Origin of the sequence: Achromobacter sp. 2789STDY5608621 (genome assembly GCF_001299375.1) — a bacterium.
GTDB lineage: Bacteria > Pseudomonadota > Gammaproteobacteria > Burkholderiales > Burkholderiaceae_B > Achromobacter > Achromobacter insuavis.
This window is the reverse complement of record NZ_CYTU01000049.1, coordinates 1-40873: the sequence shown is the minus strand read 5'-3', so window position 1 is coordinate 40873 and position 40873 is coordinate 1. Positions and strand designations below refer to the sequence as shown.

Below are 40873 nucleotides of genomic sequence, written 5' to 3'. Positions count from 1 at the left end.
CCGATCCCGATGCCCCCCGCCATCCCCGCCTGGGCGGCGCCCGCCGCGCCCGCCCCGGCGCCGGCGGCCGAGCCCGCCCAGCCGGAGCCCGAGCCGTCCCGCGACGCCGGCCGCACCATCCTGGTCATCGAGGACGATGAACGCTTTGCCGCCATCCTCGGCGACCTGGCGCGCGAGATGGGCTTCGGCTGCCTGGCCGCGCACACCGCCACCGACGGCCTGGCGCTGGCGGCGCAGCGCCGGCCCGACGCCATCGTGCTCGACATCAACCTGCCCGACTTCTCCGGCCTGGGCGTGCTGGACCAGCTCAAGCGCAATCCCCACACCCGCCACATCCCGGTGCACATTGTCTCGGTGGCCGACTACGCGCAGGAGGCCATGGGCCGCGGCGCCATCGGCTACGCGCTCAAGCCGGTCAAGCGCGAGGAACTGACGCAGGCGCTGCGGCGCCTGGAGGCCAAGTTCACCCAGAACGTGCGGCGCGTGCTGGTGGTGGAGGACGACGACCGCCAGCGCGAAAGCGTGCGCGAGCTGCTGGCGCGCGACGACGTCGAGATCGTGCCGGCCGCGACCGCCAGCGCCGCCCTCGACCTGCTGCGCGAGACCACCTTCGACTGCGTGGTCATGGACCTGAACCTGCCCGACATCAGCGGCTACGAGCTGCTGCGCGAGATGGCCGAGCAGGAAAGCGTGTCGTTCCCGCCCGTGATCGTGTACACCGGCCGGGCGCTGTCGCGCGATGAAGAGCAGCAGCTGCGCCGCTTCTCCAAGTCGATCATCATCAAGGACGCGCGCTCGCCCGAGCGCCTGCTCGACGAGGTGACGCTGTTCCTGCACCAGGTCGAGGCCGACCTGCCGCCGCAGCAGCGCCAGATGCTGGAGCTGGCGCGCAGCCGCGACAGCACGCTGGAAGGCCGCACGGTGCTGGTGGTCGAGGACGACGTGCGCAACGTGTTCGCGCTGTCGAGCATCCTGGAGCCGACCGGCCTGCGGGTCGAGATCGCGCGCAACGGCCGCGAGGCCCTCGAAGCGCTGGATCGCGTCGGCGTGGACGGCCACCCGGCGATCGACCTGGTGCTGATGGACATCATGATGCCCGAGATGGACGGCTACACCGCCATGCGCGAGATCCGCACGCGGCCCGAGTGGCGCCGCCTGCCGATCATCGCGCTGACCGCCAAGGCCATGAAGGACGACCAGGAGAAATGCCTGGCCGCCGGCGCCAACGACTACATCGCCAAGCCGCTGGACGTGGAGCGGCTGCTGTCGCTGGTGCGCGTCTGGATGCGCAAGTAGCGCGGCCCCGCGACCATGCCCCAGTCCCCACCGAACAAGGCGCAGACCGACGATATCGAGCAGCGGCTGCTGCTCGACGCGATCTATCACCAGTACCACTACGATTTCCGCGCCTACGCGCAGGCCTCGCTCAAGCGGCGCCTGCAGAGCGCGCTGTCCCACTTCGGCTGCAAGACCCTGTCGCAGCTGCAGGACCGCGTGCTGCATGAGCCTTCGGTGTTCACCGGCCTGCTGCAATTCCTGACGGTGCAGGTCAGCGACATGTTCCGCGACCCCAGCTACTTCCGGGCGCTGCGCCGCGAAGTGGTGCCGATCCTGCGCACCTATCCCTCGATCAAGGTGTGGGTGGCCGGCTGCAGCGCCGGCGAAGAGGTCTATTCGCTCGCCATCCTGCTGCACGAGGAAGGCCTGCTGGACCGCGCCCTGATCTACGCGACCGACATCAACCCGCAGGCGCTGCGCGCGGCCGAACAGGGCGTGTTCGACCTGGAGCGGGTCGCCGCCTTCACCCGCAACCACGCCGAGTCCGGCGGCCACGGCTCGCTGTCCGACTACTACACCGCGCGCTACGGCCGCGTGGTGTTCGACAAGCAGCTGCGCGAGCACATGGTGTTCTCCGACCACAGCCTGGCCACCGACAGCGTGTTCGCCGAGGTGCACCTGGTGTCGTGCCGCAACGTGCTCATCTATTTCGAGCGCGATCTGCAGAACCGCGCGCTGCGCCTGTTCCATGACGCGCTGGTGCATCGCGGCTTCATGGGCCTGGGTTCGCGCGAATCGGTGCGCTTTTCCGCCCAGGCCGACGGCTTCGACGACTTCGTGCTCGAAGACCGCATCTACCGCAAGAAGGCGGGCCTGTGAGCGCCCCGACGCCGGATCGCCGCGACGCGGCGGGCGCCTGGGACGCCATCGTCATCGGCGGCTCGTCGGGCGCCATCGAGGTCCTGAACCTGCTGCTGCCCGCCCTGCCGGCCGGCCTGCGCGCGGCCGTTATCGTGCTGCTGCACCTGCCGCGCGACCGCCGCAGCCTCTTGGTCGACATCTTCCGCGACCGCTGCGCGCTGCCGCTGTGCGAGGCCGAGGACCAACAGGCGATCCAGCCTGGACAGCTGTATTTCGCGCCGCCCGACTACCACCTGCTGGTCGACCACGGGCCGCGCCTGGCGCTGTCAATCGGCCCGCTGGTGCATTTCTCGCGGCCGTCGATCGACGTGCTGTTCCAATCCGCCGCCGACGGCTACGGCGAGCGGCTGCTGGGCATCCTGCTGTCGGGCGCCAATGAGGACGGCGCCGCCGGCCTGGCCGCGATCCACGCCGCCGGCGGCCGCGCCGTGGTCCAGGCACCGGACACCGCCGCCGTGCGCGCCATGCCCGACGCCGCCCTGGCGCGCATCGACGCCCCCCTGGTCCTGGCGCCCGACGCCATCGCGGCGCTGCTGTCGCAATTGCCCGCGCAGCCGCGGCCCTGATCCCCCTACTCCAAGACACCATGCTATTGACACCTGCCAAACCCTCGGACGACCGCATCAAGTGCCTATTGGTCGACGATGTGCCCGAGAACCTGGTGGCGCTGGAGGCGCTGCTGGCGAGCGACCGGGTCGACGTGCTCAAGGCGCAGTCGGGCCCGCAGGCGCTGGAACTGCTGCTGAACCACCCAGACGTGGCGCTGGCGCTGCTCGACGTGCAGATGCCCGACATGAACGGCTTCGAGCTGGCCGAGCTGATCCGCGGCAGCGAACGCACCCGCCACATTCCGCTGATCTTCATCACCGCCGGCTCGCGCGAACAGAACTGGCAGTTCCGTGGCTACGAGAGCGGCGCGGTGGACTTCCTCTACAAGCCGGTCGACCCCTACATGCTGCGCAGCAAGGCGAACGTGTTCTTCGAGTTGCACGAACGCCGGCGCGCGCTGGCGCAGCAGCTGGAAGCGCGCACCGAGGCCCTGCGGGTCAACGACATGTTCATGGCCGTGCTCAGCCACGACCTGCGCACACCGCTGCAGGCCGTCATCATGGGCGCCTCGATGCTGGAGCGCCAGGGCGGCGACGCGCGCGTGGTCAGCCTGGCGCAACGCATGCTGCAAAGCGGCGAGCGCATGAAGCACCTGATCGAGGACCTGCTCGACGTGACGCGCATCCGCCAGGCGGGCGGCCTGGCCCTGGCGCCCGCGCGCATCAGCATGGAAACGCTGGTCAGCCGCACGCTGGATGAATTGCGCACCGGCTTCGCCGACCGCCAGATCGAGGCCGAATGCCACGGCGACCCGGTCGGCGACTGGGACGGCGAGCGCATCGCGCAGGTGCTGGCCAATCTGCTCGGCAACGCCCTGCACCACGGCGCCCGCGACGTCCCGGTGCGGGTCGAGGTGGACGGCTCCGCCGCCGATCGGGTGGTGGTCACGGTCAGCAACGGCGGCAGCATTCCCGCGGAACTGCTGCCGCAGCTGTTCAACCCGTTCCGCAGCGGCGCGCGGCCGGCCGGGGGCCATCGCGGCCTGGGCCTGGGGCTGTTCATCGCGCAGCAGGTGGCGCAATCGCATGGCGGCCGCATCAGCGCCGAATCGCGCGACGCCATCACCCGCTTCCGCGTGGCGCTGCCACGGCAGGCGTCGACCGCTCAGGGTTGAGGCCCGGCCCCGCGCCCCATGAGCCCCGCGCGCCCGGGCCAAGGCGGCGCGCATCGCCGGATCGGGGGCCTGGACCGCGCAACGACGCCGGAGTTTTCGGTAGTATGTCGCCATGGTGCCGCGGCGCGTTCCCGCCGCCGCCCCCCTCCCGCGCATTCTGCGGCCGCACGCCAATGTGACCCCGGATATTCGTCATGCCCGACCCGATACGTCTGCAGGCCTTGATACAGGATTGCGCGCGCGGCCAGGAATCCGCGCTGGCCGAACTCTATCGCCAAACGTCCCCGCATCTGTTTGCCCTCGCCGTCCGTATATTGCGACGAAGCGACTGGGCGGAAGAAGTCCTCCAGGACAGCTTCATCAATATCTGGCGCAACGCCGCCCGCTATTCTTCGGAACAGAGCCAAGTCATGACCTGGATGACCCGCATCGTGCGCAACCGCTGCATCGACCTGCTGCGCAGGCCGGACCTGGAGCGCCCGGACGCCGACGGCGAACTGACGCTGGCCTGGGCGGATGACGCGCCCGGCCCCTTCGAGCGCCTGCAGACCGACCAGGACGCCCGGCGCCTGGCCGACTGCCTCAAGCAGCTGGAAGGCCAGCAGCGCGCGGCCATCGCGCTGTCCTTCTTCGACGACCTGAGCCACAGCGAGATCGCCCGGCGCCTGCAGGCGCCGCTGGGTACGATCAAGAGCTGGGTGCGGCGGGGCATGGAACGGCTCAAGAGGTGCCTGTCATGAACTACCGCGATCCGCAATTGCGCGCCCGGCTGGCGGCCGACTATGTCTCGGGCGCCATGCGTGGCGGCGCCCGCCGCCGCTTCGAGGGCCTGATGGCCGCCGATGCCAACCTGCGCCGGCAGGTGCGGGGCTGGGAAGACGACATCTACCCCCTGCTCTGGTCGCTGCCGGGCAGGACGCCGCCGGGCCGCGTCTGGCGCGCCATCGAATCGCGCCTGCGCCCCGGCGCCGCCCCCTGGTGGCGCGGCCTGGCATTCTGGCGCATCGCCAGCGGCGCGCTGGCCGCCTTGCTGGTGGCCGGCGTCGTCATCTACCCCATGCAGGTGGACCGCGCCGCCCGCGCGCAGCTGATGGCCGTGCTGCAAAGCCCCGAGGCGCAGGCCATGCTGGTGGTGCGCGCCGACGAAGCCGGCGGCCTGCGCATCCAGGCGCTGCAGAACCTGGCCACGCGCGCCGGCGACAAGGCGCTGGAACTCTGGGCCATCCCGCCCGGCCAGGCGCCGCAGTCGGTCGGGCTGGTGTCGCCCGAGGGCCTGACGGCGCTGCGCCGCGCCCAGGGCCTGGCCGGCGTCCAGCAACTGGCCATCACGCTGGAACCGCCGGGCGGCTCGCCCACCGGCGCGCCCACCGGGCCGGTCATCATGAGCGGCGACGTGCTCAGGATCTGACCCGCATCCAACCCGGGCCCCGGCCCGTATAGAGGGGTGTCCCCGTTGCGGAGCACCCCATGTCTTCCTGGATCGGCCCGGGCCCGCGCGGCCTGCTGGAGATACTGCTGGCGGCCGGCCTGGCGCTGTGCCTGCTGGCCGCCTGTTCGCCCCTGACCCTGCTCAACGGCGCGGTGCCCGACGGCGCCAGCCGCGCCACATCCGGGCTGGCCTATGGCCCGCTGCCGCGCCAGCGCCTGGACATCCACGCCCCGCTGAACGCCGCCGGCGCGCCGGTGGTGGTGTTCTTCTACGGCGGCAGCTGGCGCAGCGGCGAACGCGCCGACTACCGCTTTGCCGGCGACGCGCTGGCCTCGCGCGGCATCATTGCCGTCATCGCCGACTACCGCCTCTACCCCGAGGTCGCCTATCCCGAATTCCTGCGGGACGCCGCGCTGGCCGTGGCCTGGACGCAGCGGCATATCGGCGCCTATGGCGGCGACCCGGGCCGGCTGTTCGTGGCCGGCCACAGCGCCGGCGGCTATATCGCCGCCATGCTGGCGCTGGACCCGCGCTGGCTGCGGGATGCCGGCTCCGCGCCTGGCACGCTGGCCGGCTGGATCGGCCTGGCCGGCCCCTACGACTTCCTGCCGATCACCGCGCGCGACGTGCGGCCGGTCTTCCTGTTCCCCGACACGCCGGCCGATTCGCAGCCCATCCGCCACGCCAGCGCCGCGGCCCCGCCGGGCCTGCTGTTGACCGGCGCCGCCGACACCGAGGTGGACCCGCAACGCAACAGCGCCGCCCTGGCGCGCGCCCTGCGCGCCGCGGGGGCCTGCGCGCGCCTGGTCGAGTACCCCGGCCTCGGCCACAAGCTGCTGGTCGGCGCGCTGGCGCGGCCCCTGCGCTGGCGCGCGCCGGTGCTGGACGACATCGCCGCCTTCGTGGCCCGCCCCTGCGCGCCCTCTCCAGGAGAATGACCATGCGCCCCGACCTGCCGCTGGCTCTGCTGCTTGCCCTGATCCTGCCGCTGGCGCCGCTGGGCGCCCAGGCGGCCAACGAACATTACCTGGGCTACGCCTATGCCCCGCACGGCGGCGCCGAGCGCTACCGCGAGGAGCACTGGGTCGTCAGGGACGGCGCGCGGCAGACCCGGCTGGTGCTGTACCGCTGTCCGGACGGGGCCGCCTTCGCGCGCAAATGGGTGCGGGGCGGCGTCGACGATCCCGCGCCCGATTTCGCGCTATTTGACCAGCGCGACGGCTACCGCGAAGGCGTCAGCAGCCGCGGCGCCGAGCGCCACGCCTACGTGCAGGCGCGCGCCAGCGCCACCACGCGCAGCCAGGCGCTGCCGCCGGCCGAGGATGCCGTGATCGACGCCGGCTTCGACGCGTGGCTGCGCGCGCACTGGGATCCGCCCGCCACGCCCTTGCGGTTCCTGGTGCCCAGCCGGCTGGCCCTGATGCCGCTGGAGGTCCAGGCGCGCGATGTGCCCGAACAGCGCGAGCGCGTGTTCCGGCTGCGGCTGGATGCCTGGTACGGCTTCGCCGCGCCCCCGCTGCGCGTGACCTACGACCGCGACAGCCGGCGCCTGCGCCGCTTCGAGGGCCCCAGCAACCTGCGCGACGACAACGGCGGCACCCAGACCGTGCGGATCGAGTTCCCCGCCGACGCCGAACTGGCCCCGCCCACGCAACAGGACATGGACGCCGCCGCGGCCACGCCGTTGACGGGGCGTTGCGACTAAGGGTTTTCACTAGCGCATCCAGCCGGCGCGCCCGCCCGTATATCCCCGCAAGCCTCGAACAGGACACGATGATGCGCCCCGAACTCTCTCGCTGGACCGCCTCGATGCGCCGCTGGGTCGATACCCAGGCGGCGAGCGCGTCCGACGGCCCGCCCGACCGCATCGACTGGACCCGCGCCCTGCCCTTCGCGCTGCTGCACGCGGGCTGCCTGGGGGTGATAGCGACCGGCGTGTCGCCGGTGGCGCTGGCCGTGGCGGCGGCGCTCTACGTCCTGCGCATGTTCGCCCTGACCGGCTTCTACCACCGCTATTTCTCGCATCGCACCTTCCGCACCTCGCGCGCCATGCAGCTGGTCTTCGCCATCCTCGGCGCCTCCTGCGCCCAGCGCGGTCCCCTGTGGTGGGCGGCGCACCACCGCCACCATCATCGCCACGCCGACGACGACCAGGACCTGCACTCGCCCGCCCGCCACGGATTCTGGTGGAGCCACATGGGGTGGTTCCTGACGCCGCGCGCCTTCGCCACCGACATGGCGCGCGTGCCGGACCTGCGCCGCTACCGCGAACTGCGCTGGCTCGACCGCTTCGACGCCGCCGTGCCCATCGCGCTGGCGCTGCTGTGCTACGCCCTGGGCGCCGCGCTCGAACGCCTGGCCCCGGGCCTGGGCACCAACGGGCCGCAGATGCTGGTGTGGGGCTTCTTCATCTCGACGGTGGCGCTGTTCCACGCCACCGTCACCATCAATTCGCTGGCGCATCGCTACGGCAAGCGCCGCTACGACACCGCCGACGACAGCCGCAACAACGCCTGGCTGGCGCTGCTGACCTTCGGCGAAGGCTGGCACAACAACCACCATTTCTATCCCGGCTCGGCGCGCCAGGGCTTTCGCGCCCGCGAAATCGACCTGACCTGGTACGGGCTGCGCCTGCTGGCGGCCGCCGGCCTGATCTGGGACCTGAAACCCGTGCCGGCCTGGGTGCTGGCGCGCGCCAAGGAATGACCATGCGCATCGCCATCATCGGTTCGGGCATCGCGGGGCTGGTCTGCGCCTGGAAGCTGGGCCGGGACCATGATGTGACGCTGTACGAGGCCAATGACTACCTGGGCGGCCACACGCACACCCACGACGTCGAGCAGGACGGCCAGCGCTACGCGGTCGACAGCGGTTTCATCGTGCACAACCCGGTCAACTACCCGCATTTCACGGCCATGCTCGACGAGCTGGGCGTGTGCTCGCAGCCCACCACCATGAGCTTCTCGGTGCACCAGGAGGCCAGCCGCCTGGAATACAACGCGACCTCGCTCGACACCCTGTTCTGCCAGCGCCGCAACCTGCTGTCGCCGCGCTTCCTGGGCATGGTGCGCGACCTGCTGCGCTTCTACCGCGAGGCGCCGGCGCTGCTGGCCGGCGACGAGCCCGGCCCGACGCTGGGCGAGTACCTGGCACGGCACCGCTACGGCCAGGCGTTCCAGGCCGACCACCTGATCCCGATGGCGTCGGCGCTGTGGTCCTCGCCCGCCGCGCGCATCCTGGAATTCCCGGCTCGCTACCTGGTGCAGTTCATGGCCAACCACCAGATGCTGCAGGTCGACCCGCGGCCCCAATGGCGCGTGGTGCAGGGCGGGTCCAGCCGCTACATCCGCGCCCTGCGCGAGCGCTGGAACGTGCGGGTGCGCCTGAACTGCCCGGTGCACCAGGTCACGCGCCAGGCCGACGGCGTCACCCTGGCCTCGTGCGAGGGCCGGCCGCGCTACGACCAGGTGGTGTTCGCCTGCCACAGCGACCAGGCCCTGAAACTGCTGGCCGCGCCCAGCGCGGCCGAGCGCGAGGTGCTCGGCGCGATCACCTATCAGCACAACGACGTCGTGCTGCACACGGATGCGCGCTTGCTGCCGCGCCACCGCAAGGCCTGGGCGGCGTGGAATGCCTACGTGCCGGCCGATCCCTCGGCGCCGTGCTCGGTCAGCTACTGCATGAACCTGCTGCAGGGCCTGCAATCGCGCCGGCCGTTCATCGTCACGCTCAATCGCGGCGACGCCATCGATCCGGCGCAGGTGCTGGCCCGCATGCGCTACCACCACCCGGTCTACACGCTGGCGTCGGTGGCCGCCCAGGCGCGCCGCGACGAGATCTCCGGCCGCCAGCGCTGCTGGTACGCGGGCGCCTACTGGGGCTGGGGCTTTCACGAAGACGGCGTGGCCAGCGCGTTGGACGTGGTGCGCGGCATCCAGTCGCGCGCCGCGGCGCTCTCGGCGGAGGCCGCATGAACGGCCACAGCGCCCTGTACGAAGGCCGCGTGACGCACCGGCGCCACGTGCCGCATGCGCACGGCTTCAGCTACCGCATGGCGCAGCTCTATCTGGACCTGGACGAGGTCGACCAGGTGTTCAAGGACCGCTGGCTGTGGTCGGTGGACCGGCCCAACCTGGCCGAATGGCGCCGCCGCGATTATCTCGACGGCGATGCCGGACTGCCGCTGGCGCAGGCCGTGCGGGCGCGGCTGCGGGCCGACCTGGGCGAAGCGCCGGCCGGACCGATCCGGCTGCTGGCCCATCCGCGCTACGCCGGCTATGTCTTCAACCCGGTCAGCTTCTACTACTGCTACGAAGCCGACGGCGTGACCCTGGCCGCCATCCTGGCCGAGATCACCAACACGCCGTGGAAGCAGCGCCATTGCATCGTCCTGCCGGTCGAGAGCGCCGACCGCCGCGGCGACGCCATGGCCTGGCGCTTCGACAAGCGCTTCCACGTCTCGCCCTTCATGCCGATGGACTGCGTCTATGACTGGCGCTTCAACGCGCCGGGCGAGGACCTGCGGGTGCATATGCGCGTCAACCGCCAGGGCCAGCCGCAATTCGACGCCCACCTGCACCTGCAACGCCGCGCACTCGACGGCGCGGCGCTGGCGCGCCTGCTGTGGCGCTTTCCCCTGATGACCCTGCAGGTCATCGGCGGCATCCACTGGCAGGCCTTGCGCCTCTGGCTCAAACGCAACCCGATCCACGACCATCCCGGCACGCCCGACGGAGAACCGCAATGAAAGCCATGACGCCATCCGAACAGGCCGCCATCGCGGCGACCCGCCCGCCCGGCGCGCTGGAGCGCCTGCTGCGCAAGCGCCTGTTCGCCAGCCTCTCGACGCTGACCTGCGGCCGGCTGGCGATCGAGGACAGCCTGGGCAGCGCCACGCTCGGCCAGGGCGAGCCGGTGGTGCGCCTGACCATCCGCGACATGGCCTTCTACCGCCTGGTGGCCACGCAGGGCAGCGTCGGCGCGGGCGAGGCGTATGGCGACGGCATGTGGACCTGCGACGATCTGGTCGCCCTGGTGCGCCTGCTGGTGCGCAACCGCGACACGCTGGACGGCATGGAATCCGGGCTGGCGCGCGTGGCCGGCTGGTTGCTCAGGCGCTGGCATGCCGGCAACCGCAACACCCACGAAGGCAGCCGCCGCAACATCGCCGCGCACTACGACCTCGGCAACGATTTCTTCTCGCTGTTCCTGTCGCCCGACCTGATGTATTCATCGGCCCTGTGGGCCGGCGCCGACGACACGCTGGAAGAGGCGTCGCGGCGCAAGCTCGACACCATCTGCCGCAAGCTCGAACTCGGCCCGCGCGACCGCGTGGTCGAGATCGGCAGCGGCTGGGGCGGTTTCGCCATCCATGCCGCGCGCCACTACGGCTGCCACGTCACCACCGCCACCATCTCGCGCGAACAGCACGCCCTGGCGCTGGCGCGGGTGCGCGCCGCCGGCCTGGACGATCGCGTCAGCGTGGTGCTGCAGGACTACCGCGACCTGCAGGGCCGCTACGACAAGCTGGTGTCGATCGAGATGATCGAGGCCATCGGCGCGCAATACCTCGAGACCTATTTCGCCAAGGTCGCCGACCTGCTCGCGCCGCACGGCCGCGCATTGATCCAGGCCATCACCATCGAGGACCACCGCTACCAGCAGGCGCTGGGCGAAGTGGATTTCATCAAGCGCCACATCTTCCCCGGCAGCTTCATCCCCTCGATCGAGGCGATGCTGCGCGCCAAGACGCGCGCCAGCGACCTGGCCCTGGTGCACCTGGAGGACTTCGGCCTGTCGTACGCGCGCACCCTGCAAGCCTGGCGCCAGCGCTTCCTGGCGCACCTGCCCGAAGTGCGGGGACAGGGCTTCGACAGCCGCTTCTGCCGCCTGTGGGAGTTCTACCTGGCGTACTGCGAAGGCGGCTTCCGCGAACGCTCCATCGGCGTCTCGCATCTGTTGCTGACCCACCCCGGCGCCCGCGGCACGGGCGAACGCTGGGTCCAGGCGGGTGTGTGATGCGCTTCTGGGCCAACCTGCTCGGCTACCAGCTGGTCTGGTTCAGCGCCATCATCGGCGCCGGCCGCGGCCTGGCCTGGCCGGGCGTGGCCTCGGCCCTGGTCTTCATTGCCGCGCAACTGGCCTGCTCGGTCACGTGGCGCGCCGACCTGAAGCTGGCCGCCGCCGCGCTGCTGTGCGGCTGCCTGCTCGATGGCGCGCTGTCGGCGCTGGGCTGGTCGGTCTACGCCGCCGATGCCTGGCCCGCGCCGCGCTGGATCCTGGCGCTGTGGGCGGCCTTCGCCCTGACGCTGAATCATTCGCTGGCCTACCTGCGGCCGCGCCGCTGGCTGGCCTGCGGGTTCGGCGCCATCGGCGGGCCATTGGCCTACTGGGGCGCCGCGCGCGGCTGGCAGGCGGTGCAGTTCGACGCGCCCGCCTGGCGCGCCGTTGCCGCGCTGGCGCTGGGCTGGGGCCTGATCCTGCCCGCGCTGACCCGCTGGGCGCAGCGCTGGACGCGGGAGGCCGCATGAATCCCCTGTCGCAATGGCTGATCATCGCCGTCGTCATGGTCATCGCCATGGCGCTGGCCTGGGCCTGGCAACGCCGCCACGCCAACGCGGGCATCGTCGACGTGGTCTGGGCCGCCGGCATGGGCGCCAGCGCCCTGCTGGCCGCCGCCACCGGCCAGGGCGACTGGGCGCCCCGGGCCTGCCTGGCCGTGATGGCCGGCGTCTGGTCGCTGCGGCTGGCCTGGCATCTGTGGCGGCGGGTCCGGCAAGGCGAGGACGGCCGCTACCGCGCGCTGCGCGAACACTGGGGCGGTCATCAGGGCAAGTTCTTCGGCCTGTTCATGTTCCAGGCCGGGCTGGTGATGCTGTTCAGCCTGCCTTTCCTGGCGGTGGGCACGAGCGCCGCGCGCGGCCTGCCCGTCGCGCTGGGCCTGGCGATCTGGCTGGCGGCGCTGGCCGGTGAAGTCATCGCCGACCGCCAGCTCGACCGCTTCCGCGACGATCCGGCCCATCGCGGCCAGACCTGCCGCGACGGCCTGTGGCGCTACTCGCGCCATCCCAACTATTTCTTCGAATGGTGCCATTGGTTCGCCTACGTCGCGCTGGCCTGGGGCTCGCCCCTGGCCTGGCTGGCGTGGCTGGGCCCCGTGCTGATGTACGTCTTCCTGCGCTGGATCAGCGGCATCCCCTTCACCGAGCAACAGGCCCTGCGCACGCGCGGCGACGACTACCGCGCGTACCAGCGCCGCACCTCGGCCTTCTTCCCGTGGTTCCCCAAATCCTGACGAGGCCCGCCATGACGACCGCCAGCCTGCACGACCTTCCGCTTGCCGCCGACCGCCCCGCGCCCGGCCTGCTTGGCCTGGCCGAACGCGGCCTGGTGCCCGACGCGCTGCTGCGCCTGGGCATCCGCCGCCTGTGCGCCGAACGCCTGGCCGCCGAATACGCCGGCGGCATCGACGCCTGGACGGCGCGCAACCAGGACCTGATCGCGCGCCTGCGCGCCAGCGCGGTGGCCATCCACACCGACGCCGCCAACGCCCAGCACTACGAACTGCCGACCACGTTCTTCCAGCTCTGCCTGGGCGCCCGCATGAAGTATTCCGGCTGCCTGTATCCGACCGGCGCCGAGACCCTGGACCAGGCCGAGGCCGCCATGCTGCGCCTGTACGGCGAACGCGCCGAGCTGACCGACGGCCAGGACATCCTGGAACTGGGCTGCGGCTGGGGCTCGCTGACCCTGTGGATGGCCGAACACTATCCCAACGCCCGCATCACCGCCGTGTCCAACTCGGCCACCCAGCGCCAGCACATCGAAGCGCGCTGCCGCGAACGCGGCTGGGCGCACGTGCGCGTCATCACCTGCGACGTGAACACGCTGGCGTTGCCGGCGGCCGCCTACGACCGCTGCGTCTCGGTGGAGATGTTCGAACACATGCGCAATTACCAGGACCTGCTGGCGCGCATCGGCCAATGGCTGCGCCCCGGCGGCAAGCTGTTCGTGCACATCTTCGCGCACCGCGAGCGCGCCTATCCGTTCGAGACCGAAGGCGCCGGCAACTGGATGGGACGCCACTTCTTCACCGGCGGCATCATGCCGGCGGCCGACACGCTGCTGCACTTCCAGCGCGACCTGCAATTGCAGGAAAAGTGGTTTCTCGACGGCACGCACTACGCGCGCACGGCCAACCACTGGCTGGCCAACCAGGACGCCCGCGCCGCGCAGGCCCGGGCGGTGCTGGCGCAGGCCTATGGCCCGCAGCTGGCGCCGTTGTGGCACCAGCGCTGGCGCATGTTCTGGATGGCCTGCGCCGAGCTGTTCGGCTACGACGACGGCCAGCAATGGGGCGTGGCCCACTACCGCTTCACGCGCCCCTGAGGAGACCGCCATGTTGCGCGCCCTGTGTATCGCCGCGATGGGCCTGCTGGCGGGCTGCGCCGGGCCCGCGCCCATGCCGCCCGTGGCCCATGTCGACCTGCCGCGCTTCATGGGCGACTGGTACGTCATCGCGCACATCCCCAGCTGGCCCGAGCGCAACGCCTACGACGCGGTCGAAAGCTACCGGCCGCTGCCCGATGGCCGCATCCAGACCGACTTCCGCTACCGCAAGGGCAGCTTCGACGCCGAGGTGAGCACCATGCACCCGGTGGCCACGGTGCGGCCGGACACCGGCAACGCGGTCTGGGGCATGCAGTTCATCTGGCCGATCCAGGCGGAATACGTCATCGCCTACCTGGACGACGCCTACCAGACCACCATCATCGGCCGCTCCAAGCGCGACTACGTGTGGATCATGGCGCGCGTTCCCTGCCTGAGCGATGACGCCTACGCGCAGCTGGCCGAGCGCGTCGCGGCGCTGGGCTACACGGAACCGCTGCGCAAGGTGCCGCAGCGCTGCCAATAGGCGAGACCGGCCCGCGACGCCGCCAAGGGGCCGGCGGCTTGCCATCGTCAGAAGTCCATCGACGCCGACAGCATGAAGGTGCGCGGCGCGCCCAGCGCCAGGCTCGACAGCTGCGGCATGCCCCAATACGCCTTGTTGGTCAGGTTGTTGACGCTGGCCCGCAGGACCAGCGGACGGTCGACCACCCTGGTGGCGTAGCGCGCGCCGACGTCATAGGTGGTGCGGCCGGCCACCGACAGCGAATTGTCGGCGCTGATGTACTGCTTGGACACCGCGGTCGCGTTGGCGGTCAGCGTCAGCCCCTGCACGGCCGGCACATCCCACTCGATGCCCAGCTTGCCCTGCAGCTTGGGCACGCCGGTCGCCTGCCTGCCCTCGTTGACGGCCAGCGCGGCCTTGGTGACCTTCGGGTCGATGTACGCCACGCCGCCCATCAGGCGCACGCCGCGCAGCGGTTCGCCGAAGAAGCCCCATTCCACGCCCCGGTTGCGCTGTTCGCCGCCGAACGAAAACACGTTGGTGACGGGATTGGTGTAGCTGCTCGGCCGCGTGATCTCGAACACGCTCAAGGTATGGGTGAAGTCACCGAAGTCGACCTTGATGCCAGCCTCCTTCTGCTTGGTCTTGTACGGCGCGAACAGCTCGCCGGCGTTGGCGGCGGTGACCGGCGCCGTCTGCCCCTTGCTCAGTCCCTCGATGTAGTTGGCGTACAGCGAGACATTGTCGGTGGCCTTGAACAGGATCGCCGCCGCGGGCGTGGTGGCGCTGGCGTCATAGCGGCTGGTGCGCGCGCCCGTGGCCACATTGAAGGTATCCGAACGCACCTCCTGGCGGCGCGCGCCCAGCGTCAGCTGCACCCGGTCCTCGGCGAACGACAACGTGTCCGCCAGGCCGTAGCTGATCAGGCGCGTCTCGGTATGCAGGATCGCCGGCCAGACGCCATCGACCTCCGGCCCCCAGACCGGCTTGTAGATGTTGGTGGTCCAGTCCGCGCCCGGCACCGAGCGGCGGCCGTAGTCGCGTTCGGTATCGGTGTAGTAGGTGGTGTTCAGCACCCACTGGTGCTTGATGCCGCCCGTCTGCAGCTTGCCCTTGACCCCAGCCTCCCCGGTGGTCTTCCTGATGTGCATGTTCAATTGGCCGATGGTGGTGCGCAGGTCGCCCGCGGCATTGAGCACCTGAGCGGAGATGGCGCCGTTGTAGGTGTACTCGGACCGGCTGGTGCCGACCGCGGCGTACGCCATCAGGTTGTCGCTCAGGTCGACTTCGCCGCGCACCATGGCGCCGCGATCGCGGTTGTGCACATACGCCCAGTCCGGGTTCAGCAAGGTGTCGGCCTTGGGCGGCCTGGGCACGGCCACGCCGGGCGCCAGGTTGATGCCGCGGGTCACGCCGTCCACGCGCTCGTCGCTGTCGTACAGATCCGCCGACACGCGCACGCGCTCGCTGCGCCAGTCCAGCCCCACGGCGGCCAGTTGCGCCTTCTTGTCCTGGTCCTTGATCGCGCCGGCGCCATCGCGATAGACGCCGTTGAAGCGGATGCCGAACTGCTTGTCCTCGCCGAAGCGGCGTCCCATGTCCAGGTGGCCGCCGAACTGCGCGTCCGACATGTAGGTCGCGGTCAGGCGCGTCAACGGCTCATCGCCGGCGCGCTTGGGCACCAGGTTGACGGTGCCGCCCACCGAGCCGCCCGGCGGCATGCCGTTGAGCAGGGCCGACGGCCCCTTCAGCACCTCGATGCGCTCGAACATTTCCGGCGTGGTGCGGTAGTACGGCGCCATGCCGAACAGTCCGCCGAAGGAGATGTCGGTGGTGCTGGAGCTGAAGCCGCGGATCGAGTAGTTCTCGCTCCAGGCGCCGGTGACGCCGTTGCTGAACACCGACGGGTCGGTGCGGGCGATCACGTCGGTGATGTCCTGGGCCTGCAGGTCCTGGATGTACTTGTCGGTATAGCTGATGACCGAGAACGGCGTGCTCATGAAGTCCCGCTCGCCCAGGAAGCCGGCGCGGCCGCCGTACGTGACCTGGCCGCCGGCATAGGGCGCGGCGGGCTCCTCGGACTGGCCCGTGACGCGTACCGCCGGCAGCGTCTTGACCCCGGCGCCGGCCGGGTCCGGTTGCGCCTGCGCCGCCGTCTCGCTGACGCGGGCGCGACTCTCGGCGGCCTGCTGGGCCTGCGCGGCCGGGGCCGCGATCAGGGCGGCGCCGGCCGTCAGGCCGAACAGGGCCGCGGTCAGGCCGTTGAGGGAAAAGGCGGTCCTGGCGTGCGCGGTATGCGATGCGGGACGCGCGACGCGGCCACGATGGCGACGTGTGCTCATGGAATGCTCCGTTCGGTTGAGCGTGGATTGGCCTTCATCGGTTTCGGCATTAATAATGAAAACAATGAGGCGAATGGGAATCGTTAATCAATAAAACCATTGGCGCCGAAGCGCCGGCCGACCGGGTCAGTCGCGGTAGCCCTTCATCACGTCGTCGATCACGATCCGCAGCGAATTCACGCTGGCAGCCGTGACATACCAGGCCTCGGCGTCGGCAAAGACCACGCGGCCGTGCTTCCACGCCGGCGTCTCGCGCAGCAACGGGTTGCCCAGCGTCTCGGCGGTCAGCGCGGGCCGGCGTTCCATCACCGCGGTGCGATCCACCACGTAGATCACGTCGGGATTGGCCTGCTGGATGAATTCGCTGGAGATCGGCTGGCCATGCAGGCCGGCCTCCGCCATCGGGCCGGCCGGCTTCACGCCCAGCGCGTTGAAGACGAATCCGTAGCGCGACTGCGGGCCGAAGGACGTGAAGGCGCCGTTGTTGTGCAGCACGATCAGCGCCTTCTCGGGACGGTCCTGGATCAGGCGCCGGGCCGCCTGGACTTCCTCGTCCAGCCCGGCCGCCTGCTGGCGGGCCAGGTCTTCCTTGCCGAAGATCCGCCCGAGCGTGATCAGGTGGTCCTTGACGACCTCGATGTGATTGACCTGGCTGTCGCGGTAATCCACGTCGAAATGGATCGTCGGCGCGATCTGGCTCAGTTCCTTGTAGTGGTTGGCCTGCAGCGACGTGATCAGGATCAGGTCGGGCTTGGCCGCGTGCACCCGCTCCAGGTTGGGCTGCACGATCGCGCCCGTGTCCCGCACGTCCGGCGCGTCCCGGTACCTGGCCAGGAAGTGCGGCACGAAGTCCTTGGGCATGCCGGCCACGGGCACGCCCAGCAGGTCCAGGAAGTCGACCTCGTTCATGTCCAGCGCCACCACGCGCCGGGGCTGCCTGTCGATGACGGTGACGCCGAGCTTGTGCCGCACCGTGATGGCGGCGTAGGCCGGCGGCGCCTCCGCGCCGGACGACGGCGACGGTTGCGCCGCCTTGGGCGCCGTTTCCTGGCCGCAGCCCTGCACCGCGATCGTGGCGGCCACCAGCAGGGCGAACGCCCAGGTCCTGTGCTTGCCGTTCATGTCAATTCTCCCGATGGGTTGAAGTAGTTGCACAGGCGGCCGCGCGCGCCGTGCGTGATCTCGAAATCCAGCCCATAGAGTTCCCGCAAGCGGTCCTCGGTCACGACCTCCGGCACCGTGCCGGCGCAATGCACCGCGCCGTCCTTCATGGCGACGATGTGGTCGGAATAACTGGCCGCGAAGTTGATGTCGTGCACCACCAGGATCACGGTGCGGCCGTGCATATCGCACAGGCGGCGCAGCGCCCGCATGATCTGTACGGCGTGCTTGATGTCGAGGTTGTTCAGCGGCTCGTCGAGCAGCAGGCAGTCGGTCTGCTGGGCGATGGTCATGGCCAGGAACGCCATCTGCCGCTGCCCGCCGCTCAGCTCGTCGAGATAGGCCTGGCGCAGCGGTTGCAGCGACAGGAACGCGATGGCCTCGTCGATCACGCGCCGGTCCAAAGGCGTCAGCGCGCCCCGGCTGTAGGGGAAGCGGCCGAACGCGACCAGCTCCTCGACCGTCAGGCGCAGGTTGAAATCGGGAGACTGGCGCAGCGTGGCCACGCGCCGGGCGTAGTCGCCGACGCGGATGTCCGACACATCGCGGCCTTCGATCAGGATCTCGCCCCGGGTCGGCGCCAGCAGCCGCGCGATCATCATCAACAGCGTCGTCTTGCCCGCGCCATTGGGGCCGATCAGCGAGGTCAGCCGCCCCGCCGGAAACCGCGCGTTGACGTCGGACAGCACGGCGCGCGCGCCATAGTGTTTGGAAAGATGCTTGACGGTAATCATGCGGTGCCCCGCGCCCGCGCCATCAGCGCGAGGAACCAGGCGCCGCACGCCAGGTTGACCAGGATGCCGACGGTGGTCCGGTAGTTGAAAAGATGCTCCACCGCCAGCTGGGCCAGCAGGAACAGACCCACCGCGATGGCGCAGCCGGCGGACAGGGTGACCCGGTGCCGGCGCGTGCGCGTCAGCGCATAAGCCATGTTGGCGACGAAGATGCCCATGAACGCCGTGGGCCCCAGCAGACTGGTCGACACCGCGACCAGCGTGGCGATCAACGCCAAATGCCGCCGCACCTGGCGCGGATAATCCACGCCCAGCGACATCGCCTGGTCGCGCCCCAGCGACATCACGTCCAGCGTCGGCAGGGTCTTCAGGCCGGCCAGGCACACGCCCGCCACCAGCAGCCCCGACACCAGCAGCTGCGCCGGTTCGGTCTTGTTGAACGACGCCTGCGAAAAACCCAGCAGGATCGAGAACTCGCCGGGGCTGGTCTTGAGCTGCACGAACTGCGTGAAGGTGCCGATCACCATCGTCAGCACCAACCCCGCCAGCAGCAGGAAGTGGACGTTCTGCCGGCCCTGGCTGAACAGCCCGCGATGGATCAGCCACGAATAGCCCAGCATCACCGCCACCGACAGGAAGAAGTTGCCGTGCGCCCCCAGCAGCACCAGGCTCTGCGCGCCCAGCCCCAGCACCAGCAGCGATTGCAGCAACAGGTAGACCGCCTCGTAGCCCATGATGGCCGGCGTCAGGATGCGATTGCCCGTCAGCGTCTGGAACACGATCGACGACCAGGCGATGGCCACGCCGCCGATCAGCATGGCCGCCAGCCGCGCCAGCCGCTTGGGGATGACGTAGTCGAAATCCAGGCCGGCGCCCAGGAACAGGAACGCCAGCGCCAGGGCGATGACGAGCATCCAGGCCAGGTGCCGCGAAGCCAGGCGCATCATCGGTGTTTCCAGAAGATCAGCGCCAGGAACAGCAGGCCGCCCAGCCCGCCCGCGGTCAGGCCGATGGGCACTTCGAACGGGTGGATCAGCAGGCGCCCGAGCACGTCGCAGGCCAGCAGCAGCGACGCGCCGCCCAGCGCCACCACCGGCAGGGTGCGGCTCAGGTTGTCGCCGTAATGCAGCGCCACCAGATTCGGCACCACCAGGCCGACGAAGGGAATCGCGCCGACCGTGATGACCGTGGCGGACACCGTCACGGCCACCAGCATCAGCCCCAGCGCCACGGTGGCGCCATAGTTCAGCCCCAGGCTCGACGCCACGCCCTCGCCCATGCCCAGCACGGTGAAACGGTGCGCGTACAGATACGTCAACGCGACGATCGGCAGGATCAGGTAGATGATTTCGTAGTTCCCCTGCACGATCCGGGAGAAATCGCCCAGCATCCAGCCCTGCATGCTCTGCAGGATGTTGTGGCGATAGGCATGGAACTCGGCCAGCGCGCTCAGCACGCCGCCGTACATCAGGCCGATCACCGGCACCAGCACGGTGTTCTTGAACTTCACGCGGCGCACGATCGCCACGAAGAGCAGGCTGGCGGCCAGGCAGAACGCCAGCGCGAACAGCATCCGCACGGTCGCGCCGGCGGCGGGCGCCAGCGTCAGCGACACCAGGATGCCGAACTTGGCGGCGTCCAGCCCGCCCGAGGTGGCGGGTTCGACGAACTTGTTGCGCACCACGTGCTGCAGGATCACGCCGCAGACCGACAGCCCCACGCCCGTCAGCACCAGCGCCGCCAGGCGCGGCAGCCGGCTCGCCGTCAGCGTCAGCCAGGCGTCGCCCGACAGCGACAACACCTGCGACCATGCCATCTGCCGCGCGCCCACCAGCAGCGACGCGCCGCACAGCACGATGAACACGCCGATCAACCCCGCACGCATCAGCCGCCCGCCTCGTCCGGCGCCGCGGCGGCGATGCGCCAGCCCTTGGCAGCCCGACGCTGCGCCAGGAATCGCGCATAGCGCCCCTGGCTCGCGCGCAGCAGCGTGGGCGACCCCTGTTCGACAATGCGGCCCGCTTCCAGCACCACGACCTGGTCGGCCATCGCCACCGTGGAGAGCTGATGGGCAATCACCACCAGCGTGCAGCGGCCGCGCAACCGCGCCAGCGCCTCGGTGACGACGATCTGGTTCTCGGCATCCAGCGCCGCGGTCGCCTCGTCCACCAGCAGGATCGGGGCGGCGCTGATCAAGGCGCGGGCAATGGCGACGCGCTGGCGTTCGCCGCCGGACAGGCGCGCGCCGCCCTCGCCCACCGCCGTGTCCAGGCCTTGCGGCAGCCGTTCGGCAATCGCCGCCACGCCTGCCTGCCGCGCGGCATCCATGACCTCGGCGTCGCTGGCGTCCGGCTTGCCGACGCGGATGTTGTCGGCGATGCTGCCCGAAAACAGATAGTTGTCCTGGAAGATCTGGCGGATCTGGCCGGCCAGGCGCGCGCTGGCGATCTGCCTCACATCGACGCCGCCGACGCTGACGCTGCCCGCGGTCGCGTCGAAAAAGCGGGCGATCAGCCGCGCCAGTGTGGTCTTGCCGGAACCGGACTCGCCGATCAGGGCGACCATGCTGCCCGGCGCGATGCGCAGCGTCACGCCGCGCAATACGTCCGCTTCCTCCGGCGCGTAGCGGAAGTCCACCTCGCGCAGTTCGATCGCGCCATCGCGCGGCGCCTGCGGCGTCCCGGGCTCCGGCAGCGGCTGCACCGCGAACAGCGCCGCGATGGCATCGAGCTGGCCGCGCGCGCCGCGCAGCACTTCGCCATAGCCCGCCACTTCCAGCAGCGCGTCGACGTAGCGGGCCGCCAGCACCAGCGAGACAATGACCGCCGCGGCCGCGCCGGGCGCCAGCGGGCCGCCCGCGAGATCGTTGGCCCACCACACCGCCGCCATCAGCATGGCGGCGAATGCCGCCTGCGCGGCCCAGGCATTCAGGACGGCCGCCCCCGCCGACAACCAGATCAACCGCGCGCCGGCCTGGCGCTGGCGTTCGACCGCCTGCTCCAGCAAGCGCAGGCCGCCGCCGTCGCCATTGAACGCGCGCAGCACGGACTGCGCCTGGGCGAACTCCACCACGCGCTGGCTGGCATCGGCAAAGCTGCGATGGAACGCGTCGTCCGCCCGCCGCGACATGGCGGCCGTCAATGCCAGGACGCCGGCCAGCAGCGGCAGCGCCAGCAGCGCGATCACGCCCAGCAGCCAGTGCTGCGCGAACAGCGCCACCACCAGCACCATCGGCGTCACGATCCCGGTGAGCACCGGCGTGAACACGTGCGCGGGAAGCTGGGCCACCGCCATCATGCCCTGCGTGACCACATGCCCCAGACGCGCCGTGTTCGCCGGCGTGAACCATCCGACCGGCAACCGCGCCACGTGCTCGCCCAGGCGATGGCGGCCGCTTTGCAGGATGGCCACGCCCACGCGCACGCCGGCCCGCTCCACCTGGCGCCGCAACAGCCAGCAAACCGCCACCTCGGCCGCGAGCAGCGCCAGCCAAGGCGCCATCCGCCGCACGTCGCCGTCGAGCAGATGGATCAGCACCGGCGCCAGCGAGGCGATGGCCACCCCGCACAGCACGCCATAGGCGATGGCCATCCCGGCATAGCGCCGCAGCACGGACGCCTCCTTGCCCAGCAACAGCAGGAACGTCTTCAGCATGACGCCCCCGCCTGTTCCGCCGCCACGTCGTAGCCGCCCAGCGCCCACAGCCGGGCATAGCGGCCGCCCTGCGCCAGCAGCGCGTCGTGCCGGCCCTGCTCGACGATGGCGCCGTCCTCCAGAACCAGAATGCGGTCGGCGTGCATCACCGTATCCAGCCGATGGGCGATCACCATCAGCGTGCGCCCTTGCGCGAAGCGCGACAGCGCCTCCTGGATCGCCACCTCGTTGCCGGCATCGGCCGCCGCCGTGGCCTCGTCGCACACCAGCACCGGCGCGTCGAGCAACACGGCGCGCGCGATGCTCACGCGCTGGCGTTCGCCACCCGACAGTTGGGCGTCCTCGCCGACCACCGAGTCGTAGCCGCGCGGCAGCGCCAGGATGCGTTCATGGATGTTGGCGGCGCGCGCGGCGGCCTCGACCTCCTGGCGGCTGGCCGCCGGCCGACCCAGCGCGATGTTGTCGTGGATGCTGGCGTGGATCAGGCGCACTTCCTGCAACACGAAGCCGATGCGCCGGTAGAGCTGCGTGGTCTCGATGTGCCGCAGGTCCACCCCGCCCAACGTGATGCGCCCCTCGGCCGGATCGAAGAACCGCAGCAACAGCCGCGCCAGCGTGGACTTGCCCGCGCCCGACGTGCCGACGACGGCCGTGACGGTGCCGGGTTGCAGCGTGAAACTGATGTTCGACAACGCCGGGCGCGCCTCGCCGTAGGCATAGCCGACATTCTCGAAGCGCACCTCGTGGCCGGCCGGCGTCTCGCGCCGGCCGCTCCCGGGCGCTGCCAGCACCGGTGTCCGCAGCAGCGCCAGCACGCGCTGCGCGGCGGCCGTGGCGCTGCCCAGGTCGTGCAGCAGCGTATGCAGCAGCAGCACCGGCGCGCAGATGCCCGGCGCCACCAGCGCGAATGGCAACACGTCCACCGGCGCGATCCAGCCCAGGCCGACGAACAGGGCGCCGCTGGCCAGCACCCCCCCCAGCACCGTGACCGGGGCGATCATGGCGTGCGCATGGGCCATCGCCGCCACCAGCGGACGCGTGAAGCGGCGGAAGGCCTCGGCGAGTCCATCCACGGCCTCGTGGTAGCCGCGATGCGCCTTGCCATCGACGCCGAACGCCTTGACCACCGGCATCCCGCCGACGAACTCGACGGTCGCGCCGTTCAGGCGCTCGAGCCGGGTGACGAAGGTCTGCATCTCGGCGCCGCCGGCCTTCATGGCGCGGCGCAGGAACAGGAAGAACCCCGGAAATGGCAGCAACGCCGCCAGCGCCATGCGCCAGTCCAGCGCGAACAGGTAGATGACCGACAGCCCGATGGCGCCCGCCGCGCGGCCCACCGCCGTGTAGAAATGCGCGGTCAGGCTGTGCAGCGTGGCGATGTCATCCTGCATCGCCTGCTTGACCTCGCCCGACGCGCGGCCGGTGAACCAGCCCAGCGGCGCCTGCGCCAGCCGCCGCGCCACGGCCAGGCGCAGGTGATGCGTGATGCGGTTGTCGGCCAGATGCGCGGTCAGCTCGCCGGCGGACACCAGCGCCATGCCGGCGAACAGGCAAGCCACGCTGGCGCCCGCCACCCACCAGAGTTCGGCCCGCCGCGACGCCTGGGCGGCATCCGCCGCATCGAGGCCGGCCAGCAGCAGCTGGGCGATGTGCGCGATACCCGCCAGCGGCGCCAGCGTCAGCATGGCGCCCACCGAGGCCAGCGCCGCCGCGGCGATCAGTTGCCCGCGGATCGGGGACAACACTTGCCTGAGCGGGCCAGGTGTGGCCGCGGCGACTGCGGACGTGCTCATGAAATCGGACTACCCAGATGTTGGTGATAATTATTTGCATGACTATAAACTAAATATTGAATTAGTTGCATTGCAATAAACTAAATAATCGTGCGCGGGTTAAAGTGACGGATAGCCGCCGCCACCACCAAGGACCAGACATGAACCCGCCAGAGCGCCGTCCGGCGCGGGGCCGCCCGCCCACCATCACCCTGGAGCGGATCGCCGACGCCGGCATAGCGATGGGCTTGCCCAACCTCACCTTCGTCGGCGTCGCCGCCGCGCTGGGCGTCAGCCACATGGCGCTCTACAAGCACGTGCCGAGCCTGGAGGCGCTCAAGCGCCTGATCGCCGAGGAGATCTTCAAGCGCTGGCAGATCCCGCAAGCCAGCGGCAGCGACCGCGGCGGGCTGAAGGAATACCTGACCGTGTTCACCGCGTCGGTGCGCGAGTTCGTCAAGGCGCATCCGGGCGTGACGCCCTACGTGATCCGGCGGCTGGCGGCCACGCCGTCAATGATCGCCAAGATCGAGGGGCACCAGCGCCACATCGCCCATGCCTACGGCATTTCAAGGGAACAGGCGCGCATGCTGCTGGCGACCGTGGCGTTCCATTGCATGGCGGTGGCCGACACGGTGTATTCGGTAGCCGGCCTGGAACCGGTGGTCGAGGCGGCGCGCGCCGCCGAAGAGGCCGAGATGGAAGCGGAACTCGATCAGGGCATGCAGGCGCTGATCATCGGCGTGCTGGCGGTGTTGGAAAGCGAGACGCCGCGGACCTGACGCGGCGGGGCTGTCACGGCCCGCTTCGTCCTTGCTCCAGCTCGCCAGGCTCCAGGAAAAACTGGCGGTTCCCTTCCAGCCGCCCGACGATGAAGTCCACGAACGTGCGCACGCGCAGCGGCTGCTCGGTGCGGCGGCCGTAGTACAGGTAGATGCCCTCCAGATACACCACGTGCCGCAGCAGCAGCGGCACCAGCCGGCCGGCGCGGATGTGCGGCACGGCGCTGAAGCTGCCCAGCTGGCCAATGGCCTCGCCCGCCAGCACGGTCTGGGCCTCGGCGTCGATATCGTTCATGCACAGCGCCGGCGTGATCTCGCGGTAGACCTGCTCGCCGTCGACCTGGAATGCCCACGGCGCGAGCTTGCCGGTGTTGGCGTGGATGTATCCGGTGCAGCGATGCCGCGCCAGATCGTCGATATCCGCGGGCGCGCCGTGGCGCGCCAGGTAGTCGGGCGACGCGCAGATCAGCAGCTGGATCGGCACCAGCCGCCGCGCCACGGTGCCCGCCGCCGGCAGCGAGCCGCCGCGAAAACCCACGTCGGCCCGGTCGGTGACCAGATCGGTGAAGCGGTCATCGAAATGCACATCGAGCTGCACGCCGGGATATTCCCGCGCGAACGCCAGCACGTGCTGCCACAGCATGCAGTGGATCAGCGCCCGTGGCGCGCTGATGCGCAGCGGGCCGTTGATCTCGTCACCCGCGCGCCGCGCATCCGCCAGCGCGTTCGACAGCAGCCCCAGGGCCGGACTGGCATTGTCGAGCAGCCGCTGTCCCGCCTCGGTCAGGCTCAGCTTGCGCGTGGTCCGGCGCAGCAGCTGCACGCCCAGCGATTTCTCCAGCTGCATCACCGCGTGGCTCGCCGCCTGCGGCGAAATGCCCTGGTCCACCGCCGCCTTGCGCAGGCTGCCCAACATGGCGGTGCGCACGAAGATGGTCAGGGCTCGGACTTCGTTCATGGCGGATCTCCCGGCCGGCCGGGGCGGCCGATTGGCAAATAAAAGTTGATTATCATTCTATTGAATAGCCGCTATTCGGAACACCCACGGCTCTCTACCATGCGTTTCACCCCATCCCCCTGACAGGAGAAACGCATGAACACCCCGACGAATTTCAAGAAAGTCTGGTTCATTACCGGCGCCTCGCGCGGCCTGGGCGCGCTGATCGCCAAGGCCGCCCTGGCCGACGGCAATGCCGTGGTCGCCGCCGGCCGCGATACCGCCGCCATCATCGAGCGCCTGGGCCAGGCGCCCGGCCTGCTGCCGGTCGCGCTGGACGTGACCCGCCCCGAGCAGGCCCAGGCGGCGGCCGCCGCCGCGCTGGACGCCTTCGGCCGCATCGACGTGCTGGTCAACAACGCCGGCTTCGGCCTGCTGGGCGCGGTCGAGGAGTCCAGCGACGCCGACGTGCGCCGCATGTACGACACCAACGTCTTCGGCCTGCTCAACGTGACCCGCGCGGTGCTGCCGGCCATGCGCGCGCGCCGCGCCGGCCATGTCATCAACATCTCGTCCATCGGCGGCTTCCGCTCGGGCGCCGGCTTCGGCGCGTACTGCTCGACCAAGTTCGCCGTCGAGGGGTTGACCGAGGCCCTGCGCGACGAGCTGGCGCCGCTGGGCATCCACGCCACCGTGGTCGAACCCGGCTACTTCCGCACCGACTTCCTGGATGCCACCTCGCTGGTGGTCGCCCCGGGCGAGATCGCCGACTATGCGGCGACGTCGGGCCAGGTGCGCCAGAAGGCCGTGCACCTGAACCATCAGCAGCCCGGCGACCCCGTCAAATTGGCCGCGGCCATGGTCGAATTGGCCAACGCCGCCGAACCGCCGCTGCGCCTGCCGCTGGGCAGCGACACCCTGGCGGCCATCGCCGACAAGCAGGCCTACGTGGCCCGCGAGACGCAGGCCTGGGAAGCGCTGGCGCGCTCGACCGATTTCGCCGCGGGCTGAATCCGCCGCGCCTGCCCCCCCTGCCGCGTGCCAGGCACTAGACTACCGACCGGTAGTTAGTTTAAAGTCCGCCCACCTGAAGGCCGGCCATCAACGGCGTCCGCCCCCGGCCTTCAGCGGATCGACCAGGACCTCCCCGCCATGACACGCACCCCTTCCGTCCAGCGCATCCTCGACGCCGCGCTCGGCCACTTCGCCAACCAGGGCTACGATGGCGCATCGCTCGCCGATATCGCCGACACCGTCGGCATCCGCAAGGCCTCGCTCTATACGCATTTCGCCAGCAAGGACGCCCTGTACCGCGAGATCTTCACCGACGCGCTGGCGCTGGAAATGCAGCTGGCGCGGGACTGCTTCGACGCCGAGGCCGGCAACGCCCTGCCCGGCTCCGCCTATTGCGCCCATCTGGTCGGGCGCCATGGCGACTCCCTGCACCTGCGCTTCCTGCTGCGCGCCAGCTACGTCCCGCCCGAGACGCTCGAGACCGCCATCACCGCCGACTACGAAACCTATCTGGCGCAGTTGCGCGCGGACTTCGACGCCCGGCTGCGCGCCTGGGTCGGCAAGCGCGCCCGTCTGTCGAAGGCGGCCGCGGCGCGCTACGCCGAGGCCTACCTGGGCATGATCGATGCCGTGCAGGTCAAGCTGGTCTACACCAATGCCGATCAGGCGGGGCAGCGGCTGGCCGCCATGCAGCGCCTGCAGGCCGACGCCTTGGCGCACGCCATCGGGCCGGAGCGCGCGGCATGAGCGGCGCCGCCACGACCCAACGCGGCGGCCTGATCGGCGCCGGCCTGATCCTGCTGCTGGCGCTGCTGACCGCGCTCGACGCCATGGCGATCGACATGTACCTGCCGGGCATGCCCGCCATCGCCGAGGACTTCGGCGTATCGGCCGGACGCATCCAGCAGACGCTTTCCGTATTCCTGGCGGGGCTGGCCATCGGCCAGGCCCTGTACGGCCCGCTGCTGGACCGCTACGGCCGCCGCCTGCCGCTGCTGGCCGGCGTGGCCATCTTCGTCGCGGGCTCGGTGATGGCGGCCCTCGCGCCGACGGTGGAATGGCTGCTGGCCGCCCGCTTCGTGCAGGCGCTGGGCGCGGCGGCGGGCCTGGTGACGCCGCGCGCCATCGTCGCCGACCTGTGCGGCGTGGCCGAGTCGGCGCGCATCTTCTCGCTCTTGATGCAGGTCATGATGATCGCCCCCATCGCCGCGCCGATCCTGGGCGGCAGCCTGCTCGCGCATGGCGGCTGGCGCGGCATCTTCTGGGTGTTGGCGGGCCTGGGCGCGGCCGGACTGGCGTGGGGCTGGCGCGCGCTGCCCGACTCGCTGCCGGCCGAGCGCCGCGCGCCGCTGCATGCCGGCGCCATCCTGCGCGCCTATGGCCGGCAGCTGCGGCATCCGGCCTTCATGGCCTATACGCTGGCCGGCGGCTTCATCCTGGGGTCGCTGTTCAACTACATCAGCGCGTCGGCCTTCGTGTTCACCGGCCACTTCGGGCTGAGCGCCACGCAGTTCAGCTATCTGTTCGCCGGCAACTCGGTGGCGCTGGTGCTGGGCGGCATGATCAGCAACCGGCTGCTTGACCAAAGACGCTCCGCCGCTGCCATCCTGCTGGCCGGCATCGCGGCACACGCGCTGGCGGGGCTGGTCCTGTTCCTGCTGGCGCGGGCCGGCCAGGCGCCGTTCGCCGTGTACGCGGGCCTGCTGGCCGTCGCCGTCGGCGCGCTCGGGCTGGTCTTCGGCAACCTCACCGCCCTGACCATGAGCCACGCCGGCAAGCAGGCGGGCGTGGCGTCGGCGCTGATGGGCACGCTGCACTACCTGATGTCGGCCGCCATCGGCTACGCCGTCAGCCTGGCGCCGCAAGGGCCCGCGCTGCTGCCGCTGGCGATCTGCGCCTGCGGCGCGCTGGCCGCGGGACTGAGCCTGGCCGCCATGGCGCCGGCCAAATCGCAGCACCGGTAAACTGAGCCGGCTTCCCGGCGCCAACGATGCCGGCCGAACGTTCACGCAATCCGGAGAGCTTCATTCCATGATCCGTCATCTGGTCTCTGCCGCGGCCCTCGCCGTGGCAGGCAGCGCCACCGCAGCCAGCCCCTCCTTCAACTGCGCCAAAGCCACCACCCCCGTCGAAAAATCCCTATGCGCCAACTCGGCGCTGGCAGACCAGGACGCGGCCATCGCGCAGCAATACAAAGCGGTGCGCGGCAAGCTCGACGCCGAGGCCGCCAAGTCGCTGACCAACGACCAGCGCTACTTCCTGGCGGTGCGCGACCAGATCTATGCCGACCCCTACTCCGGCAGCACGCCGGCCAAGGCGATCGGCGCCAGCATGCGGTCCCGCCTGGCGTTCCTGAAGGCCATCAACCCGCAGCCGCCCGCCGGCTTCGTCGGCAAGTGGAAGAACATCGAAGGCGAAATCGAGATCAAGCAGGGCTCCGATGGCCAGTTGTTCGTGGAAGCCAACTCGGCCCAGCCCTACAACGGCCGCTGGGTCTGCGACCTGAGCGGCAAGGGGGTCGTCTCCGGCGACAGCCTGCACGTCACCTACCAGGATGGCCCGCCCTGGGTGCTGTCGCTGACGCGCCGCGGCGCGGTGCTGGCGGCCCGCGAGATACCGCCCCCCGGCGTCAAGCAGGACGGCTTCGGCCCGCCCTTCTGCGGCATGAACGGCAGCCTGGGCGAGGACTGGTTCGCGGTGCGCTGACCAACGACAACACGCAAGGAGCACGCATCATGTTCGGTCATATCACCGTCGGCGTCAGCGACCTGGCGCGCGCCTCGGACTTCTACGACGCCATCCTCGAGCCGCTCGGCCTGCGCCAGCGGCCGGTCACGCCGGACGGCGGTCCCGCATCGCGCTGCTGGATCGTTCCCGGCGCGACATTGCCGCGCTTCTATGCCTATACGCCGTTCAACGGGCAACCCCCGAGCGCCGGCAACGGCAGCATGGTGGCTTTCCTCGCACCCGACGCACAGGCAGTGGACCGCGCCCATGCCGCCGGCCTGGCCGCGGGCGGCGCGGATGAGGGCGCTCCCGGCCCCCGGCCGCATTACGGCGACGGCTACTACGGCGCCTATCTGCGCGACCCCGACGGCAACAAGATCCATCTCGTGTATCGCGGGGATCTTCCCCGGCGTTGAGGTATCACATATCGCGATAACGGAGTTCATATGACCGCCGCGGCCGCGGCGGTTATATGAATATGGGACATATGTATTTCTCCCGGCGCGCCGCGCTGGCTAGGATGCAGGCGTCAGTCAATCACCGTATCCATCGTGTCCCGCCTTTCTCCCCCGGATCCGAGCAAGCTCGATCCCGACACCGCCGCCCTCTACCAACAGCTGCTCAAAGACTACGGCCCCTACGCCAACATGCTTGGCGCGTTCCTGCCGCGGCCGCCGGCGCTCAGGCATCTGTTCTCCTATCTCGTCGCGTCCAAGAAGGATGGCCTGATTTCGCCGCGCCATCTCGAAATCGCCTTGCTGGCCGCCTCCAAGGCGCATGCCTGCCACTACTGCGTGGCGCTGCATGAACCCAAGCTGGCGTCGCAGGGCATTTCGCAGGAGGCCATCGACCGCCTGCTGGAACCGCAGGTGCCGGGACTGGACGACCATGATCTGGCCGTGCGCGACTACGCCGTGGCGGTGACGCTGGACGCCGCGCGCATCAGCGACGAACTGCGCGCCCGCGTCAGCCGCTATTACGACGAAGCCGGCGTGGTCGAATTGACGATCCGCATCGCGCTGTGCAGTTTCTTCAAGCGATTCAACGAAGCCCTGGAAGTGCCGGCCGAAGACGTGGTGGCTTTCGAACTGTCGTCCACCTGAGCGGGTCCCGCATGTCGAGCGTTTCCGTTCCCAAGCTGCAGGTCCGCGGCATCAGCAAGCATTTCCATGGCGACCAGGGCAGCGTGCAGGTGCTGGACGACATCAGCCTGGAGGCCGCCAGCGGCGAATTCGTCAGCATCATCGGCCCCTCGGGCTGCGGCAAATCCACCCTGTTCAACATCCTCACCGGCCTGCTGGAGCCCGACAGCGGCAGCATCGCGCTCGATGGCAAGCCGGTGGCCGACCTGCGCGGCCGCGTCGGCTACATGCTGCAGCGCGACCTGCTGATGCCCTGGCGCACGGTGCTGGACAACGTGATCGTCGGGCTGGAAGTGCGCGGCACGCCGCGCGCCGAATCGGTCGAGCGCGCCCGCGAATACCTGCACACCTTCGGCCTGCTGCAGTTCCAGGACAGCTACCCCAAGGCCCTGTCGGGCGGCATGCGGCAGCGCGTGGCGCTGGCCCGCACGCTGCTGCCCGATCCCGACGTGCTGCTGCTGGACGAACCCTTCTCCGCCCTGGACTACCAGACGCGCCTGTTCCTGGAAACCATGCTCGCCGACACGGCGCGCAGGCAGGGCAAGACCGTGGTGCTGGTGACGCACGACATCGACGAAGCCATCGCGCTGTCGCAACGCATCTTCGTCCTGAGCGCCCGGCCCGGCCGCCTCAAGCGCGTCCATGACATCGCGCTGGGCGCGCAGGCATCGCCGCTGGCGGCGCGGCGCGATCCGCGCTTCTCTTCCTATTTCGACACCCTCTGCCAGGAACTGGACATCCAGACCGGGCAGGCGGAGGCCGCATGAGCACCACCCTGTCCACGCCCGCGCCCGCCGCGCCGCGTCCGCGCCGCTTGCGCCCGCCCGTGCTGGTCGCCCAGCTCGCCATCCTGGTCATCCTGTTCGGCAGCTGGGAACTGGGCGTGCGCGCGGGCTACATCAACGGCTTCCTGTTCGGCTCGCCGGCCGGCGTGGTGGACGCCGCCTGGAAGCTGATCCGCTCCGGCGAACTGGCCGAACATGCGGCCTACACGCTGTGGGCGTCGGCCCTGGGCTTCGTGGTCGGCACCGCCCTGGGGACCGTGCCCGGCCTGTCGCTGTGGTATTCGCCCTACGCCGCCAAGGTAGTGGAGCCGATCCTGGTGGCCATCAACAGCGTTCCCAAGATCGCCTTCGCCCCGCTGGTCATCCTGTGGTTCGGCACCGGCGTCATCTCCAAGGTGGCGCTGTCGATCTCGCTGACCGCCATCGTCGCGCTGCTGGCCGCCTTCCAGGCCGCCAAGGACACCGACCCGGACATCCAGCGCATGATGGTGTCGCTGGGCGCCACCAAGGGCCAGGTGTTCGGCAAGGTGGTGGTGCCCGCCGCCCTGCCCTACATCATCAGCACCTTCCGCATCAATATCGGCTTCGCGCTGGTCGGCACCGTGGTGGGCGAATTCATTTCGTCCAAGTACGGCATCGGCCACGTCATCTTCGTGGCTTCGTCGCTGTATGACCTGAACACGGTCTGGGTCGGCATCTTCACGCTCATGCTGCTGGGCTTCGTGCTCTACGCCGGCGTGGACATCGCCGAGAAACGACTGCTGCGCTGGAAAGACCAGACCTACGCCACCCAATTCAAACTCTGATCCCGCCCCTCATGAAGCGTACCCGCCTGGCGCTCGCCGCCGCCCTGTCTCTTTTCAGCCTGGCCGCCCACGCCAACGACAAAGCCGTGGTGTCCGCGGCGTTCAAGTCGGTCTTCTACCTGCCGGTGTACTTCGCCGAAGAGCACGGCTATTTCAAGGAGGAAGGCCTGGACGTGCGCATCGACGTCGCCTCGTCCTCGACCAACGCCCTGGCCGCGGTCATCTCCAGGAGCGCCGACTTCTCGCTGCATGGCCCCGAATGGACCGCCATCTCGTTCGGCCGCGGCGCGCCCGTCAAGGTCGTGGGCGGCACGCTCAACCGCCTGGGCGTCTGGCTGACGTGCAAGTCCTCCTTCGCCTTCAAGGACTTCACCAGCCTGAAGGGCGCCACGGTCGCCACCGGCGCCATGCCGACCACCAGCACCTCGGCCTTCCTGAAGATCGTCCGCAAGGCCGGCCTCGATCCGAAGCGCGACCTGAACCTGCTGGAAGTGCCGTTGGGCAACGAGGTCGGCCCGCTGGCGGCCGGCCAGGCCGACTGCGCCGTGCTGTACGAGCCGGGCGCCTCGCAGGCCGAGGCCCAGGGCTACAAGGTGGTGTCCGCCTTCTCGCGCGAGATCGGCCCCTACACCTTCTCGGCCATCTCGACCCGGCAGGATATCGACCCCAAGGTGTCGCAAAAGCTGGTCTCGGGACTGGACCGCGCGCTCAAGGCCATCCGCAAGGATCCCGAGGCGGCGGTGCAGAGCGGCCTGAAGCTGTTCCCCAACCTGCCGCCCGAGGTGGTGCGCAAGTCGGTGACGCGCCTGATCGAGGACGGCGTGTTCGCCGACTCCGTGGCCATCCCGCCGCAGGCGCTGACCGATGCGCTGCAGACGCAGGTGGACCTGGGCAACCTGGACAAGATCCCCGCCGATCCGCGCTGGCTGGACCTGGACTGGGCCAACCGCATCGCGGGCAAGGCCTACTGAGCGCTGGCGGCGCCGAGCCCGCCGCCGGGCGCGGATGCGGGCCGGCGATCCCCCCGGCGGCCTGCCCCCGCCGGCTCTTAACAATTCGTTGACGCCACCCGGCCTACAGTCCATCATCATCAATCGAAAGCGGGCCCCCGCCGCTCGCCGTCGACAGGAGCCCATCCTGGTATGAATGAAGCGCCGGCTGACGATCCCCCCGCATCCCGCCCCCGATTCCTGCTCGCCATCCTCCTGACCGGCCTGACCGCCGGCCTGGGCGGCATGCTGCTGGGCATGTTGCTGCACGCCGTGCAGCACCTGGCGTACGGCTACAGCCTGGACCGCATCGTCGGGACCGAAACCTTCCTCCAGGGCGTCGAAGCCGCCAGCGACGTCCGCCGCCTGGCGGTGTTGATGCTGTGCGGCCTGGTGGCCGGCGGCGGCTGGTGGCTGGTCTACCGCTTCGGACGGCCGCTGGTCAGCGTGACACAGGCGGTGCAGGCCCCCGCCGCCCGCATGCCGGCCAGGACCACCCTGGCGCATGCCCTGCTGCAGATCGTGACCGTCGGGCTGGGATCGCCCCTGGGGCGCGAAGTGGCGCCGCGCGAGGTCGGCGCGCTGGCGGCCGGCGGCGTATCGGCATGGCTGCGCCTGCCGCCCGACCAGCGCCGGTTGATCGTCGCGTGCGGCGCGGGCGCGGGCCTGGCCGCCGTGTACAACGTGCCGCTGGGCGCGGCGCTGTTCGTGCTGGAAGTATTGCTGGGCACGTTCGCGTGGCCCGCGGCGGCCGTGGCGCTGGCCACGTGCTGCATCGGCGCCGTCGTCGCCTGGATCGGGCTGGGCAACGAAATCCAATACGCGGTGCCGCCGATGACGGCGGGCGCCAGCCTGATCGTCTGGGCGGTGCTGGCCGGGCCGGTCTTCGGCGTGGCGGCGCACGCTTTCGTGCAACTGACATCGGCCGCGCGGCGCCAGGCGGCGCGCGGCTGGCGGCTGCCGCTGGCGGCACTGGTGAACTTCACGCTGATCGGCGTCCTGGCGGTCTTCCTGCCGGCGCTGCTGGGCAACGGCAAGGGCCCGGCCCAGCTGGGCTTCAGCAGCGAACTGACCCTGGGCATGGCGGCCCTGCTGCTGGTGTTGAAGGTGGCGATCACCAGCGGTTCGCTGCGCGCCGGCGCGTCCGGCGGCCTGCTGACGCCGGGCATCGCCATCGGCGCCCTGCTGGCGGTGGTGCTGGGCGGCGCCTGGAACCTGATCTGGCCCGACGCGCCGCCCGGCGCCTACGCCGTGGTGGGCGCGGCGGCCTTCCTGGCGGCCTCGATGCGCATGCCGCTGACGGCCACCGTCCTGCTCCTGGAATTCACGCGCGTGGACCAGGGGTTCCTGGTGCCGATGATCCTGGCGGTGGCCGGCGCCACCGCCACCCACCATTTTTGCGCGGCCTGGACCGCCCGGACGCCGGCAGCGGCCGGCGCGCCGCTGCGCGGCTCGACATGAAGAGGCTCACATGACATCACGCAACCTGACCGGCATCCAACGCTACGACGCGCCCGCCGGCGGCTGGGGCGCGCTCAAGGCCACCGCGCAAGCCATCGCGGACCAGATGCGGATCGCCGAAGCGCCGGTGCTGCTGTTTCGCACCAACAAGCCGGACGGCTTCGACTGCCCGGGCTGCGCATGGCCGGACAAGGCCCACACCTCGACCTTCCAGTTCTGCGAAAACGGCGCCAAGGCCGTGACCTGGGAAGCCACCAAGAAACGCGTGACGCCGGAATTCTTCGCCGCGCACACCGTGACCGAGCTGCTGACCTGGTCCGATCACGACCTGGAAGACGCCGGCCGGCTGACACACCCGCTGCGCTACGACGCCGCCACCGACACCTATCAGCCGATTGAATGGGACGCCGCGTTCCAGCACATCGGGCGCACCCTCTCCAGCCTGCCCGATCCGGATTCGGTCGAGTTCTACACCTCGGGCCGCGCCTCGAACGAAGCGGCGTTCCTGTTCAGCCTGTACGCCCGCGAGTACGGCACCAACAATTTCCCCGATTGCTCGAACATGTGCCACGAGGCCACCAGCGTCGGGCTGCCGCAGACCATCGGCATCGGCAAGGGCACGGTGTCGCTGGACGACTTCGACACCTGCGACCTGATCATCTCGATGGGCCACAACCCCGGCACGAACCATCCGCGCATGATGGGCACGCTGCACGAATGCGCCCGCCGCGGCGTGCCCATCATCGTCTTCAACCCGCTGCGCGAGCGCGCGCTGGAACGCTTCGCCGATCCGCAGAACCCCATCGAGATGGGCACGCTGGGCTCGACCCGCATCGCGTCCACGTACTACCAGGTGCGCGTGGGCGGGGACGCCGCCGCGCTCAAGGGCATCATGAAGGCGCTGCTGACGCTGGACCGGCAGGCGCCCGGCGCGATCGACCACGCCTTCATCGCCGAACACACCCACGGCTTCGACGCCTACGTCGAGGACCTGGACGCCACCGCGTGGGCCGACATCGAGCGCGCCAGCGGACTGACGCGCGCCAACCTGGAGCAGGTCGCCGCGGCCTACGCCAAGTCCAACGCCACCATCGTGACCTACGGCATGGGCATCACCCAGCACGCGCGCGGCACCCAGAACGTGCAGCAGATCGCCGCGCTGCTGCTCATGCGCGGCAACTTCGGCCGGCCGGGCGCCGGCATCTGCCCGCTGCGCGGCCACTCCAACGTGCAGGGCAACCGCACCGTCGGCATCACCGAGAAGATCGACCCGGTGATGTTCGACAACATCGAGAAGACCTTCGGTTTCCGGCCGCCCGAGCGCCACGGGCACGACGCGGTCGACGCCATGAAGGCGATGGTGAACGGCGACGCCCGCGTGCTGATCTGCCTGGGCGGCAATATCGCCATGGCGCTGTCCGACACCGAACAATGCGAGACGGGCATGCGCCGGCTGGACCTGGCGGTGCACATGAACACCAAGCTGAACCGCTCGCACCTGCTGATCGGCCGCGACGCCATCATCCTGCCGGTGCTGGGCCGCACCGAAAGCGACGTGCAGGCCAGCGGCGCGCAGTCCATCACCGTCGAGGACTCGATGTCGATGGTGCACGCCTCGCGCGGCAAGCTCGCGCCGGCCTCCGAACACCTGCGGTCCGAACCCGCCATCATCGCCGGCATGGCGGCGGCGACGCTACCGGACACGCGCGTGCCGTGGCTCCACCTGGTCGAGGACTACAGCCGCATCCGTGACCTGATCGAAAAGGTCTACCCGGACTTTCGCGGCTACAACGAACGCATCCTCAAGCCGGGCGGATTCCGCCTGTCGCTGCCGCCCACCGAACGCATCTGGAAGACGAAGTCGGGCAAGGCCGAGTTCCTGCCGTTCAAGGGCCTGCAAGAGGATCCGGGCGCGGTCGCGACGGGCGCGCTGACGTTGACCACGCTGCGCAGCCACGACCAGTACAACACCACCATCTACGGCCTGGACGACCGCTACCGCGGCGTCTTCGGCCGGCGCGACGTGCTGTTCATGCATGCCGACGACCTGGCGCGCCACGGCCTGAAGCACGGCGACAAGGTGGACCTGCACAGCGGCCTGCCGGGCCAGGAGCACCGCCACCTGCAACTGACCGCGATCGCCTACGACATCGCGCCCGGCTCGGTCGGCGCCTACTACCCCGAGGCCAACAACCTGTGCCCGCTGGACTACCAGGACAAGCAGAGCGGCACGCCCAGCTACAAGTCGATTCCGGTGGTGATCAGGAAGGCCGCGTGACGCCTTGCCCGCCGCGCGCACCAGCGCAGGCGGGCGCCCCTGATCTCATCGCCCGACCACCGGGCAGCTCGCCGGCAGCGGCCGGTCGAACAGCACCGCGATGCCGCATGCCGAGGTGAACATCCCCAGGTTGTCATGGCCCACGCCCGGCACTTCCACGACCTTCTGGTTCAAGCCGGCGGGATGCCTGCGCGTCAGGTAATCGAAATAGGCGCGGCCCCGCTCCAGCCGGTTGGGGCCTTGCGCCATGCCGCCGCAGGAGCGGTCGATGAAGTGGGTGTAGGGATCGGTGTCCGCCTGGCCCAGCAGGTACACCACGTTCCGCGCGGCGTATCTCGATTCCACCGCCGCGGGGTCCTGCGAGGCGACATAAGGCGGACCTCCTTCGAGCTGGTACTTCCATCTGGTCGCGGCGGGACAGGCGCCGCCGGCCGGCAACGCGGGGCGGTCATCGCTGAAGTACACGTAGCTGGAGGGATTGGCGACCACGTAGCGCAGCGGGATGCCGCGCCGCGCCAATGCGGCGCCGCCCCGCCCCACGGCCGCATAGCGTTGCAGGATCTGCGCGCCCGCAGAATGCCCCATCACGACCACGCGCTTCAGGGCGGGATAACGCTTCTTTTCCGCGAAGTGATCCAGCAGCGCGTCGATCGCCTCGAACGAGCTGAGCGGCGCCGGACCGATGGCCGGTTCGCCGCTTTTCCAGCCCTCCTGGGACCACCTCAGGGTCCGCGCCGGCATCGAGAATTTCTCGACATCCGGCGCGGTCAGGAACTGGGGCGCGACGACCATCACGCCGCCCGCCGACCGGCCCGCCCCCGCCACGATCTCCTTGCCGGTGCCGAAGTACGTGTCCGCGTTGCGCAGCGTGCCATGGATCACGATCATCACCGTCGAGATCGTCGGCGCCGGCGCATGGATATCGGCGGAGGCATAGAGCGGCAACGCGCCTTCTCCGGCGGCGCCCTTGACCGCCAGCGCCTGGTCCGCCACGTGTTTCACGGGCGCCTCCAGCTTCGACGCCTTGGGTGCGACAGGCGCGACAGGCGCGGCCTGGCGCGTGCCACAGCCGGCCGCCGCCAGCAGCAGCGGGCCGCACAACAGGCTCCATTTGATAACCGAAAGGAACTTTGCCGCTCTCATGGGTCCACTCCTGGTCGACTGCGAAGACTGACGATTGGCAGGGATTATGCCCCCGTCTCCTGTTTGCCACGAGTGCTGGCGAACCGGTATGGCTACATGCTACGCTTTGCCACCCGGAATCAGCACCCGCCGCTTTTTTTTGGCATTTTTCCATGCGCAAATTCGCGGAGCTATACGAACAGAATCATTCCTGGCTGAAGGCTTGGCTCAGAAAGCGCCTTGGCAACCCGGACACCGCCGCCGACCTGGCACACGATACGTTCGAACGCGTATTGACCAAGCCTCCCGCCGAGGAACTGAACGAGCCTCGGGCCTACCTCACCGTGGTCGCCAAGGGCCTGGTCGCGCATTGGTATCGCCGCAAGGCGATCGAGCAAACGTACCTGGATGCACTCGCGCTTGAACCCGAAGACTACGTTCCTTCAGTCGAGTCCCAGGCGGAAATCCTGGAGCGCCTGTTCGAGATCGATGCCATGCTGAGTAAACTTCCGGGCAAGGCCCGAGAGGCCTTTCTGATGTCCCAGGTCGATGGACTGACCTACCAGGAAATTGCCGACAAGCTGAACGTATCGCTTAGCACCGTGAAGCGTTACATGGTGATGGGTTTCGCTCAATGCCTGGCCACTCTGACATGACACAAGCAACGACCCGAGCCAACCTGATCCAGGAAGCGGCGACCTGGATGATGCGGCTTTCCGACGAAGGCGCCACCGAGGCCGACTGGACGGCCTGGCGTCAATGGACGCAGCAAAGCGACGAACACCGCAAGTACGCGCACCTGACGGAATCGCTGACGGCGAAGCTGCAGACCGTGCCGGGAAGCGTCGGCCGCGCTGCGTTGAACGCGCCCAAGGCCGCGGCAAGACGGACGGCGCTCAAGACACTTGCGTTCCTTTTGCTGGCCGCGCCGACGGGCTACGTGGTCACCCGCCTGCCCTGGCAAGCCTGGAATGCCGAGTACCGCTCCAGCACCGGCGAACAGCGCCTGATCGCGCTGCCGGACGGCGGCACCTTGACACTGGACACCGCCAGCGCGGCCAATGTCGTCTACGACGATCAGCGTCGCAGCGTGCAAGTCGTGGCGGGCAGGGCCTACATCGTCACGGCCGCCGACAGCGCCCAGCCGCCCCGGCCGTTCCTGGTACAGACCCGGTTTGGACAGGTGCGCGCCCTGGGCACACGTTTCGAAGTGCAGTTGGGCGACCGCGAAGAGCAGGTCGCCGTTTTCGAGGGCGCGGTGGAGATCACCCCGAAAGATTCCGCGACCTCGGCACAGGTTCTGCAGGCCGGATGGAAAACGACGTTCACGCGGAACCAGGTGCAACCGGCGGCGCGTTCACTCTCTCAGGCCGATCCGCTCTGGCTGCAAAAGCGCATCCAGGTCGACAACGTGCCGCTGGGACAATTGATCGAGGAACTGGGACGCTACCGGCCGGGCATCCTGCGCTGCGACCCCGACGTGGCGGCGCTGCCCGTTTCGGGAACGTACCGCCTGGACGATACGGACCTTGCGTTGCGGTTGCTGGCCGAGGCGCTGCCGGTCCGCGTCACGCGGCGCACCGCCTACTGGGTCACGGTCGGTCCCCGCTAGGCCGAGGCCGCATGCGTTCCTGCCGGCCCGCCGCGGCACTGCCACCCTTGAGGCTACCGCTGAGGCTGGTCCTGCTCGCCAGTTTCCTGGCGACAGCCTGTGCCCTGCCAGCCATCGGTCACGCCCAACCGCGAGCGGCCATCCCTGGGCCTGCGGTCTTTTCCATTCCCGCCGGGCCGCTGTCGGCCGCGCTGGATCGATTCGCCAATGCCGCCGATCTCTCCCTGTCCTACGATCCCGCGCTGATACGGGACAAGCACAGCCCTGGCCTGTCCGGCGCCTACACCGTCGATGCGGCGTTCGCGGAATTGTTGCGCGGTACCGGCCTGACCGCGACGGCATTGGGACAGGCCGGCTATGTATTGCGGACTACCGCAGCGGCAGAGGACGGCGTTTCGGGGGCTGCCACGTTGCGTCCGGTGCAGGTCGAGGGCATTCCGCCTGACGAAGGCTATGCCGCGTCGACAAGCACTCTGGCCACCGGAACCGACACGCCGATCAAACAGATCCCCCAATCCATCCACATACTGACCCGGCAGATCATCGAAGACCAGCAGCCCCAGACGCTCTTCGATTTGCTGCGCAACGTGCCGGGCGTCAGCAACAACCCGCAGTTCTACGGCTTTGACAACGACGCCTACGACATGCGCGGCTACGGCTCGCGCCTTCTGCTGGACGGCATCGCGCCACAGTTCGGCTTCCGTATCCCCGCCATCGGCGTGGAACGGGTGGAAGTGCTCAAGGGCATTGACTCGGCGGCGATGGGCGATATCACCCACGGCGGCGTGGTCAACGTCATGCTGAAGCGCCCGCAGGCCGAGTCCGTCCGGGAAATCCGCGCGGAGGCCGGATCCCGGGGCCGCGCGGGAGTGTCGATGGATGTCGCCGGCACCGCGCCCGACAACACCCGCCTGCAGTACCGCCTGATTCTTTCGACCACCCGGGCGGACGGCAATACCGCGGGGTACCGGGGGTTGCGTGAAACCTACCTTGCTCCCTCTGCCGCGTGGGACGACGGTACGACGCGCATCGAACTGGGCCTGCAGTATTCGCAGGGCCGCCTGCCGACAAGCCCTTTCACGGTCACGGTGAACGGACGCCCGGCCACGTTGTCCGGCCCTATCGCCAACGCGGATGATCACACGAACTACGAACAAACCCGCCCATACTTCGCACTGCGCCAGCAACTGAACGACAACTGGTCTTTCAACGGCAGCGCCAGCGTCACCCGGCAGCGCCATACGGAATACGCCTACCGGCTGGGGCCCGCCAATCCGCAGGGCGGGGCCTACTACCTGCCATTCCGCGAGG

General features: G+C 69.8%; 40 protein-coding genes. 31 read left to right on the top strand and 9 right to left on the bottom strand.

Features of this window, described 5'->3' with window-relative positions:
• From AOZ53_RS28180 to AOZ53_RS28105, 16 genes are all read left to right on the top strand, one after another.
• Positions 1 to 1296 (top strand): response regulator (locus tag AOZ53_RS28180; RefSeq protein WP_156333557.1); only part of this gene is annotated, 1296 nt, incomplete at its 5' end.
• Positions 1297 to 1311: 15 nt separating this feature from the next.
• On the top strand, positions 1312 to 2157 hold the full coding sequence (locus tag AOZ53_RS28175) for a CheR family methyltransferase (RefSeq protein WP_054428860.1): 846 nt from the start codon (positions 1312 to 1314) through the stop codon (positions 2155 to 2157).
• The gene (locus tag AOZ53_RS28170; protein WP_054428861.1) at positions 2154 to 2765 is read left to right on the top strand and encodes a chemotaxis protein CheB; all 612 of its coding nucleotides are present in this window, start codon (positions 2154 to 2156) and stop codon (positions 2763 to 2765) included. The genes AOZ53_RS28175 and AOZ53_RS28170 overlap by 4 nt, the downstream gene beginning before the upstream one ends.
• A 20-nt stretch (positions 2766 to 2785) precedes the next feature.
• Complete coding sequence (locus tag AOZ53_RS28165) at positions 2786 to 3922, top strand: hybrid sensor histidine kinase/response regulator (RefSeq protein WP_054428862.1); 1137 nt, start codon at positions 2786 to 2788, stop codon at positions 3920 to 3922.
• Between the two features lie 194 nt (positions 3923 to 4116).
• A complete protein-coding gene (locus AOZ53_RS28160; RefSeq protein ID WP_054428863.1) occupies positions 4117 to 4662 on the top strand; it encodes an RNA polymerase sigma factor in 546 nt (181 codons plus the stop codon).
• Positions 4659 to 5330: an anti-sigma factor gene (locus AOZ53_RS28155; protein WP_054428864.1), complete on the top strand. Its 672-nt coding sequence runs from the start codon at positions 4659 to 4661 to the stop codon at positions 5328 to 5330. The genes AOZ53_RS28160 and AOZ53_RS28155 overlap by 4 nt, the downstream gene beginning before the upstream one ends.
• A 59-nt stretch (positions 5331 to 5389) precedes the next feature.
• Positions 5390 to 6289, top strand: coding sequence for an alpha/beta hydrolase (locus AOZ53_RS28150; protein WP_054478810.1), 900 nt, complete (start codon positions 5390 to 5392; stop codon positions 6287 to 6289).
• A gap of 2 nt (positions 6290 to 6291) precedes the next feature.
• A complete protein-coding gene (locus tag AOZ53_RS28145; RefSeq protein ID WP_054490294.1) occupies positions 6292 to 7056 on the top strand; it encodes a hypothetical protein in 765 nt (254 codons plus the stop codon).
• A 68-nt stretch (positions 7057 to 7124) separates the two neighbouring features.
• A complete protein-coding gene (locus AOZ53_RS28140) occupies positions 7125 to 8057 on the top strand; it encodes an acyl-CoA desaturase (RefSeq protein ID WP_054490292.1) in 933 nt (310 codons plus the stop codon).
• Between the two features lie 2 nt (positions 8058 to 8059).
• Positions 8060 to 9325, top strand: coding sequence for an NAD(P)/FAD-dependent oxidoreductase (locus AOZ53_RS28135; RefSeq protein ID WP_054490290.1), 1266 nt, complete (start codon positions 8060 to 8062; stop codon positions 9323 to 9325).
• Positions 9322 to 10098 (top strand): DUF1365 domain-containing protein, encoded by a 777-nt coding sequence (locus AOZ53_RS28130; RefSeq protein ID WP_054490289.1) that lies wholly within the window; start codon positions 9322 to 9324, stop codon positions 10096 to 10098. Before AOZ53_RS28135 ends, AOZ53_RS28130 begins: the two co-directional genes overlap by 4 nt.
• Positions 10095 to 11369: an SAM-dependent methyltransferase gene (locus tag AOZ53_RS28125; protein WP_054490287.1), complete on the top strand. Its 1275-nt coding sequence runs from the start codon at positions 10095 to 10097 to the stop codon at positions 11367 to 11369. The genes AOZ53_RS28130 and AOZ53_RS28125 overlap by 4 nt, the downstream gene beginning before the upstream one ends.
• Positions 11369 to 11881 carry a DUF2878 domain-containing protein gene (locus AOZ53_RS28120; protein WP_054478820.1) on the top strand — a complete coding sequence of 171 codons (513 nt, stop codon included), beginning with the start codon at positions 11369 to 11371 and terminating at the stop codon, positions 11879 to 11881. The genes AOZ53_RS28125 and AOZ53_RS28120 overlap by 1 nt, the downstream gene beginning before the upstream one ends.
• On the top strand, positions 11878 to 12645 hold the full coding sequence (locus tag AOZ53_RS28115; protein ID WP_054428872.1) for a DUF1295 domain-containing protein: 768 nt from the start codon (positions 11878 to 11880) through the stop codon (positions 12643 to 12645). Before AOZ53_RS28120 ends, AOZ53_RS28115 begins: the two co-directional genes overlap by 4 nt.
• Positions 12646 to 12656: 11 nt before the next feature.
• Positions 12657 to 13739 carry an SAM-dependent methyltransferase gene (locus tag AOZ53_RS28110; protein WP_054428873.1) on the top strand — a complete coding sequence of 361 codons (1083 nt, stop codon included), beginning with the start codon at positions 12657 to 12659 and terminating at the stop codon, positions 13737 to 13739.
• Positions 13740 to 13749: 10 nt separating this feature from the next.
• Positions 13750 to 14265 carry a lipocalin family protein gene (locus tag AOZ53_RS28105; protein WP_054428874.1) on the top strand — a complete coding sequence of 172 codons (516 nt, stop codon included), beginning with the start codon at positions 13750 to 13752 and terminating at the stop codon, positions 14263 to 14265.
• A 47-nt stretch (positions 14266 to 14312) separates the two neighbouring features.
• On the opposite strand, the gene AOZ53_RS28100 is transcribed toward AOZ53_RS28105, so the two are convergent.
• The 7 genes from AOZ53_RS28100 to AOZ53_RS28070 form a co-directional block, all read right to left on the bottom strand.
• Entirely contained in the window at positions 14313 to 16586 is a 2274-nt protein-coding gene (locus AOZ53_RS28100) for a TonB-dependent receptor (protein ID WP_054490285.1), read from the bottom strand.
• A 126-nt stretch (positions 16587 to 16712) separates the two neighbouring features.
• On the bottom strand, positions 16713 to 17708 hold the full coding sequence (locus AOZ53_RS28095) for a siderophore ABC transporter substrate-binding protein (protein ID WP_054490283.1): 996 nt from the start codon (positions 17706 to 17708) through the stop codon (positions 16713 to 16715).
• Complete coding sequence (locus AOZ53_RS28090) at positions 17705 to 18481, bottom strand: iron ABC transporter ATP-binding protein (protein ID WP_054490282.1); 777 nt, start codon at positions 18479 to 18481, stop codon at positions 17705 to 17707. Before AOZ53_RS28090 ends, AOZ53_RS28095 begins: the two co-directional genes overlap by 4 nt.
• A complete protein-coding gene (locus tag AOZ53_RS28085; protein WP_054478831.1) occupies positions 18478 to 19425 on the bottom strand; it encodes an iron chelate uptake ABC transporter family permease subunit in 948 nt (315 codons plus the stop codon). The genes AOZ53_RS28090 and AOZ53_RS28085 overlap by 4 nt, the downstream gene beginning before the upstream one ends.
• Positions 19425 to 20366 carry an ABC transporter permease gene (locus AOZ53_RS28080; RefSeq protein WP_054428878.1) on the bottom strand — a complete coding sequence of 314 codons (942 nt, stop codon included), beginning with the start codon at positions 20364 to 20366 and terminating at the stop codon, positions 19425 to 19427. The genes AOZ53_RS28085 and AOZ53_RS28080 overlap by 1 nt, the downstream gene beginning before the upstream one ends.
• Positions 20366 to 22135, bottom strand: a complete 1770-nt coding sequence (locus AOZ53_RS28075) for an ABC transporter ATP-binding protein (protein WP_054490280.1) — start codon at positions 22133 to 22135, stop codon at positions 20366 to 20368. The genes AOZ53_RS28080 and AOZ53_RS28075 overlap by 1 nt, the downstream gene beginning before the upstream one ends.
• The gene (locus AOZ53_RS28070) at positions 22129 to 23928 is read right to left on the bottom strand and encodes an ABC transporter ATP-binding protein (protein WP_054490279.1); all 1800 of its coding nucleotides are present in this window, start codon (positions 23926 to 23928) and stop codon (positions 22129 to 22131) included. The genes AOZ53_RS28075 and AOZ53_RS28070 overlap by 7 nt, the downstream gene beginning before the upstream one ends.
• A 140-nt stretch (positions 23929 to 24068) precedes the next feature.
• Here AOZ53_RS28070 and AOZ53_RS28065 point away from each other — a divergent pair, with 140 nt between their 5' ends.
• A complete protein-coding gene (locus AOZ53_RS28065) occupies positions 24069 to 24689 on the top strand; it encodes a TetR/AcrR family transcriptional regulator (RefSeq protein ID WP_054490277.1) in 621 nt (206 codons plus the stop codon).
• A 13-nt stretch (positions 24690 to 24702) separates the two neighbouring features.
• On the opposite strand, the gene AOZ53_RS28060 is transcribed toward AOZ53_RS28065, so the two are convergent.
• A complete protein-coding gene (locus tag AOZ53_RS28060; protein ID WP_054490275.1) occupies positions 24703 to 25647 on the bottom strand; it encodes a LysR family transcriptional regulator in 945 nt (314 codons plus the stop codon).
• Positions 25648 to 25782: 135 nt separating this feature from the next.
• Between AOZ53_RS28060 and AOZ53_RS28055 the strand changes: the two genes are divergently transcribed.
• From AOZ53_RS28055 to AOZ53_RS28005, 11 genes are all read left to right on the top strand, one after another.
• On the top strand, positions 25783 to 26637 hold the full coding sequence (locus tag AOZ53_RS28055) for an oxidoreductase (protein WP_054490273.1): 855 nt from the start codon (positions 25783 to 25785) through the stop codon (positions 26635 to 26637).
• Between the two features lie 141 nt (positions 26638 to 26778).
• Positions 26779 to 27387: a TetR/AcrR family transcriptional regulator gene (locus AOZ53_RS28050; protein WP_054428884.1), complete on the top strand. Its 609-nt coding sequence runs from the start codon at positions 26779 to 26781 to the stop codon at positions 27385 to 27387.
• Positions 27384 to 28604: a multidrug effflux MFS transporter gene (locus AOZ53_RS28045; protein WP_054490271.1), complete on the top strand. Its 1221-nt coding sequence runs from the start codon at positions 27384 to 27386 to the stop codon at positions 28602 to 28604. The genes AOZ53_RS28050 and AOZ53_RS28045 overlap by 4 nt, the downstream gene beginning before the upstream one ends.
• Positions 28605 to 28671: 67 nt before the next feature.
• A complete protein-coding gene (locus AOZ53_RS28040; protein ID WP_054490269.1) occupies positions 28672 to 29346 on the top strand; it encodes a lysozyme inhibitor LprI family protein in 675 nt (224 codons plus the stop codon).
• A 29-nt stretch (positions 29347 to 29375) separates the two neighbouring features.
• A complete protein-coding gene (locus tag AOZ53_RS28035) occupies positions 29376 to 29783 on the top strand; it encodes a VOC family protein (protein WP_054490266.1) in 408 nt (135 codons plus the stop codon).
• Positions 29784 to 29918: 135 nt separating this feature from the next.
• Positions 29919 to 30470: a carboxymuconolactone decarboxylase family protein gene (locus AOZ53_RS28030; RefSeq protein WP_054428888.1), complete on the top strand. Its 552-nt coding sequence runs from the start codon at positions 29919 to 29921 to the stop codon at positions 30468 to 30470.
• 11 nt (positions 30471 to 30481) lie between these two features.
• The gene (locus tag AOZ53_RS28025; RefSeq protein WP_054428889.1) at positions 30482 to 31276 is read left to right on the top strand and encodes an ABC transporter ATP-binding protein; all 795 of its coding nucleotides are present in this window, start codon (positions 30482 to 30484) and stop codon (positions 31274 to 31276) included.
• A complete protein-coding gene (locus tag AOZ53_RS28020) occupies positions 31273 to 32100 on the top strand; it encodes an ABC transporter permease (RefSeq protein WP_054428890.1) in 828 nt (275 codons plus the stop codon). The genes AOZ53_RS28025 and AOZ53_RS28020 overlap by 4 nt, the downstream gene beginning before the upstream one ends.
• Before the next feature lie 11 nt (positions 32101 to 32111).
• Positions 32112 to 33071: an ABC transporter substrate-binding protein gene (locus AOZ53_RS28015; protein ID WP_054428891.1), complete on the top strand. Its 960-nt coding sequence runs from the start codon at positions 32112 to 32114 to the stop codon at positions 33069 to 33071.
• Positions 33072 to 33242: 171 nt separating this feature from the next.
• Positions 33243 to 34550 (top strand): chloride channel protein, encoded by a 1308-nt coding sequence (locus AOZ53_RS28010; protein ID WP_054490263.1) that lies wholly within the window; start codon positions 33243 to 33245, stop codon positions 34548 to 34550.
• Between the two features lie 10 nt (positions 34551 to 34560).
• The gene (locus AOZ53_RS28005) at positions 34561 to 36828 is read left to right on the top strand and encodes an FdhF/YdeP family oxidoreductase (RefSeq protein WP_054476246.1); all 2268 of its coding nucleotides are present in this window, start codon (positions 34561 to 34563) and stop codon (positions 36826 to 36828) included.
• Positions 36829 to 36873: 45 nt separating this feature from the next.
• Here the strand turns inward: AOZ53_RS28005 and AOZ53_RS28000 are convergent, their stop codons facing one another.
• Positions 36874 to 37971 carry an alpha/beta hydrolase gene (locus AOZ53_RS28000; RefSeq protein WP_054490262.1) on the bottom strand — a complete coding sequence of 366 codons (1098 nt, stop codon included), beginning with the start codon at positions 37969 to 37971 and terminating at the stop codon, positions 36874 to 36876.
• Positions 37972 to 38123: 152 nt separating this feature from the next.
• Between AOZ53_RS28000 and AOZ53_RS27995 the strand changes: the two genes are divergently transcribed.
• The 3 genes from AOZ53_RS27995 to AOZ53_RS34490 all read left to right on the top strand — a co-directional run.
• Positions 38124 to 38606 carry a sigma-70 family RNA polymerase sigma factor gene (locus tag AOZ53_RS27995; protein WP_054428895.1) on the top strand — a complete coding sequence of 161 codons (483 nt, stop codon included), beginning with the start codon at positions 38124 to 38126 and terminating at the stop codon, positions 38604 to 38606.
• Positions 38585 to 39562 (top strand): FecR domain-containing protein, encoded by a 978-nt coding sequence (locus AOZ53_RS27990; RefSeq protein ID WP_054428896.1) that lies wholly within the window; start codon positions 38585 to 38587, stop codon positions 39560 to 39562. Before AOZ53_RS27995 ends, AOZ53_RS27990 begins: the two co-directional genes overlap by 22 nt.
• Before the next feature lie 47 nt (positions 39563 to 39609).
• On the top strand, positions 39610 to 40873 hold a 1264-nt coding region (locus tag AOZ53_RS34490; protein ID WP_197286535.1), incomplete at its 3' end, for a TonB-dependent siderophore receptor.

Bases quoted from the DNA above. Each gene is read 5' to 3' on its own strand.
- AOZ53_RS28020 (WP_054428890.1), top strand. From the start codon at position 31,273: ATGAGCACCACCCTGTCCACGCCCGCGCCCGCCGCGCCGCGTCCGCGC.
- AOZ53_RS28145 (WP_054490294.1), top strand. From the start codon at position 6,292: ATGCGCCCCGACCTGCCGCTGGCTCTGCTGCTTGCCCTGATCCTGCCG.
- AOZ53_RS28000 (WP_054490262.1), bottom strand. From the start codon at position 37,971: ATGAGAGCGGCAAAGTTCCTTTCGGTTATCAAATGGAGCCTGTTGTGC.
- AOZ53_RS27990 (WP_054428896.1), top strand. From the start codon at position 38,585: ATGCCTGGCCACTCTGACATGACACAAGCAACGACCCGAGCCAACCTG.
- AOZ53_RS28055 (WP_054490273.1), top strand. From the start codon at position 25,783: ATGAACACCCCGACGAATTTCAAGAAAGTCTGGTTCATTACCGGCGCC.
- AOZ53_RS28040 (WP_054490269.1), top strand. From the start codon at position 28,672: ATGATCCGTCATCTGGTCTCTGCCGCGGCCCTCGCCGTGGCAGGCAGC.
- AOZ53_RS27995 (WP_054428895.1), top strand. From the start codon at position 38,124: ATGCGCAAATTCGCGGAGCTATACGAACAGAATCATTCCTGGCTGAAG.
- AOZ53_RS28150 (WP_054478810.1), top strand. From the start codon at position 5,390: ATGTCTTCCTGGATCGGCCCGGGCCCGCGCGGCCTGCTGGAGATACTG.
- AOZ53_RS28175 (WP_054428860.1), top strand. From the start codon at position 1,312: ATGCCCCAGTCCCCACCGAACAAGGCGCAGACCGACGATATCGAGCAG.
- AOZ53_RS28090 (WP_054490282.1), bottom strand. From the start codon at position 18,481: ATGATTACCGTCAAGCATCTTTCCAAACACTATGGCGCGCGCGCCGTG.
- AOZ53_RS28005 (WP_054476246.1), top strand. From the start codon at position 34,561: ATGACATCACGCAACCTGACCGGCATCCAACGCTACGACGCGCCCGCC.
- AOZ53_RS28115 (WP_054428872.1), top strand. From the start codon at position 11,878: ATGAATCCCCTGTCGCAATGGCTGATCATCGCCGTCGTCATGGTCATC.
- AOZ53_RS28085 (WP_054478831.1), bottom strand. From the start codon at position 19,425: ATGCGCCTGGCTTCGCGGCACCTGGCCTGGATGCTCGTCATCGCCCTG.
- AOZ53_RS28015 (WP_054428891.1), top strand. From the start codon at position 32,112: ATGAAGCGTACCCGCCTGGCGCTCGCCGCCGCCCTGTCTCTTTTCAGC.
- AOZ53_RS28095 (WP_054490283.1), bottom strand. From the start codon at position 17,708: ATGAACGGCAAGCACAGGACCTGGGCGTTCGCCCTGCTGGTGGCCGCC.
- AOZ53_RS28125 (WP_054490287.1), top strand. From the start codon at position 10,095: ATGAAAGCCATGACGCCATCCGAACAGGCCGCCATCGCGGCGACCCGC.
- AOZ53_RS28135 (WP_054490290.1), top strand. From the start codon at position 8,060: ATGCGCATCGCCATCATCGGTTCGGGCATCGCGGGGCTGGTCTGCGCC.
- AOZ53_RS28035 (WP_054490266.1), top strand. From the start codon at position 29,376: ATGTTCGGTCATATCACCGTCGGCGTCAGCGACCTGGCGCGCGCCTCG.
- AOZ53_RS28165 (WP_054428862.1), top strand. From the start codon at position 2,786: ATGCTATTGACACCTGCCAAACCCTCGGACGACCGCATCAAGTGCCTA.
- AOZ53_RS28105 (WP_054428874.1), top strand. From the start codon at position 13,750: ATGTTGCGCGCCCTGTGTATCGCCGCGATGGGCCTGCTGGCGGGCTGC.
- AOZ53_RS28110 (WP_054428873.1), top strand. From the start codon at position 12,657: ATGACGACCGCCAGCCTGCACGACCTTCCGCTTGCCGCCGACCGCCCC.
- AOZ53_RS28100 (WP_054490285.1), bottom strand. From the start codon at position 16,586: ATGAGCACACGTCGCCATCGTGGCCGCGTCGCGCGTCCCGCATCGCAT.
- AOZ53_RS28080 (WP_054428878.1), bottom strand. From the start codon at position 20,366: ATGCGTGCGGGGTTGATCGGCGTGTTCATCGTGCTGTGCGGCGCGTCG.
- AOZ53_RS28075 (WP_054490280.1), bottom strand. From the start codon at position 22,135: ATGCTGAAGACGTTCCTGCTGTTGCTGGGCAAGGAGGCGTCCGTGCTG.
- AOZ53_RS28045 (WP_054490271.1), top strand. From the start codon at position 27,384: ATGAGCGGCGCCGCCACGACCCAACGCGGCGGCCTGATCGGCGCCGGC.
- AOZ53_RS28130 (WP_054490289.1), top strand. From the start codon at position 9,322: ATGAACGGCCACAGCGCCCTGTACGAAGGCCGCGTGACGCACCGGCGC.
- AOZ53_RS28065 (WP_054490277.1), top strand. From the start codon at position 24,069: ATGAACCCGCCAGAGCGCCGTCCGGCGCGGGGCCGCCCGCCCACCATC.
- AOZ53_RS28050 (WP_054428884.1), top strand. From the start codon at position 26,779: ATGACACGCACCCCTTCCGTCCAGCGCATCCTCGACGCCGCGCTCGGC.
- AOZ53_RS28120 (WP_054478820.1), top strand. From the start codon at position 11,369: ATGCGCTTCTGGGCCAACCTGCTCGGCTACCAGCTGGTCTGGTTCAGC.
- AOZ53_RS28140 (WP_054490292.1), top strand. From the start codon at position 7,125: ATGATGCGCCCCGAACTCTCTCGCTGGACCGCCTCGATGCGCCGCTGG.
- AOZ53_RS28010 (WP_054490263.1), top strand. From the start codon at position 33,243: ATGAATGAAGCGCCGGCTGACGATCCCCCCGCATCCCGCCCCCGATTC.
- AOZ53_RS28155 (WP_054428864.1), top strand. From the start codon at position 4,659: ATGAACTACCGCGATCCGCAATTGCGCGCCCGGCTGGCGGCCGACTAT.
- AOZ53_RS28060 (WP_054490275.1), bottom strand. From the start codon at position 25,647: ATGAACGAAGTCCGAGCCCTGACCATCTTCGTGCGCACCGCCATGTTG.
- AOZ53_RS28025 (WP_054428889.1), top strand. From the start codon at position 30,482: ATGTCGAGCGTTTCCGTTCCCAAGCTGCAGGTCCGCGGCATCAGCAAG.
- AOZ53_RS28160 (WP_054428863.1), top strand. From the start codon at position 4,117: ATGCCCGACCCGATACGTCTGCAGGCCTTGATACAGGATTGCGCGCGC.
- AOZ53_RS28070 (WP_054490279.1), bottom strand. From the start codon at position 23,928: ATGAGCACGTCCGCAGTCGCCGCGGCCACACCTGGCCCGCTCAGGCAA.